At 66.7% G+C, this 55,889-nt stretch carries 59 protein-coding genes and 1 pseudogene (2 of these 60 cut by a window edge); 35 read left to right on the top strand and 25 right to left on the bottom strand.

Annotated elements, in window-relative coordinates:
- The 4 genes in view from AU188_RS05310 to AU188_RS05325 are tightly spaced (at most 50 nt apart) and all read right to left on the bottom strand, a layout consistent with a single transcriptional unit that may run on beyond the window.
- Positions 1-361, bottom strand: the 5' portion of a protein-coding gene (locus AU188_RS05310) for an SDR family NAD(P)-dependent oxidoreductase (RefSeq protein ID WP_059162693.1). Its footprint begins 341 nt before the window's first position; only the first 361 of its 702 coding nucleotides appear in the window; the start codon lies at positions 359-361; the stop codon falls past the left edge of the window.
- A 4-nt stretch (positions 362-365) separates the two neighbouring features.
- Complete coding sequence (locus AU188_RS05315) at positions 366-965, bottom strand: TetR/AcrR family transcriptional regulator (protein ID WP_156426586.1); 600 nt, start codon at positions 963-965, stop codon at positions 366-368.
- Between the two features lie 50 nt (positions 966-1,015).
- The gene (locus AU188_RS05320) at positions 1,016-2,131 is read right to left on the bottom strand and encodes a CapA family protein (RefSeq protein ID WP_156426587.1); all 1,116 of its coding nucleotides are present in this window, start codon (positions 2,129-2,131) and stop codon (positions 1,016-1,018) included.
- 18 nt (positions 2,132-2,149) lie between these two features.
- Complete coding sequence (locus tag AU188_RS05325; protein ID WP_059162694.1) at positions 2,150-2,764, bottom strand: class I SAM-dependent methyltransferase; 615 nt, start codon at positions 2,762-2,764, stop codon at positions 2,150-2,152.
- A gap of 46 nt (positions 2,765-2,810) precedes the next feature.
- On the opposite strand from AU188_RS05325, the gene AU188_RS05330 reads away from it, so the two are divergent.
- The 3 genes from AU188_RS05330 to AU188_RS05340 are packed head-to-tail and all read left to right on the top strand — an operon-like array spanning position 2,811 to position 5,697.
- Entirely contained in the window at positions 2,811-3,305 is a 495-nt protein-coding gene (locus tag AU188_RS05330; protein ID WP_082686499.1) for a MerR family transcriptional regulator, read from the top strand.
- Positions 3,302-4,186: an alpha/beta fold hydrolase gene (locus AU188_RS05335; protein WP_059162695.1), complete on the top strand. Its 885-nt coding sequence runs from the start codon at positions 3,302-3,304 to the stop codon at positions 4,184-4,186. Before AU188_RS05330 ends, AU188_RS05335 begins: the two co-directional genes overlap by 4 nt.
- A gap of 38 nt (positions 4,187-4,224) precedes the next feature.
- Positions 4,225-5,697, top strand: a complete 1,473-nt coding sequence (locus tag AU188_RS05340; protein WP_059162696.1) for an MFS transporter — start codon at positions 4,225-4,227, stop codon at positions 5,695-5,697.
- Positions 5,698-5,713: 16 nt separating this feature from the next.
- Here the strand turns inward: AU188_RS05340 and AU188_RS05345 are convergent, their stop codons facing one another.
- Positions 5,714-6,142, bottom strand: a complete 429-nt coding sequence (locus tag AU188_RS05345; protein ID WP_059162697.1) for a type II toxin-antitoxin system Rv0910 family toxin — start codon at positions 6,140-6,142, stop codon at positions 5,714-5,716.
- Between the two features lie 194 nt (positions 6,143-6,336).
- On the opposite strand from AU188_RS05345, the gene AU188_RS05350 reads away from it, so the two are divergent.
- From AU188_RS05350 to AU188_RS05370, 5 genes are all read left to right on the top strand, one after another.
- On the top strand, positions 6,337-7,461 hold the full coding sequence (locus AU188_RS05350; protein ID WP_059162698.1) for an ABC transporter ATP-binding protein: 1,125 nt from the start codon (positions 6,337-6,339) through the stop codon (positions 7,459-7,461).
- A 51-nt stretch (positions 7,462-7,512) separates the two neighbouring features.
- Positions 7,513-8,682: a polyamine ABC transporter substrate-binding protein gene (locus AU188_RS05355; RefSeq protein WP_059162699.1), complete on the top strand. Its 1,170-nt coding sequence runs from the start codon at positions 7,513-7,515 to the stop codon at positions 8,680-8,682.
- Between the two features lie 3 nt (positions 8,683-8,685).
- Positions 8,686-9,561, top strand: a complete 876-nt coding sequence (locus tag AU188_RS05360; RefSeq protein WP_059162700.1) for an ABC transporter permease — start codon at positions 8,686-8,688, stop codon at positions 9,559-9,561.
- Entirely contained in the window at positions 9,558-10,403 is an 846-nt protein-coding gene (locus AU188_RS05365; protein WP_059162701.1) for an ABC transporter permease, read from the top strand. Before AU188_RS05360 ends, AU188_RS05365 begins: the two co-directional genes overlap by 4 nt.
- Before the next feature lie 68 nt (positions 10,404-10,471).
- Entirely contained in the window at positions 10,472-11,344 is an 873-nt protein-coding gene (locus tag AU188_RS05370) for an alpha/beta fold hydrolase (protein ID WP_059162702.1), read from the top strand.
- Positions 11,345-11,352: 8 nt separating this feature from the next.
- On the opposite strand, the gene AU188_RS05375 is transcribed toward AU188_RS05370, so the two are convergent.
- From AU188_RS05375 to AU188_RS05400, 6 genes are read right to left on the bottom strand one after another with little or no spacing between them, the layout of a single operon-like run.
- On the bottom strand, positions 11,353-11,847 hold the full coding sequence (locus tag AU188_RS05375; protein ID WP_059162703.1) for a nuclear transport factor 2 family protein: 495 nt from the start codon (positions 11,845-11,847) through the stop codon (positions 11,353-11,355).
- A complete protein-coding gene (locus tag AU188_RS05380; RefSeq protein WP_059162704.1) occupies positions 11,844-12,689 on the bottom strand; it encodes an LLM class F420-dependent oxidoreductase in 846 nt (281 codons plus the stop codon). The genes AU188_RS05375 and AU188_RS05380 overlap by 4 nt, the downstream gene beginning before the upstream one ends.
- Before the next feature lie 2 nt (positions 12,690-12,691).
- Positions 12,692-13,486 carry an SDR family NAD(P)-dependent oxidoreductase gene (locus AU188_RS05385; protein ID WP_059162705.1) on the bottom strand — a complete coding sequence of 265 codons (795 nt, stop codon included), beginning with the start codon at positions 13,484-13,486 and terminating at the stop codon, positions 12,692-12,694.
- 8 nt (positions 13,487-13,494) lie between these two features.
- Positions 13,495-14,328: a mycofactocin-coupled SDR family oxidoreductase gene (locus AU188_RS05390; RefSeq protein ID WP_059162706.1), complete on the bottom strand. Its 834-nt coding sequence runs from the start codon at positions 14,326-14,328 to the stop codon at positions 13,495-13,497.
- Positions 14,325-15,131, bottom strand: a complete 807-nt coding sequence (locus tag AU188_RS05395; protein ID WP_059162707.1) for a mycofactocin-coupled SDR family oxidoreductase — start codon at positions 15,129-15,131, stop codon at positions 14,325-14,327. Before AU188_RS05395 ends, AU188_RS05390 begins: the two co-directional genes overlap by 4 nt.
- Positions 15,132-16,748 carry a flavin-containing monooxygenase gene (locus AU188_RS05400; protein WP_059162708.1) on the bottom strand — a complete coding sequence of 539 codons (1,617 nt, stop codon included), beginning with the start codon at positions 16,746-16,748 and terminating at the stop codon, positions 15,132-15,134.
- Positions 16,749-16,879: 131 nt separating this feature from the next.
- Here AU188_RS05400 and AU188_RS05405 point away from each other — a divergent pair, with 131 nt between their 5' ends.
- The 7 genes from AU188_RS05405 to lipP1 all read left to right on the top strand — a co-directional run bounded on the left by AU188_RS05405 (position 16,880) and on the right by lipP1 (position 23,962).
- Entirely contained in the window at positions 16,880-17,194 is a 315-nt protein-coding gene (locus AU188_RS05405; protein ID WP_059162709.1) for a 2Fe-2S iron-sulfur cluster-binding protein, read from the top strand.
- A 91-nt stretch (positions 17,195-17,285) separates the two neighbouring features.
- A complete protein-coding gene (locus AU188_RS05410; RefSeq protein WP_059162710.1) occupies positions 17,286-18,467 on the top strand; it encodes an acyl-CoA dehydrogenase family protein in 1,182 nt (393 codons plus the stop codon).
- A 13-nt stretch (positions 18,468-18,480) separates the two neighbouring features.
- Positions 18,481-19,389, top strand: a complete 909-nt coding sequence (gene bphC / locus AU188_RS05415) for a biphenyl-2,3-diol 1,2-dioxygenase (RefSeq protein WP_059162711.1) — start codon at positions 18,481-18,483, stop codon at positions 19,387-19,389.
- Positions 19,386-20,846, top strand: coding sequence for an FAD-dependent oxidoreductase (locus tag AU188_RS05420; RefSeq protein WP_059162790.1), 1,461 nt, complete (start codon positions 19,386-19,388; stop codon positions 20,844-20,846). Before bphC ends, AU188_RS05420 begins: the two co-directional genes overlap by 4 nt.
- Positions 20,847-20,889: 43 nt before the next feature.
- The gene (locus AU188_RS05425) at positions 20,890-22,047 is read left to right on the top strand and encodes a zinc-binding dehydrogenase (protein ID WP_059162712.1); all 1,158 of its coding nucleotides are present in this window, start codon (positions 20,890-20,892) and stop codon (positions 22,045-22,047) included.
- A 140-nt stretch (positions 22,048-22,187) separates the two neighbouring features.
- Complete coding sequence (locus AU188_RS05430) at positions 22,188-23,027, top strand: IclR family transcriptional regulator (protein WP_059162713.1); 840 nt, start codon at positions 22,188-22,190, stop codon at positions 23,025-23,027.
- The gene (gene lipP1, locus AU188_RS05435) at positions 23,024-23,962 is read left to right on the top strand and encodes a LipP1 family hormone-sensitive lipase (protein WP_059162714.1); all 939 of its coding nucleotides are present in this window, start codon (positions 23,024-23,026) and stop codon (positions 23,960-23,962) included. Before AU188_RS05430 ends, lipP1 begins: the two co-directional genes overlap by 4 nt.
- Positions 23,963-23,981: 19 nt before the next feature.
- On the opposite strand, the pseudogene AU188_RS05440 reads toward lipP1, so the two are convergent.
- Positions 23,982-24,179 (bottom strand): annotated as a pseudogene (locus AU188_RS05440) (NADH:flavin oxidoreductase); the annotation flags it as partial.
- A 99-nt stretch (positions 24,180-24,278) separates the two neighbouring features.
- On the opposite strand from AU188_RS05440, the gene AU188_RS05445 reads away from it, so the two are divergent.
- From AU188_RS05445 to AU188_RS05455, 3 genes are read left to right on the top strand one after another with little or no spacing between them, the layout of a single operon-like run.
- Positions 24,279-24,620, top strand: a complete 342-nt coding sequence (locus AU188_RS05445) for a hypothetical protein (protein WP_059162716.1) — start codon at positions 24,279-24,281, stop codon at positions 24,618-24,620.
- The gene (locus AU188_RS05450; protein WP_059162717.1) at positions 24,613-25,233 is read left to right on the top strand and encodes a Dabb family protein; all 621 of its coding nucleotides are present in this window, start codon (positions 24,613-24,615) and stop codon (positions 25,231-25,233) included. Before AU188_RS05445 ends, AU188_RS05450 begins: the two co-directional genes overlap by 8 nt.
- A complete protein-coding gene (locus AU188_RS05455; RefSeq protein ID WP_059162718.1) occupies positions 25,230-25,670 on the top strand; it encodes a nuclear transport factor 2 family protein in 441 nt (146 codons plus the stop codon). Before AU188_RS05450 ends, AU188_RS05455 begins: the two co-directional genes overlap by 4 nt.
- A 169-nt stretch (positions 25,671-25,839) precedes the next feature.
- On the opposite strand, the gene AU188_RS05460 is transcribed toward AU188_RS05455, so the two are convergent.
- Both AU188_RS05460 and AU188_RS05465 read right to left on the bottom strand, forming a co-directional pair.
- On the bottom strand, positions 25,840-26,727 hold the full coding sequence (locus tag AU188_RS05460) for an SDR family NAD(P)-dependent oxidoreductase (protein ID WP_059162719.1): 888 nt from the start codon (positions 26,725-26,727) through the stop codon (positions 25,840-25,842).
- A complete protein-coding gene (locus AU188_RS05465) occupies positions 26,724-28,643 on the bottom strand; it encodes a flavin-containing monooxygenase (protein WP_059162720.1) in 1,920 nt (639 codons plus the stop codon). The genes AU188_RS05460 and AU188_RS05465 overlap by 4 nt, the downstream gene beginning before the upstream one ends.
- Positions 28,644-28,743: 100 nt before the next feature.
- Between AU188_RS05465 and AU188_RS05470 the strand changes: the two genes are divergently transcribed.
- The 4 genes from AU188_RS05470 (at position 28,744) to AU188_RS05485 (ending at position 33,762) form a co-directional block, all read left to right on the top strand.
- The gene (locus AU188_RS05470) at positions 28,744-30,321 is read left to right on the top strand and encodes an acyl-CoA synthetase (protein WP_172799402.1); all 1,578 of its coding nucleotides are present in this window, start codon (positions 28,744-28,746) and stop codon (positions 30,319-30,321) included.
- 15 nt (positions 30,322-30,336) lie between these two features.
- On the top strand, positions 30,337-31,443 hold the full coding sequence (locus tag AU188_RS05475) for a zinc-binding dehydrogenase (protein ID WP_059162722.1): 1,107 nt from the start codon (positions 30,337-30,339) through the stop codon (positions 31,441-31,443).
- A 175-nt stretch (positions 31,444-31,618) separates the two neighbouring features.
- Entirely contained in the window at positions 31,619-32,764 is a 1,146-nt protein-coding gene (locus tag AU188_RS05480; protein ID WP_059162791.1) for an acyl-CoA dehydrogenase family protein, read from the top strand.
- A 41-nt stretch (positions 32,765-32,805) separates the two neighbouring features.
- On the top strand, positions 32,806-33,762 hold the full coding sequence (locus AU188_RS05485) for an acyl-CoA dehydrogenase family protein (RefSeq protein ID WP_059162792.1): 957 nt from the start codon (positions 32,806-32,808) through the stop codon (positions 33,760-33,762).
- Positions 33,763-33,852: 90 nt separating this feature from the next.
- Here the strand turns inward: AU188_RS05485 and AU188_RS05490 are convergent, their stop codons facing one another.
- Positions 33,853-35,292: an HNH endonuclease signature motif containing protein gene (locus tag AU188_RS05490; protein ID WP_082686500.1), complete on the bottom strand. Its 1,440-nt coding sequence runs from the start codon at positions 35,290-35,292 to the stop codon at positions 33,853-33,855.
- A gap of 165 nt (positions 35,293-35,457) precedes the next feature.
- Between AU188_RS05490 and AU188_RS05495 the strand changes: the two genes are divergently transcribed.
- The 5 genes from AU188_RS05495 to AU188_RS05515 all read left to right on the top strand — a co-directional run bounded on the left by AU188_RS05495 (position 35,458) and on the right by AU188_RS05515 (position 39,687).
- A complete protein-coding gene (locus tag AU188_RS05495) occupies positions 35,458-35,940 on the top strand; it encodes a nuclear transport factor 2 family protein (RefSeq protein ID WP_059162723.1) in 483 nt (160 codons plus the stop codon).
- Positions 35,941-35,944: 4 nt separating this feature from the next.
- The gene (locus tag AU188_RS05500) at positions 35,945-36,796 is read left to right on the top strand and encodes an SDR family oxidoreductase (protein ID WP_059162724.1); all 852 of its coding nucleotides are present in this window, start codon (positions 35,945-35,947) and stop codon (positions 36,794-36,796) included.
- Complete coding sequence (locus AU188_RS05505; protein ID WP_059162725.1) at positions 36,793-37,737, top strand: alpha/beta hydrolase; 945 nt, start codon at positions 36,793-36,795, stop codon at positions 37,735-37,737. Before AU188_RS05500 ends, AU188_RS05505 begins: the two co-directional genes overlap by 4 nt.
- A gap of 72 nt (positions 37,738-37,809) precedes the next feature.
- Entirely contained in the window at positions 37,810-38,886 is a 1,077-nt protein-coding gene (locus AU188_RS05510) for a hypothetical protein (protein ID WP_059162726.1), read from the top strand.
- Between the two features lie 18 nt (positions 38,887-38,904).
- Positions 38,905-39,687 carry an SDR family NAD(P)-dependent oxidoreductase gene (locus AU188_RS05515; protein WP_059162793.1) on the top strand — a complete coding sequence of 261 codons (783 nt, stop codon included), beginning with the start codon at positions 38,905-38,907 and terminating at the stop codon, positions 39,685-39,687.
- A 3-nt stretch (positions 39,688-39,690) separates the two neighbouring features.
- Here the strand turns inward: AU188_RS05515 and AU188_RS05520 are convergent, their stop codons facing one another.
- Genes AU188_RS05520 through AU188_RS05540 form a run of 5 tightly spaced genes read right to left on the bottom strand, consistent with a single transcriptional unit; the run spans position 39,691 to position 44,797 of the window.
- The gene (locus AU188_RS05520) at positions 39,691-40,503 is read right to left on the bottom strand and encodes an SDR family NAD(P)-dependent oxidoreductase (RefSeq protein ID WP_059162727.1); all 813 of its coding nucleotides are present in this window, start codon (positions 40,501-40,503) and stop codon (positions 39,691-39,693) included.
- A gap of 22 nt (positions 40,504-40,525) precedes the next feature.
- On the bottom strand, positions 40,526-41,533 hold the full coding sequence (locus AU188_RS05525; protein ID WP_059162728.1) for a zinc-dependent alcohol dehydrogenase: 1,008 nt from the start codon (positions 41,531-41,533) through the stop codon (positions 40,526-40,528).
- Positions 41,534-41,547: 14 nt separating this feature from the next.
- Positions 41,548-42,294 carry an SDR family NAD(P)-dependent oxidoreductase gene (locus tag AU188_RS05530; protein ID WP_059162729.1) on the bottom strand — a complete coding sequence of 249 codons (747 nt, stop codon included), beginning with the start codon at positions 42,292-42,294 and terminating at the stop codon, positions 41,548-41,550.
- A complete protein-coding gene (locus AU188_RS05535) occupies positions 42,291-43,544 on the bottom strand; it encodes an MBL fold metallo-hydrolase (protein WP_059162730.1) in 1,254 nt (417 codons plus the stop codon). The genes AU188_RS05530 and AU188_RS05535 overlap by 4 nt, the downstream gene beginning before the upstream one ends.
- Positions 43,541-44,797, bottom strand: a complete 1,257-nt coding sequence (locus tag AU188_RS05540; RefSeq protein ID WP_059162731.1) for a sulfotransferase family protein — start codon at positions 44,795-44,797, stop codon at positions 43,541-43,543. Before AU188_RS05540 ends, AU188_RS05535 begins: the two co-directional genes overlap by 4 nt.
- 57 nt (positions 44,798-44,854) lie before the next feature.
- On the opposite strand from AU188_RS05540, the gene AU188_RS24850 reads away from it, so the two are divergent.
- Entirely contained in the window at positions 44,855-45,871 is a 1,017-nt protein-coding gene (locus AU188_RS24850) for an IclR family transcriptional regulator (RefSeq protein ID WP_082686501.1), read from the top strand.
- On the opposite strand, the gene AU188_RS25680 is transcribed toward AU188_RS24850, so the two are convergent.
- A complete protein-coding gene (locus AU188_RS25680) occupies positions 45,769-46,047 on the bottom strand; it encodes a ferredoxin (protein WP_082686502.1) in 279 nt (92 codons plus the stop codon). The genes AU188_RS24850 and AU188_RS25680 overlap by 103 nt on opposite strands.
- 7 nt (positions 46,048-46,054) lie before the next feature.
- The gene (locus tag AU188_RS05550) at positions 46,055-47,185 is read right to left on the bottom strand and encodes a 3-ketosteroid-9-alpha-monooxygenase, oxygenase component (protein ID WP_059162732.1); all 1,131 of its coding nucleotides are present in this window, start codon (positions 47,183-47,185) and stop codon (positions 46,055-46,057) included.
- 99 nt (positions 47,186-47,284) lie between these two features.
- Here AU188_RS05550 and AU188_RS05555 point away from each other — a divergent pair, with 99 nt between their 5' ends.
- The gene (locus AU188_RS05555; protein WP_059162733.1) at positions 47,285-48,991 is read left to right on the top strand and encodes a 3-ketosteroid-delta-1-dehydrogenase; all 1,707 of its coding nucleotides are present in this window, start codon (positions 47,285-47,287) and stop codon (positions 48,989-48,991) included.
- On the opposite strand, the gene AU188_RS05560 is transcribed toward AU188_RS05555, so the two are convergent.
- Positions 48,992-49,657, bottom strand: a complete 666-nt coding sequence (locus AU188_RS05560; RefSeq protein WP_059162734.1) for a PadR family transcriptional regulator — start codon at positions 49,655-49,657, stop codon at positions 48,992-48,994.
- Positions 49,658-49,755: 98 nt separating this feature from the next.
- On the opposite strand from AU188_RS05560, the gene AU188_RS05565 reads away from it, so the two are divergent.
- The 4 genes from AU188_RS05565 (at position 49,756) to AU188_RS05580 (ending at position 52,462) form a co-directional block, all read left to right on the top strand.
- Positions 49,756-50,373, top strand: a complete 618-nt coding sequence (locus AU188_RS05565) for a PaaI family thioesterase (protein WP_059162735.1) — start codon at positions 49,756-49,758, stop codon at positions 50,371-50,373.
- Between the two features lie 76 nt (positions 50,374-50,449).
- Entirely contained in the window at positions 50,450-50,956 is a 507-nt protein-coding gene (locus AU188_RS05570; protein WP_059162736.1) for a DUF6328 family protein, read from the top strand.
- A 36-nt stretch (positions 50,957-50,992) separates the two neighbouring features.
- Complete coding sequence (locus AU188_RS05575) at positions 50,993-51,922, top strand: DoxX family protein (RefSeq protein ID WP_059162737.1); 930 nt, start codon at positions 50,993-50,995, stop codon at positions 51,920-51,922.
- A 63-nt stretch (positions 51,923-51,985) separates the two neighbouring features.
- Positions 51,986-52,462 (top strand): RDD family protein, encoded by a 477-nt coding sequence (locus AU188_RS05580; protein WP_059162738.1) that lies wholly within the window; start codon positions 51,986-51,988, stop codon positions 52,460-52,462.
- A gap of 42 nt (positions 52,463-52,504) precedes the next feature.
- Here AU188_RS05580 and AU188_RS05585 read toward each other — a convergent pair whose 3' ends face one another.
- Both AU188_RS05585 and AU188_RS05590 read right to left on the bottom strand, forming a co-directional pair.
- Entirely contained in the window at positions 52,505-53,953 is a 1,449-nt protein-coding gene (locus AU188_RS05585; RefSeq protein ID WP_059162739.1) for a GntP family permease, read from the bottom strand.
- A gap of 121 nt (positions 53,954-54,074) precedes the next feature.
- A complete protein-coding gene (locus AU188_RS05590; protein WP_059162740.1) occupies positions 54,075-54,587 on the bottom strand; it encodes a gluconokinase in 513 nt (170 codons plus the stop codon).
- 123 nt (positions 54,588-54,710) lie between these two features.
- On the opposite strand from AU188_RS05590, the gene AU188_RS05595 reads away from it, so the two are divergent.
- Together AU188_RS05595 and AU188_RS05600 are read left to right on the top strand one after the other, a co-directional pair.
- On the top strand, positions 54,711-55,427 hold the full coding sequence (locus AU188_RS05595; protein WP_059162741.1) for a FadR/GntR family transcriptional regulator: 717 nt from the start codon (positions 54,711-54,713) through the stop codon (positions 55,425-55,427).
- Between the two features lie 65 nt (positions 55,428-55,492).
- On the top strand, positions 55,493-55,889 hold the 5' portion of the coding sequence (locus AU188_RS05600; RefSeq protein WP_059162742.1) for an SCO6745 family protein. The gene runs 488 nt beyond the window's last position; the window shows 397 of its 885 coding nt (coding positions 1-397); its start codon is at positions 55,493-55,495; its stop codon lies off the right edge, out of view.

Genomic DNA, 55,889 nt, shown 5'->3' on the forward strand with positions numbered 1-55,889 from the left:
TGACGATCCTGCCCCAGCCCGCCTCGACCATGTCGGACAACACGGCCTGGATGCAGTGGAAGACGCCGTTGAGGTTGACGTCGATGACGCGCTGCCATTGCTCGAACGTGATGTCGCTGAACCGCGAGAACCCGTCGAGGCCAGCAGCATTGACCAGGATCGTCACCGGCCCGAGTCGGGCGCGGACGGCCGACACCGCGGCGTCGACCTGTTCGCGGTCGGTCACATCGGCGGTGAACGCCAACTCGTCCTCGTTCGGCGTCAGGTCGACGACGGCGACGTGGTACCCACCGGCGCGAAGCCTGTCCACGACCGCACGACCGATCCCCGAGCCGCCGCCCGTGACCACCGCTGTCTTCATCTGCTCATCCCTTTCGTTGATGCGTTGAGCGCCGTGGCGTTCGCAATCCCAGCGTTCGTCTGCCTGCGTCCATCAGATGTGCGGCCAGTGCAGCGTCGTCGAACTGCACCCACATCGGTCCCACCGCTCCGGCCAGGCCCGCGAAGACCATCGCCGCCTTGATCTCCCCCGCCGGGCCCGGTTCGACATCGGCGAGCAGTCGCAGCTGCCGGGTGATCAGATCGCGCCAGTCGCGACGCTGCTGCAGCGCGGTGGCGACGCTGGGGTCGGCGGCCAGGACCGCGACGAGCCCCCGGTTGCGCACGGCCACATCCGCGTAACCGCTCAGCATCCATTCCGCCCTGGCGTGCGGGGTGCCGCGTTCTTCCGCCGCTTCGACGACCGTGCGCAGCTCCCCCAGTATCGGCTCGAGCACCGCCCCGAGAAGCTCCTCACGGGTCCGAAAGTGGTGGTATATCGCCGCTTTCGTGAATCCGAGTTCGTCGGCGATCATCTGCAGTGACGTCCCGGCGAAGCTGTGTCGGGTAAACAGCGCGACCGCGGCGTCGATGAGGCGCTGCCGGGTGTCCGTGGCGTCGGTTCTGTCCATCGCGGCGCCAACCATCACAAAATCCTGCTTTACGATCGTCAAGTTTTTACTAGCCGACCGTAAAGCTACCAGACGACCGTCAACGCCCCGTCCGACTCCCAGCGCACCCTCGTGGCGAACCGGGCGCTCATCTGCTCAACCGACGCGCGCAGCCATTCGGCATCCGAATCCGCGGCGCGTTCGAGCCGCATCCGGCGCATCCTCATCGGCACCAGTGTCAGCTGGGTGAGTCGGCCGCTGTGGCGGTCAATCGACGCGAAGTACAGCAATCGCAGATCGTGCCGGAACGCCTCGTATGTGGCGATGCCCTCGTAGTCGTCGATCGTGTCGCCGCACCCGTACAGGATCAGCTTGCCGCGATACACCTCGATCGGTCGCGGATGGTGGGACGAATGACCGTGTACGACATCGACGCCCTCATCGACGAGCCGATGCGCGAAGCGGATTTGCGCCTCGTCGACCTCGTAGCCCCAATTCGAGCCCCAGTGCATCGATACGACGGTGATGTCGCCGGGCCGCTTCTCGGCCAGGGTGCGGCCCGCGACCGCCGCTGCGGCGCAGTCGGACAGGTCGGAAACAAGCGCAACACCGGGCCGGCTGTCCGTCGCGGCCCAGCCCGACGGGATGCCGCTCGAGGGGAAACCGATCGCGCTCACCACTGCGCGGGTACCACCGGACATCTCGACGACCGCCGGTCGCGAAGCCTCTTCGATGTCTGAACCCGCTCCGGCACAGCGTGTTTCACCGCCGACGACGCGCAACGTCTCAGCCAGACCGGCATGGCCGAAGTCAAGAGTGTGGTTGTTCGCGAGCACGCAGACGTCGGGCCTGACCGCGCTGAGGCAACCGATGTTGTGCGGGTGCATCCGGTAGTGCACCGCCTTGCGGGGTGCGAACTCGCTGCTGGTCGTGACGCTCGTTTCCAGGTTGATCACGCGGACATCGGGAGTCATCTCGTCGAGGATCGACAGCGCGTCTCCCCACGGCCAACTGACGTCGACCGGCGCGGGAACGGGTCCGTTGATGCGCTCGGCGAGCCGCACATAGGTTCGGGCATCGGAGACCACGGATTCGCGCAGCCTCGGGTCTCCCGGGTGCGGCAGGATCTGATCGATGCCGCGACCCGTCATCACGTCTCCGGTGAGGAAGACGACGGCATCGGACCCCGTCGCGCGCGCCACGGTTTCATTGTCCGCCGGTCACGGTCGGTTGGCCCGCACCACCCACACGTCGCGGCGGCCCACTTTCCGGGTCTCCGCCTCGATGTCGCCGAAGCCCGCGGAGCGGCACTGCGCCACAAAGGAATCGACTTGCTGCCGGGTCCATCCGTGACTGGCGATACCCGTCGCTCCCGGTGGTGATTGACGCTCGACGGCGAGCAGTCGGCCACCCGGGACCAACAGCCGGTGCGCCTCGCTCAGCCCGGCGTCCAGGTCCTTCCAGTGGTGCACCGTCGCCAGCGACCACACCACCGTGGCCGAACCGTCCGGCAGTGGCACCCGCTCGGCGACGCCCTGTCGCCAGTCGATCGCCGCGTCGCGCGTGCAGAGGCGGGCGAGCCGAAGCATCACCGGGGCGGGGTCGACGCCGGTCACCGTCGCGCCGCGGCGTGCTGCCTCACGGGCGGCCGTGCCGGGCCCGCATCCGATGTCGACCACCCTGTCCTGTCGGGACACCCCGACGGCGTCGGCGGCCAGGCGCGCATTGGCGCGGCCCACGATCAGAAAGGCAAGCCCGCACAACGCTCCCACGGGGCCGGAGAAGCCCGGGTGGTCGGCGTGGTGGTTGGCGGGCATTTCCACGGGAGATGTCATGGTTGCGAGCTTGCCGGTTCAAGTCGACTTGAAGTCAAATGTCGGTATGGAAACGATCCCGATCGGCGAGGCGGCGGCCCGGCTCCAGATGACGTCGTCGGCTCTGCGGTACTACGACGAGCGCGGCCTGGTGTGCCCGCAGGCGCGGCGCGCCGGCACCCGCATGTACGGGCCCGAGGAGCTTCGCCGGTTGGCGTTCCTCAAGATCTTTCACCGATTGGGGCTGCCGCTCGACACCGCCGCCGCGGTCCTCGACGCGCCCAGCCCGCAATGGCGCGACCTCGTTCGCGAGCAGATCGCCCACCTCGACGACGTCATCGCCCAGGCCCGCGGCGCGCAGGACTTCCTCACCCACGCCCTGCACTGTCCGACGGATCACCCGGTGCGCGAGTGCCCGACGATGACCGGCGCACTGGATCGACTGGTCGACGGTATGTCGGTCGAGGAACTCGCGTCCGAGCGCGGCGGCGACCCGGGCGATACCACTCGCGGTTTCTGGGTAGGCACTGTGGACGACCGCGAAGGGGCCAGTCACACATGACCGACATCAACTTTCTCGAGTTGCACGGTGACCGTGTGGCCTATCGAGACATCGGTGACGGCGAAGAGGCATTGTTGTTGATCCACGGAATGGCCGGCAGTTCCGAAACGTGGCGGGCCGTCATCCCCCAGTTGTCGCGGAAATACCGCGTGGTCGCACCCGACCTGCTGGGACACGGTCAGTCCGACAAGCCGCGCGGCGACTACTCCCTGGGCGCGTTCGCGGTGTGGCTGCGCGATCTACTCGACGAGCTGAAAATTTCCCGTGCCACCGTGGTCGGGCAATCGCTCGGCGGCGGCGTGGCCATGCAGTTTGTCTATCAACACCCCGACCGGTGTCAACGGCTGGTGCTCATCAGCAGCGGCGGTCTGGGTCCCGATGTGGGCTGGACGCTGCGGCTGCTGTCGGCGCCCGGTTCGGAGTTTTTGCTCCCACTCATCGCGCCGCGGGCGATCCTGGCCGCGGGCAACAGGCTGCGCAACTGGTTCTCCACCGCTGGTATCCAATCGCCCCGAGGCGCAGAGATGTGGAGCGCCTATTCCTCACTTGCAGACGCCCAGACCCGCCACGCGTTCCTTCGCACGCTGCGCTCCGTGGTCGACTATCGCGGGCAGGCGGTCAGCGCGCTGAACCGGCTGCACGTCGCATCGGAGATGCCCGTCATGGCTATCTGGGGTGACCAGGATCGCATCATCCCGGTCGACCACGCGTACATGGCGCAAGAAGCGCGGCCCGAATGCCGGCTCGAAGTGCTCGAAGGCGTCGGCCACTTCCCGCACGTGGAACGCCCGAGTGAGGTGGTGGATCTGCTCGACGACTTCATCGCCACCACACCGGACGGTGCAGACCCGGCACCGGCTCCCGCGGACCACCGGACATAATCGACAGAACCGAAGATGGGCTAACGATCGGAGCGGGCGTGGTCGACACCGACACGACACGCTCGACCGGTCTCCCACCACTCCAGTCGCCGCGCCTGCTGGTCGCCGGGCTGTCCATCGTCGTGCTCACCGTCGCCGTCCTGCAGACCGCCGTCGTTCCGGTGCTCGGCATCATCGCCGACCAGCTGGACGCGTCCATCGTCGGGGTGAGTTGGGCCGTCACCGCGAACCTGCTCGCCGCCGTCGCCGCGACACCGCTGCTCGGGCGGCTCGCCGACCTGCACAGTAAGCACCGGGTGCTGCTCGGCGTGCTCGTCGTCGTGCTCGCCGGATCGCTGCTCGCCGCCACCACGTCGTCGCTCGAGCTGCTCATCGTCGCGCGTGTGCTGCAGGCCGCGTCCTACGCCCTGTATCCGATCAGCATCGCCATCCTGCGCGAGGAACTGTCCTCCGAGCGGCTGATGTCGGCGATGGCGGTGCTGTCCGGCACGTTGGGGTTCGGCGGCGGGACGGGCCTCGTCGTGGTCGGGTTGCTGATGAGCGGTGACGCCGGCTACCACCGGGTGTTCTGGCTGACGACGGCGTTCACGGTGATGGTGATCGCGATCGTGCTTCTGGTGGTGCCGCGGCGTCCGCGCAGCGCCGCCGGAACCATCGATTGGCTCGGCGCCACCGGGTTGGCGGTGGGCTTGTCGGCTCTGCTGCTGGCGATCACCCAGGGCCAGACGTGGGCATGGACGTCACCTGCCACCCTCGGCTGCGCGCTCGGCGGTGCGGCTGTGCTGACCGGGTGGTGGTGCTGGGAGCGGCGAGCGAGACAACCGCTGGTGTCGACGACGATGCTCACGCGGCGGCCGATCATGCTCACCAACCTCGCCACGATCTTCGTCGGTATGGGGCTGTACTTCGCGTTCCTCGGATTGACCCTGTTCGTCCAAATACCCCGTGGCGGTGCGGGGTACGGTTTCGGCGCGTCGGTGTTGGAAGCCAGCGTCGTCTATCTGTTGCCCGGCGCGTTCACTGGATTTCTCGTCGCGTTGGTCAGCGGGCGCTACATCGACCGCTTCGGTGCCCGGCCGGTGCTCATGCTGGCGGCGGTGGCGGGCATCGCCGGGTTCCTGTTCGTCACGTTCGCCCACTCCCACACCTGGCAGGTCATCGTCGCGGGCATCCTCGCCAACGCATACATCAGCCTCGGCTACGGCGCGCTGCCGGCGCTGGTCGTCAGCGAGGTCGGCGCCGGCGAAACCGGTGTGGCGACCAGCATGAACGCGATCGCGCGCACGATCGGCAGCTCGATGGCCGCCGCGCTGGTGGCCATGCTGCTCAGCCGGTCGACGCCCGGCACCGGAGTACCGATGGAGAGCAGTTTCTTCGCGATCTTCCTCGGAGGCGCGGTGACGGCCCTGTTGGCCTTGGTGTTGATCGCGGTATCGCGGCCGACGCCACGGCGCATCGATTCCGTCGAGGCGCGCTACGAGTCGCGCGCGATGAACCACGAATGGGGCTGACGGTCCGGCCAGTGGTTCAGCGAAGCGCGGCGAGGTTGGTGACCGACTTACGCACATCGGACTCGATCACCTTGGCGACCAGGTTGCCGATGCGAGTGTTCAACAGTCCGCCGGAGAGATCGGCGACCACCTGGAACGTCGAACCCGGTTTCTCGTCGCGGACACAGAGCGTCAGGCAGATGCGGATACCCGGCCTGCCGCGGCCGATCATCTCGATGACCTTCGGCTCGTCATAGCGGGTGACGCGCCAATGGATGGTGTTGCGGAAGCCTTTGACCTTGATCAACGAGGACACACAGGTACCTACCTCGATGTCCGACGGCACCTCGCTGCGCCAACCGCCGAAGATCGTCAGCCATTCGTCGAACCGGCTCAGATCCGACGCCAACGCCCACGCCTTGTGCGGCTCGAGATCCGATGACACCGAAACATCCACTGCTGCCATGCCCAATGCCGTACCCGGCGAAGCGGGACTGGTAAACGGTATTTCCCCCGACCAGCGCCTTCTGCTGGAAAACTGACCGAGACACCGGAGGAGGATCCGCACTGACCGGCTCACACACCACCGCGGTTGACCGATCATCGGGACACGACGAGGCGACCCGCCCCAGAGGTGCCCCGGTCATCGAGCTCGACCACGTGACGAAACAGTTCGGCGGCGATGTCGCCGTGGCCGACGCGGACTTCTCCATTGCGTCGGGTGAGTTCTTTTCGATCCTCGGACCGTCGGGCTGCGGCAAGACCACCACGTTGCGCATGATCGCCGGGTTCGAAACCCCGAGCGCCGGCGCGATCCGCCTCGAGGGCGCCGACGTGTCGCGGGTGCCGCCGCACAAACGCAGTGTCAACACGGTGTTTCAGCACTATGCACTGTTCCCGCACATGTCGGTGTGGGACAACGTCGCTTACGGCCCGCGCAGCAGGAAGCTGGACAAGGCCCACGGGAAAGGCACAGTCCGCAAACGGGTCGGCGACCTCTTGGAGATCGTGCGGCTGACCGATTACGCCGACCGCAGGCCCGGCCAGCTCTCCGGTGGCCAACAGCAGCGTGTGGCGCTGGCCCGGGCGTTGGTGAACTACCCGAGCGCGCTGCTGCTCGACGAACCACTCGGCGCGCTGGACCTCAAGCTCCGCCACGCCATGCAGGACGAGCTCAAGCGGATCCAGCGCGAGGTCGGCATCACGTTCGTCTACGTCACCCACGACCAGGAGGAAGCGCTGACCATGAGTGACCGCATCGCGGTCATGAACGCCGGCAATGTCGACCAGATCGGCACCCCCACCGAGATATACGACCGACCCGCAACGGTTTTCGTCGCGAGTTTCATCGGGCAGGCGAACCTGTGGGCGGGCACGCAGACCGGGCCGGTGCACCGCGACTTCGTCGACATCGAGGCGCTCGGGACCCGGTTGAAGGCCCGGGCCGGCGAGACCGCGATCGAACCCGGCGGGCACGCGACGCTGATGGTGCGCCCCGAGCGCGTCCGTGTCACTCCCCTTTCCCAGGATGCGCCAACCGGCGACGCCGCAGCCGTGCGCGCGACCGTCACCGACCTCACCTTCCAGGGGCCCGTGGTCCGGCTGACGCTGGCCGCGCCGGACGATTCGATGATCGTCGCCCACGTCGGTCCTGAACAAAACCTGCCGCTGCTGCGGCCGGGCGACGACGTCCACGTCTGCTGGGCGCCGGAGGCCTCGCTCGTCCTGCCCGCGGCCGACATCCCCACCACTGAGGACCTCGAGGAGATGCTCGACGACTCCTGAGTCGATGGTTGTCGACGCACTCCCCTCCCTCCGACGAAAGGCACAGCCGCCATGTCCGCACGCATAGAAGCCGCAGATTCTCGCCGCGTGTCACGTCGACGCTTCATCGGCGGGGGCACCGCGGCGGCGGCCGCCGCACTCGCCCTCGGCCCGTCCTTCCTGGCGGCATGCGGTTCCGACACCAGCCCCTCGGGCACCACCACCGAAGACGGCGGACCGGCGAGCGGCACACTACGGATTTCGAACTGGCCGCTGTACATGGCCGATGGGTTCATCGCGGCCTTCCAGCAAGCCTCGGGCATCACCGTCGACTACAAGGAGGACTTCAACGACAACGAGGAATGGTTCGCCAAGGTCAAGGAACCGCTGTCACGCAAGCAGGACATCGGCGCCGACCTCGTGGTGCCGACGGCGTTCATGGCGACCCAGGTCCGCAAGCTGAACTGGCTCAACGATTTCAGCGAAGGCGGCATCCCGAACAAGAAGAATCTGCGTCGCGACATGCTCGACGCGCCGATGGACCCCGGTCGCAAGTTCAGCGCGCCGTACCTGACGGGCATGGTCGGTCTCGCGTACAACCGCGCCGCCGCCGGGCGGGAGATCTCCAGGGTCGACGACCTGTGGGATCCGGCGTTCAAAGGCCGCGTCAGCATGCTCTCCGATTTCCAGGACGGCCTTGGCATGATCATGCAGTCGCAGGGGGGCGACCCCGCATCTCCCAACACAGAGTCGGTACAGAAGGCGGTCGACCTCGTCCGCGAGCAGAACGACAGGGGGCAGATCCGTAGGTTCACCGGAAACGACTACGCCGACGACCTGGCCGCGGGCAATGTCGTGCTGGCGCAAGCGTATTCGGGTGATGTCGTGCAGCTGCAGGCCGATAACCCCGACCTGCAATTCGTGGTCCCGGAATCCGGCGGCACCGACTTCGTCGACACCATGGTGATCCCGTACACGACGCAGAACCAGAAGGCGGCCGAGGCGTGGATCGACTACGTCTACGACCGGGCCAACTACGCCAAGCTGATCGCCTTCACGCAGTTCGTGCCGGTGCTCTCGGACATGACCCGCGAGCTCGACAAGATCAACCCGAACCTGGCCAAGAATGAACTGATCAACCCGCCGCAAGCCACGCTCGACCGGATCAAGGCCTGGGCGCCGCTCGAGGACGAGCAGAAGCAGCAGTACGCCACGATGTACGCAGCTGTCACCGGCGGTTGAGGCATGGCAGGCGTCGCCGGCAGCGGTCGACAGCGCAGCAGGATTGCACCGTATCTGATGATCCTGCCCGCGATGGTCTACCTTGCGGTGTTCTTCGTCGTGCCGTTCGTCTCGTTGGCCCGGACATCGCTGTCGACGGCGAGCGGTTCGATATTCCTTCCGACACTGACGTTTTCGTGGGACTTCGCGAACTACACCGAGGCGTTCGGCGAGTATCAAGACCAGATTCTGCGATCATTCGGCTACGCCGTCACGGCGACGGTGCTGTGCGCGCTGCTGTCCTTCCCGCTTGCCTATGTGATCGCATTCAAGGCCGGCAGGTTCAAGAATCTGCTCCTCGGCCTGGTGATCCTGCCGTTCTTCGTGACGTTTCTGATCCGCACCATCGCGTGGAAAACCATTCTGGCCGATGACGGTTGGTTGGTCGGGGCACTGGGCGCGATCGGGCTGCTGCCCGGCGAGGGCCGGCTGTTGTCGACCAGTTGGGCCGTCATCGGTGGACTCACCTACAACTGGATCATCTTCATGATCCTGCCGTTGTACGTCAGCCTGGAGAAGATCGACCCGCGGTTGATCGAAGCCTCCAGGGATCTGTATTCATCGAACACCCGTAGCTTCACGAAAGTCATTCTGCCGCTGTCGATGCCGGGTCTACTGGCCGGCAGCCTGCTGGTCTTCATCCCGGCCGCGGGTGACTTCATCAACGCCGAGTATCTCGGCAGCACGCAGACGACGATGATCGGCAACGTGATTCAGCAGCAGTTCCTGGTGGTCAAGGACTATCCGGCCGCGGCGGCGCTGAGCATGATGCTGATGGGTCTCATCCTGGCGGGGGTCCTGCTGTACACGCGGGCGTTGGGCACGGAGGAACTCGTATGACGCTGCAGGCGATGAACGCCGCGACGAGTCCGGCGCCGGCCAAGCGGGTCAAGGGATCCGCGCGATGGGGCGATGTGCTGCTACGGATCGTCGCGGGCCTGGTGCTGCTGTATCTGTTCCTGCCGATCTTCGTGATCGTGCTGTTCTCCTTCAACGATCCGAAGGGCAAGTTCAACTACAGCTGGCAGGGTTTCACGCTGGACAACTGGGCCGAGCCGTTCAAGTATCCGGCGCTGACGGAGGCGCTGCAGTTGAGCGTCAACGTGGCGGCGGTTTCGACGGCGGTCGCGTTGGTGTTGGGCACGCTGGTGGCGATAGCGCTTGTGCGTCAGCGGTGGCGGGGACGGCGCGCGGTGGACACCTTCCTGGTGCTCCCACTGACCGCCCCCGAAGTCGTGATGGGTGCGGCGTTGCTGGTGCTGTTCCTCGACCTGGGGTGGGCCACCGGCTACCTGACGATCGTATTGGCGCATATCGCATTCGAGGTCAGCTTCATCGCGATGACCGTGCGCGCCCGGGTGCGGGGCTTCGACTGGACGCTCGAGGATGCGTCCATGGACTTGGGCGCCGGCCCTGCGCGCACCTTCTTCAAGGTGACGCTGCCGCTGATCGTCCCGGGTGTCGTCGCGGCGGGCATGCTCTCGTTCGCGTTGTCGCTCGACGACTTCATCATCACCTACTTCGTCAGCGGTTCGACGCTGACTTATCCGCTGTATGTGAATGCGGCGGTCAAGGCCGCGGTGCCGCCGCAAATCAATGTGCTCGCGACGGCGATTCTGGTGGTCAGCCTTGTCCTGCTGGCGGCCGGGACCCTGTACCGCCGCAGACGGATCGCGGCCTAGACCGCGCAAGCGGTCCGATCAGCGGAACAGCGCGACGGCGCAGCGGCCGCGCATGGCAGGCTGACATCGTGACCGACACCGCCGCCTTCACCGCCCGAGTCGAAAACGATCTGCGGGAAGCACCGACACCTGCGGGGGTGTTGCGCTACTACGACGTCGGCGAGGGACCCGTTCTGCTGTTTCTCCACGGCTCCGGTCCCGGCGTCACCGGGTGGCGCAACTTCCGCGGCGTGCTCCCCGCCTTCGCCGAGCGCTTCCGTTGCCTGATCCTCGAGTTCCCGGGGTTCGGCGTCAGCGACGACTTCGGTGGTCATCCGATGGTCACCGCTCAGGGTGCGGTGGTGCCGTTCCTCGACGCGCTTGGAGTCGATCGCGTCGACATCGTGGGCAATTCCATGGGCGGCGGCGTCGGAATCAACTTCGCGATCAACAATCCTGACCGTATCGGCAAGCTGGTGACCATCGGCGGTATCGGCACGAACATCTTCAGCCCCGGCCCCAGCGAAGGCATTCGACTCCTGCAGGAGTTCACCGAGGACCCGACGCGGCAGCGGCTCGTCGACTGGCTCAACTCCATGGTCTACGACCAGTCGCTGGTCACCGAGCAGCTGGTCGAGGAGCGGTGGCAGCTCGCGACCGACCCGGAGACCCTGGCGGCTGCGCGGCGCATGTACGGCAAGGCGGCTTTCGCGCAGATGATGGCTTTCATGCGCAGCAGCGACGCCCCGTTGCCGTGGGCTCAGATGCACAGAGTTGCCGCCCCCACGCTGCTGACGTGGGGACGCGACGATCGCGTCAGTCCCCTTGACATGGCGCTGATCCCGATGCGCACGCTTCCCAACGCGGAGTTGCACGTGTTCCCGAACTGTGGGCACTGGGCGATGATCGAGGCCAAAGAGGCATTCGAAAGCGTCGTGGTGTCGTTTCTGTCCAGGGGCTGACGCGGCTCTCAGTTGGCACCGGGTGGTGCCGCGTCGCCGGCCAGCCCCGCGTCGAGCAGTGCACGCGCGTACGGTTGCCCGTCGAGCACGCGGCTGGTGCGGGTGGTGATCTGCCACCGTCCGTCGACGCGCTCGAGCGTCAAGTGATTGGCGGTGGCTCGCCAGACCCGGTATCCGGCGGCGTCATCGCGCAACACCACCAGCGATTCGCACACCGCGACCGCGGAGTCACCGTCCACCGTCACCACCGCTGGGCCGAGGAAATGGCTGCAGCCGCGGGCCACGAGATCTTGGTGCGAGGACGCGCTCACCATGTCGTGCACGCCGGAGCGGCCGACCATCTCCCAGCCCTCGACGTCGTAGGTGCCGTCGGTGGCCCACAGTCGTGCCGCGTTGTCGGCGTTGCCGGCGTCCACCGAGGGGCCATAGGAGGCAATGAGTTTGGCGATCGCTTGCTCGTCTTCCAGACGTTGCAGCCGCGCCAGGATCTCGGGTTCGGTCACTGTTGCTCCATATCGCGAAGGCGGACAAGCTGATCACAGTAGTGCCGCGGGCTGTCGGCCCGGACCGCGCACGTGACCGCGGTGGCGCCCGAGTCGCGCAGCATCGCCAGGCGTGCCCGGGTGCCGTCGGGGTCGGCCTCGGGGTCCAGGACGGCCGAAAGGAGCACCTCGAAATGCGTAGGTGGATCGACATCGGCAAGCATGGCGCGGACTTCGTTCGGCGCCAAGCCGAACGGCATCCAGCCGTCGGCCAGATCGACAGCCCGGCGCAGGGAGGCCGCGGTGCGGCCGCCGACCCAGATCGGCACCCGCGTCTGCTGGGCGTGCGGAAGCACCGTCATTCCGTCGTAGTCGTAGAACTGGCCGTGATACCGCGGTGTCGCGGTGGACAGCGACGCGCGAAGCGCGCGAATCGCGTCGTCCGCACGCGCCGCTCGGCGCTCCCATGGCGCCCCGAGCAGCGCGAATTCTTCTGTGAGCGAACCTATTCCCACACCGAGAACAAGCCGGCCGCCGCTGACCGTGTCGAGGGTGCCGTACCGCTTGGCGATCGCCAGCGGGTGGTGGTAGCCGAGCACGAGCACCGAGGTGGCCAACCGGATCCGCCGGGTGTGGGCTGCGAGGAACCCGAGGGTGGCGAGTGGGTCCCAGTACACGGCGCCGCGGATGGCGGCGTCGGCGGACGGAACCGCCACGTGTTCGGAGCAGGTGAGGTAGTCGAATCCCAGTTCGTCTGCCGTCACGGCGATCTGAGTCAGTTCGTCGATACCGGCGTCGGCCTCCCACGGCGCCGCGGCGCCGGGGACCTGCACGACCACTGGTGTTGACAACCCCAGTAGCACCGTCAGCGTGCCCTCTCGATGAGCGCCGCGATCCTCCGGTGCGATTCCAGCACGACCCGGGCGCGATCGGGGGCGCTGCTGGCTTCAGCCCGGCGCGCATTGCCGCCTGCCACCCACACTGGACCGTCGGCGAGATGCGCAAGCCCCTCGGCTGCCACCTCGGCCGGCTCGTCGACCACGATGCCAGGCGCGTCGAAGTTCAAACCGGCCCGCTCCATCGCCGGCGTGCGGGTCACGCCCAGCACCAGTTCGAGCACATCGACGTTGTGGTCCCGTAGTTCCAGCCACAGACTTTCGGCGAACATCCGGGAGAACGCCTTCGCGCCGGCGTAAACGGTGTGCCGCCACGCGCCCATGTAGCCCGCCAAGGAGCCGACGATCAGGATACCGCCCCGGCCCCGCGCCACCATGGATCGCCCGTAGTGCTGCACCAGCGAGAGCATCCGCGTGACATTCAGGTCAGTGACCTTGCCGAACTCTTGGAGGTCGGCATCGAGGAACAGTTCGTTGCAGGTGTTGGCTCCAGCGTTGTAGATCAGCAGGCCGACCTCGAGATCGTCTGTGACGGCTGCGATCTGCGAAACCGCTTGCGGATCCAGAAGATCGACAGGCATCGTGCGGACCTCGGCTCCGAGCGCACGGCGGCGCTGGGCAGTCCCCTCGAGCGGGCCGGGCTTGCGCGCGATGAGCACCAAGTTGATTCCGGACTCGGCCAGTTGTCGCGCGAACTCGGCGCCCACTCCTTCCGAACCACCGGCGATGACGGCCCAGGGCCCGTACTTGCTCGTGTCGATCATGCGTCGTCCTATCGTTGCGTCGCACCCGCGTCGACCGTCAGCGTAGCGGCGGTGATGTAGCGGGCCTCATCGGACGCCAGGAAAAGGCTGGCGTTCGCGACGTCGATGGGATCGACCCACGGGATGTCGAGCATGTTCATCGTCCGGGCCGCGTGCGCGAATTCCTCTCGGGTGGGCGGCCGGTCGAGGTCTGGACAAAACGCACTGGAGACCGCGTCGTTCTGGATCATCGGTGTATCCACGTTGGTCGGATGCACCGAGTTGGCTCGGATGCCGTACGGAGCCAGGTCGTTGGCCAGACTGCGCATCAGCCCGACGACACCATGTTTGGCCGCAGTGTAGTGAGCGACACCGACCAATCCGCGCAGCCCCGCAATGGAACTCACCAAGACAACCGATCCGGACCCTCTGCGGATGAGGTGCGGAACGGCGAGCTTGCAGGTCCGCCACACACCGGTCAGGTTCACGTCGAGCATCGTCTGCCAAGCCGCTTCGGTGAGCTCGGCAGCCATCCCCCGCGACGTGATTCCCGCTGTCGCGCAGACGATATCGAGCCCACCCAGCTCGGCGACGCCGCGGTCGGTGGCCTCCTGCAACTCCTCGGTGTCACGCACATCCACGATGCCGGTGACGACGGTGCGACCGTTGGCGCGGACCAGGCGCGCCGTTTCGTCCAGGTCCGCCGGAGTCGCCGAGGGCACGACAACCGTGTCGATGGGACCGCAGACGTCGAGCGCGATCACGTCGGCGCCCTCGGTCGAGAACCGCACGGCCTGAGCCCGGCCGATACCCCGCGCAGCGCCGGTGATCAGCGCGACCTTGCCCGCCAATCGCCCCGTCATGCCGTCGTCTTCTGCGTCAGTCCGGCGTCGACGACGATCTGGGTGCCGGTGATGTAGCGCGCCTCGTAGGAGGCGAGGAACACCACCGCGTTGGCGACATCGACGGGTTCGACCCAGGGCACCGGCAGCAAATTGCGCGCGGCCAGCACTTCCGCGGCGTCGGCGGCGGTCGGGTTGGCAAGGTCGGGCCGCAGTCGCTTGAACGTCGCGTCGTTGAGCACCATCGGCGTGGCGACCGCGCCCGGATGGACGGTGTTCACCCGGATGCCCCGAGGACCCAGTTCGTTGGCGAGCGTCCGCGCCAACCCCACGATCGCATGCTTGCTTGCCGTGTAATGAGCGGTGTTGGCCGTACCACGTAAACCGTTGGTGGAGCTGATGATCACGATCGATCCGCCGGTCTCGCCGATGTGCGGCAGGGAAGCACGAACGGTGTGCCACACCCCGGTCACGTTGACATCGAGCGTGTGATGCCAGGTGTCCTCGGTCAACTCCCATGCCGGCGCTCCGGCGGTGTGAATGCCGGCGTTGGCGATGACGACATCCAGGCGGCCCAGGCGCGCCACCCCGTCGAGCACCACTGTCTCCAGGCCGGCAAGGTCGCGGACGTCGGCCATCCCGACCGCACATCGGCGTCCGCGCCGCTGCACTTCTGCCGCGGTGACTTCGAGGTCCTCGACGTTGGCTTGCGTGTCGATCGCGATGACGTCGGCTCCCTCATCGGCGAACCGTTCACAATGCACGCGCCCGGTGCCCTTGGCCGCACCGGTGACGATGACGACCTTCTCGGCAAGACCCGACATCTATTGCGCCCTCGGGAGGCTGAACCCCTTGTAGCCGGCGGTCGCCACCTCGGTGCAGATATCGAGGTACGCCGCGAAGCCACCGAGGAACAGCATGAAAACCCGCGGCTTGCCGGGCACATTGGCGCCCATGTACCAGGAGTTGGCCTTGGTGAACAACGTGGCCTCGGCGCGGCGGTTGAGTTCCGCCACCCAGTTGTCTACTGCCTCGGGGGTGGCCTCGAGCGCGTTGTATCCGTACTCGTCGAGGTGGGTGATCGCGTCGGCGATCCAGTTGATGTGAGCCTCGGCGTGCAGAACCATGTTGGCCAGCACAGCGGGTGCGCCCGGTCCCGACACCAGGAAGAGGTTCGGGAACCCGTCGACGCAGAGCCCCAAATAGGTGCGGGGCCCATCGCCCCAGTCGTCGCGCAGCGTCTTCCCATCGCGCCCGACGATGTCGATCTTGGCCAGAGCGCCGGTCATCGCGTCGAAACCCGTGGCGAGCACGATGGCGTCCAGGTCGTAATGGGTGTCGGAGGTGTTGATGCCGCTGGCGTCGATCGACACGATGGGCGTCTTACGGACGCTGACCAGCTTCACGTGCGGCTTGTTGAACGTCTGAAAATAGTTGGTATCGGTGCAGATTCGCTTGGTGCCGATCGGGTGATCGGTGGGGATCAGCAGGTCGGCGACATCGGGATCGGCGATGACCGCGCGAACCTTCTCCTCATAGAACTTGCGGGCCTCCTCGTTGGCCGCCATGTCGATCATCTGATCGCTGAAGGTCTTCGAGAACAGCACGCCACCCAGTTCCCAGCGCTTCTCGAACGCGACCCTGCGCTCGTCGGGCGTGGCCTCCATCGTCAGCTTCGGGTGGGCGATGTGTGGCGAGCCCCCGCCGCTGCGCCACGACAGCCGTCGGCGTTCGGCGTAGGAGGCCTTGATCTGCGCGCGGTCCTCGTCGGTCAGCGGCTTGTTTCCCGCCGGCACACTGTAGTTGGGCGTGCGCTGGAACACGTAGAGCTCTGCGGCCTGCTCGGCGATGATCGGAATCGACTGGATGCCAGACGATCCCGTGCCGATCACGGCGACGCGTTTTCCGGTGAAGTCGACGGATTCGTGAGGCCAGTGCGCGGTGTGGTACAGCTCGCCGGCGAAGTCGTCAAGGCCGGGAAAATCAGGTGTCAGCGCGGCCGACAGCGGACCGGTCGCCATGATGCAGAACCGGGCGGTGACCGCCTCGCCGCCGTCCGTCGTCACCGTCCACCGCAGGGTGTCCTCGTCGAGCACCGCGGAGACGACCCTCGTGTTGAGCGTTATGCCATCGCGCAGACTGAGCCTGTCGGCCACCCAGTTCATGTACCGCAGGATCTCGGCCTGGGTCGCGTACTTCTCCGACCAATCCCACTCCTGCTCGAGTTCGGTCGAAAACGAGTAGCAGTAGTCAACGCTCTCGACGTCGCAACGCGCGCCCGGGTAGCGGTTGTAGTACCAGGTTCCGCCGATCTCGGGAGCCGCTTCGAAGACCCGCACCGACAGGCCCTGCGAGCGCAGCTTGTGCAACGCATACAGCCCCGCGAACCCCGCACCGACCACGACCGCGTCGACAACGGCCTGTTCACCCGAGATGCTCACGCCGTCACGGTAGGTCCCCGTGACGCCGCTGACCGGCTGGCTTCCCGGTCACCGGACGCTCGCGATCGCCATGTTCCGGCCAATGGAAGCGCAGGTCGACTGGCGCGTGGTGGGTCGGCCAGGATCGCCTCATGTCACAAGCCGAAGCATGCGACACGCCAGTCGACACCGGTGTGGACGCGACCGTTGCCGTCGACCTGGACGGCGCTCGCCACCACGTGCGATGGCCGCGCCACAAGACGCTCGTCGACGTGCTGCTCGATGCGGGCATCGACGCGCCCCACTCGTGCCGTGAGGGGCACTGCGGATCGTGCGTCGCGACCGTGGTGTCCGGCAAGGTCGACATGGACACCTGCGACATCCTCGAACCCGGCGATCTCGCCGACGGCCTCATCCTGGGCTGCCAGGCCCGCCCGGTGAGCGACGAGGTTCAGATCGAGTATTGACGCCGATTCTCGTCCACTGACCGGGATTCGGCCCCCTACGAACGCCGTCTGCGGTAACCATGAATCACGCCCACACAGTTAGGACATCAGCATGAGCGAGCGCGTACTCGACCGGGTGATGGAACTGGCCGACCAGTTCAAGGAGCAGGCCGTCGAGGCCGAGAAGATCGGGCGGCTGACCGACGCCACCGTCAAGTCGATGAAGTCCGTCGGCTCCATCCGGCTGCTACAGCCGAAGAAGCACGGCGGCTACGAGGTTCACCCGCGCGAGTTCGCCGAGACGGTGATGGCCACCGCGGCCCTCGACCCCGCGGCGGGCTGGATCAACGGCGTGGTGGGCGTGCATCCGTATCAACTGGCCTATGCCGACCCTCGGGTGGGCGAGGAAGTCTGGGCCGACGACATCGACACCTGGATGGCATCTCCATATGCCCCACAGGGCGTCGCGAAGCCGGTCGACGGCGGTTATCTCTTCAACGGCCGATGGCAGTTCAGTTCCGGTACCGACGCATGCGACTGGATCATCCTGGGCGCCATGCTGGGAGACGCCGACGGGAAGCCGATGATGCCGCCGCAGATGCTGCACATGATCCTGCCGCGCTCGGACTACGAGATCGTCGAGGACTCCTGGGACGTGGTAGGCCTGCGCGGCACGGGGTCCAAGGACGTCATCGTCCGGGACGCCTTCGTTCCGGAGTACCGCACGATGGACGCGACGAAGGTGATGGACGGAACCGCCCAGCGCGAAGCCGGGATGACCGAGCCGCTCTACCTGATGCCATGGTCGACGATGTTCCCGTTGGGCATCTCGGCGGCGACGATCGGCATCGCGGAGGGCGCCCTGGCCGCGCACCTGGATTACCAGCGCGAGCGCGTCAACTCGAGCGGGGTGGCGATCAAGGACGATCCGTACGTCATGTACGCCATCGGCGAGGCGGCCGCCGACATCAACGCCGCGCGTCAGGAGCTGTTGGCCAACGTCGACCGCATCTACGACATGGTCGCCGCCGGTAAGGATGTCAGCTTCGAGGACCGTGCGGCGGGCCGACGCACGCAGGTGCGTGCAGTCTGGCGCGCGGTGTCGGCGGTCGACGAGATCTTCGCCCGCTCCGGCGGTAACGCCGCGCGCATGGACAAGCCGCTACAGCGCTATTGGCGCGACGTGCACGTCGGGCAGGCCCACGCGATCCATGCGCCGGGCACCGTGTATCACGCGTCGGCACTGAGTTCGCTGGGCGTGGATCCGCAGGGCCCGCTGCGGGCGTTGATCTAGGAAGGCGGCGCCGATGAGCGATCTGAAAAGCCTTGGCTACGTTAAGGTCCAGGCCACCGATATCGAGCGTTGGCGGCATTTCGCGTTCAAGGTGCTCGGCTTCGCCGAGGGCTCGGGCCCCGAGGCCGACGCGCTGTACCTGCGAATGGACGAGCGTGCGGCCCGCATCATCGTCGTGCCCGGCGACGTCGACAAGATCGTCACCGTCGGTTGGGAAGTGCGCGACCATGCCGCGCTGATGCGAGTCAAGGCCGCGCTCGACGGTGCGGGTGTGGCGGTCAAGGAACTGTCGCTCGAAGAGGCCGATGCCCGGCGTGCCGAAGAGGTCATCGGGTTCGACGATCCCGCAGGCACGTCGACGGAGGTCTTCCACGGCGCGGTGCTCGACCACAGCCCGGTGGTGACGCCGTTCGGAGCGCGGTTCGTCACCGGCGCCCAGGGTCTCGGTCATGTGGTGCTGCCTGCTCTCGACGTTCCTGGACTGTTCGAGTTCTACACGGAGGTACTCGGTTTCAAGTCGCGCGGCGCGTTCCGGGTGCCGACGCCGCCCGAGTTCGGCCCGTTGCGGGTGCGGTTCCTCGGCATCAACGAGCGTCATCACAGCTTGGCGATCTGCCCCGCGATGACGCTGCGCGATCCCGGCCTGATCCACCTCATGGTCGAGGTCGACAGCCTCGACGCCGTCGGCCAGGCGCTGGATCGGGTGAACAAGGACGGTTTCCAGTTGTCCTCGACGCTGGGCAGGCACACCAACGACAAGATGGTGTCGTTCTACGTGCGCGCACCTGGTGACTGGGACATCGAGTTCGGCACCGACGGCATGCGCGTCGACGAAAGCTACTACACCGCCGAGGAAATCACCGCCGACAGCTACTGGGGCCACGAATGGGTGTCCGACCTGCCGGCGGCCATGCGGCCATGACCAACGACGTCACTCCCCTGCCGGCATCGGAGATCGCCCGCTGGGACGACGAGGCCGACGTCGTCATCGCCGGATTCGGAATCGCCGGAGCGGCCGCGGCCGTCGAGGCCACCCGCCACGGCGCCGATGTCCTAGTCCTCGAACGGACCGGGTCATGGGGTGGTGCGGCGTCGATGGCGGGCGGCTTCATCTACCTCGGCGGTGGCACTCCTATTCAAAAGGCCTGCGGCTTCGATGATTCCGTCGAGAACATGGCGGCTTTCCTCAACGTCGCGATGGGGCCCGGTGCCGACGAGAAACGCATCGCCGACTACTGCGAGGGAAGCCTGGACCACTTCGACTGGCTGGTCGAGAACGGAGTGGTGTTCAAGCCGGAGTTCTTCGGCGAGCCCGGCTGGGAGCCGATGGGCGATCAGGGCCTGATGTTCAGCGGCGGCGAAAACTCCTTCCCGTTCAACACCATCGCCGCGCCGGCGCCGCGCGGGCACGTTCCGCAGATGTCGAACAAGAAGCAGGGTGAGTCCAGCGCCGGATACATGCTGATGAAGCCGCTCGTCGAAACCGCCACGGGCGCAGGGGCGCGGGCGTTGTACGACGTGCGGGTGCAGCGGTTGATCGTCGAATCCGACGGCCGCGTCGTCGGAGTCTTCGCGCGACGCTACGGCGAGGACGTGGCGGTCCGGGCCCGCCGCGGTGTGGTGCTGGCCATGGGCAGCTTCGCCTACAACGAGGCGATGGTCGCGCAGTACGCCCCGCGCATCGCCGGACGTCCCGCCGCGTCGATCGAGCAGCACGACGGTCAGGCGATCCGGATGGCGCAGGCGCTGGGCGCCGATCTCGCCCACATGGACGCCACCGAGGTCGCGATCTTCATCGACCCGCAGCAGTTGGTGCGCGGCATTCTGGTGAATGCCCGCGGACAACGCTATGTCGCCGAGGACACCTATCCGGGGCGCATCGGCCAACTGACCCTCTACCACCAGGACAACACCGCTTACCTGATCATCGACGGCGATGCCCAGGAGGAGGCGATGGCGTCGCTGTCGCCGCAACTGATGATGCGTCCCGCCACCTGGGTGTGCGACACCGTCGCCGACCTCGAAGCCGAGATCGGCCTGGCGCCCGGTTCGTTGCAGGCAACGGTGGCGGCATACAACGCGGGCGCATCCCGGGGCGAAGACCCGCTGCTGCACAAGAAAACGCAATGGCTGCGTCCGATCGGATCACCCATTGGTGCAATCGACCTGCGCGACAGCACCGGCGGGTTCACGCTCGGCGGACTGCAGACCTCACTGGCCGGTGAGGTGCTTCACGTCAGCGGCGAACCCATCGCCGGATTGTTCGCCGCGGGCCGGTGCTCCGCGGGGCTCGCCGCGTGGGGCTATGCGAGCGGTATCTCGCTCGGCGACGGCAGCTTCTACGGCCGACGCGCGGGACGCAGCGCCGCGAAGGCCTGAGATTCGCGGGTCCTCTGCCGGGCGCGTGGGAGAGGATGCAGGGATGAGAGCCGTCAGCTGTGAGCACGGAAACCTTTCGGTCGTCGACCTACCGACACCGCAACCGGCGCGCGGGCAACTGTTGCTCGAGGTGCGGCGATGCGGGATCTGCGGATCCGACCTGCACGCGAAGGACCACGCCGACGAACTGACCGGCGTGATGGACGAGATGGGCTACCCCGACTTCATGCGCCGGGACACGCCTGTCGTGTTGGGCCACGAGTTCTGCGGCGAAGTCCTCGAGCGGGGCCGAGGAGCCGCCAAGGAGTTCAAGGTCGGCACGCCGGTGGTTTCCTTCCCGTTGTTGCGCGCAGCCGGCGGAGTACACCTGACCGGGTTGTCACCGCTGGCGCCCGGCGGCTACGCAGAGCGGGTGCTCGCCGAGGCCGCGATGAGTTTCGTCGTCCCGAACGGGCTGGACGCGGACACCGCGGCGCTGACGGAGCCGATGGCAGTGGCGCTACATGCCGTGCGCCGCAGCGATATTCGCCGCCGCGACACCGCGATCGTGATCGGCTGTGGACCGGTCGGACTCGCGGTGATCTGCCACCTGAAGTCGCTTGGCGTGCAGACGATCGTCGCGAGCGACTTCTCCACCACCCGTCGCGAGATGGCGTCGCGCTGCGGTGCGCACGTCGTGGTGGATCCCGCCGTCGAATCGCCATACGCCGCCACCGAGCAGTCCGGCGCCATCACCCGGGCTCCAGAACTCTATGAACTGGGCGTCGGCTCGATGGAAAAGTTGCGCCGACTGCCCGGGTGGTCGCACCTTTACCGCATGGCCGACGCTTTCGGCGCTGCGGGCCCGAAGCGTCCGGTGGTCTTCGAATGCGTCGGCGTGCCCGGCATCATCGACGGCATCGTAGGCGCGGTACCCGTGCAGACCCGCGTGATCGTGGTCGGGGTGTGCATGGGTACGGACGCGATTCGGCCTGCCATGGCGATCGGCAAGGAGATCGACATGCGGTTCGTGTTCGGCTACACGCCGCTGGAGTTCCGCGACACGCTGCACATGCTCGCCGACGGCAAGCTGGACGCCTCGGCGCTCGTCACCGGCACGGTCGGACTGAAGGGTGTGGCTCGGGCCTTCGAGGTGCTCGGAACCGCCGAGGCCCACGCGAAGATCCTCATCGATCCATCGAGCACGGCCGGCGCACCCTAGGACTTGCGGAAACCCCAGCTCAGCGCTGTGATCACTCACGTGCTTGCGCCGGGTATGTGACAGGCTGCACATTTGTGCTACAAATAGTCATATTCCTATTAGGAATGTACCTATCCTTCCAGCACCAGCCCGGAGGTCTCATGACACCGCCTGTCGAAACCCCCAGCGCAGTGATCGACCGCGTATCGCTCGTCCTCGACGCTTTCGATGGTCCCGGCCGGTTGACGCTGGCCCAGATCGTCCGGCGCACCGGGCTGCCCCGCTCTTCGGCGCATCGCATGCTCGAGCGCTTGGTGCAGCTGCGATGGCTCCGCCGCAGCGGGCGCGACTACGAACTGGGCATGCGCCTGGTGGAACTGGGGTCGCTGGCTGTGCACCAGGATCGGATGCACCGCGCCGCGGTCCCACTCCTGCACGATCTACACCGCGCGACCGGCCTCGTCGTCCACTTGGCGGTCCTCGACGGATCCGACGTCGTGTACCTGGAGAAGATCGGCGACCGGATGAGCGCCGCGCTCCCCAGCCGTGTGGGTGGGCGCCAGCCGGCACACTGTTCGGCCGTCGGCAAGGCGATGCTGGCCTACAACAGCGACGCCTGGGACGGCGTCGACCTCTCGAACCGCCGCACCCGCTACTCCATCAGCACCGCGGCGCAACTGTCGACCGAACTGGCCAAGGTGCGGGCGCACGGGGTCGCGTTCGACCGGGAAGAGTCGCTGGCCGGATTCGGCTGTGTGGCAGCGTCGATCGGCGGACCGAACGATGCGGTCGCGGCGGTGTCGGTATGCGGACCGATGCGCAGGATGGCGTTCGACCAGCGTCTGGTGGCACCGGTGCGGATGACCGCGATGGGCATCTGGCGCAATGTCGAGGACGGGCCGAAGCGGGTGGCGCCGACGCTGCAGCAGGCGCGGCCGCTCCGTGGCGGACCGGCGTTGCGGCCGGTGGCCGACCGGGAACCGGTGCTGCAGTACGCATGAGTCTCGACCCCCAGATCGCCCCGCTGATCGAAGCGCTGGATTCCGGGTTCCCGCCCGTGCACACGATGACCGGCGTCGAGGCCCGCGCGGCAATCCGGTCGCGCTTCGTAGCGCCGGCTGAGCCTGAACCGGTTGCTGCAGTCGAGGACTTGGAGATTCCCGGCAGTGACGGCCCGATCGCTGTGCGGGTCTACCGGCCGTCTTCGGATGAGCCGTTACCGGTCGTGGTATATGCACACGGCGGCGGTTTCGTGTTCTGCGACCTCGACAGTCACGACGGCCTGTGCCGAAATCTTGCGAATCTCGTTCCTGCCGTGGTGGTCTCGGTCGACTACCGGCTGGCCCCCGAGCACCGCTGGCCCGCCGCAGCCGAAGATCTCTACGCCGCGACGCGATGGGTGGCGGACAACCCGACCGAGATCGGCGCTGATGCGAGCCGGATCGTCGTCGGCGGTGACAGCGCGGGCGGTAACCTGGCGGCAGTGACGGCGCTGATCGCGCGCGACCGCGGCGGGCCGGCGCTGGCGGGTCAGTTGTTGCTGTATCCGGTGATCGCCGCCGATTTCGACACCGAGTCATATCGCTTGTACGGCAAGGGCTTCTACAACCCGCAGCCTGCGCTGCAATGGTACTGGGACCAGTACGTCCCGTCGCACGCGGACCGCTCCCACCCCTACGCGTCGCCGCTGCATGCCGACCTCGCCGGGCTTCCGCCCGCGGTGGTGGTCATCGCCGGTCACGACCCGCTACGCGACGAAGGCGTCGCGTATGCCGATGCGCTGAGGGCCGCCGGCGTTCGGACGGTGCGGTGCGACTTCGACGGCGGCGTCCACGGTTTCATGACGATGCCGATGCTCGACATCGCGCATGAAGCTCGTCGCCGGGTTGGCCGGGAACTCGCTCAGGTGCTCACCGATTCGGCTGTCGCTCCGTAACGCTGATTCGGGTCGAGCACGCGCTGGCCCCTTCCCTCGAGACGCAGCAGTAGGCGACTGTGGTCATACCCACGCCGCCCTTCGCGAATGCGACGTGGAAGTCGATCAGGTCGTCGGTGACCAGACCGTCGGGCGAGCGGCCCTCCGACGTCGCCGCCTTGATCACCCGGTTGCGCAGTGTCACCGGTCCGAGCTGGGCAGGGGCGAACGGATCCATGGCACCACGATGCCGTCCGAATCCGGCATCCGAACGGGGCAATCCCGATGGATGGGAGCAGACAGCGTCATGCCCCGTCGCCCGCAATATCGTCGGCCCATGGGTGCCGTCTATGTAATCGATCGCGTCGTCACCCGGCCGGGCTGCGCGCGACAGTTCGTCGACACCTACATCGCCGAATACGCGCCAGGGGCAAGGGAACGCGGAATGACGCTGCGCGAGATCCTGGTCAGCCCGCCGATCTGGTTCGACGACCAGCCGAACATCGTCACGGCCACCTGGACGCTGCCCGGTCCGCGCGCGTGGTGGGAGATGACGTGGAAGGGCAGGCCGGACCCGTCGCTCGGGCAGTGGTGGGACAACGTTGCCGAGTTGATCGTGCAGCGCACCCGCGATGTCGCCGCGGCGGCCGACGACGTCGACGGGATGGGCGATGTTTAACGTCATCCGCCTGATCGACATCGCGGACGCCACCACCCGCGACCGTCTGATAGAGACACTGCGCGACGCGGCGAGCACCAGCGGTGCCGAGCGGGCGTTGGTACAGCCGACGTTGCCCGGCGCGCGCAACGGCGGCGACATTCTCATGCACCTACGGTTCCACGAACGAGATCAATGGACTTCCGTTGCAACCGCTTTCGATACGATCCTCGGCGCTGCTGCAGTCCAGCGGGTGAACGGCGCCATCTATACCGGCAGTCCGATCACCGCCAGGGAGTACCCCGGCACCGTGTACCGGACATTGCTGCTGCGAGTGCAACCGGACACCGACGACGCGACGGTCGCCCGGTTCGAAGACGACCTGCGCCTACTCCCCCGCTACGTCACGTCGATCTGCACCTGGCAGCTCAGCCGCGTCGAGTCGGCCGTCGGAGCGTCGCCGTGGACCCACGTGTTCGAGCAGGAGTTCCGCGATGTCGACGGGTTGATGGGCCCGTATCTGATGCATCCGATCCACTGGGCCTACGTCGACCGCTGGTTCGATCCGGAATGCCCCGAGGTCATCGTCCGCGACCGCGTCTGCCACAGCTTCTGCCGAGCGGACAACGCATGAATCCTGATGCGCTACAGCGCCTCCTCGACGAGCGCTACATCGAGCGGGCGCTCTACAACGCCGCACGCGCGATGGATGAGCACGACTGGACGGCCGTTGGCGAGGTGTTCGCCGAGGACGCCACGGGCGACCTCGGCACGGGCCCGCTCGTCGGCGGCGCCGCGATCGTTGCGCTCATCCGGAGCTACCTCGACGCCTGTGGTCCTACCCAGCATTTGCTGGGCAATATGATCGTCGACGTCGTCGGCGACACGGCGGTGTCGCGGGCCTACGTTCACGACCTGCATCTGTCCGCCGACCGTTCGGAGCGCTTCTACACGATGGGCGACTACCACGACCGCTGGGAGCGACGGGCGGGTCGCTGGCGAATCATCGAGCGGATCAAGGTCAATCGCGCACACGTCGGCTCTCTCGAGCGCGTTTTCGGCGAGATGTGAGACGTGGGCGGAAAAGTGGCCGCACTTCCGCCCAGGTTTCACAAATGACGGCGCCGGGATACACGCCGGCTGTCGTAGGGCCATGTGACTCGCACGATTGCATCCAGGGCTGTGCTGAGCGCGAACGCACGACCCTCTGTGCAAGATTGGCGGCGGTGCGGGGCGACTGCTACATGCCGGCCGGCAAGATGTTCGGGTTCGCCGTCGCCGGCGGCTCCAGCGGCGGTAGCACCGTGGCGCCGTCGAGGCTGTGTACCGCAAGGTGTTGTGACCACGGGTAGTGCAGGCTGAACGCCACAAGACCAGTGCGTTCCGCGGCTGGCCGATGGCACATCGCCAGCACCGTCTCGGCCAGGTACTCCACCGGTTCAGTCGCGAACCCGTCCGGAATCAGCTGGGATGCACCGGGTGTGCGTATCGCGGATGACGGGCCGACGCAGTTGACCGCGATGTTGGCATCGAGCACCTCGGCCGCCACCCCCTGTGTGAAGCGGTGCAGCGCGGCCTTGCACGACGCGTAGATGACGTCGCCGGACGTCTTGTTGTATTCGCGATACGGCCGCACCGGCGCCACGCCGGTCACCGAACCGATGTTGACGATCCAGCCCGCCCCCTGCTTGCGCATGTGCGGCACCGCGGCCTTGGTGAGCACGAACGGTGTCCGCAGGTAGTGTTCGACGGTGCGGTCGAAGGTGTCGAGGCTCATCTGCTCGATTACCGAGTAGTCGGCGAAGCCGGCGTTGTTGACCAGGATGTCGATGCGGCCGAGCCGCTCCACCACTTCGGTCACCAACCGCGCACGCTGCTCGGGGTTTTCGAGGTCGGCCGCGATCCCCACCGCCTTACCGCCACCGCGCTCGATGAGCTCGATGGTCTCGCCGATCGTGCCGGGCAGCGCGGTCGCCGTACCGCCACGCACCGATGTCGACGGTTCGAACGAGCGGGCGGTCACGACTACGGTGGCGCCCTCTGCCGCAAGTCGTTGCGCCACAGCACGTCCGATGCCACGGCTGCTGCCCGTGACAAGCGCCGTCTTCCCTTCCAGCAACCCCGTCATGACAGCTTGAAGTGTTCTTCGATGGGCGCGCGGTGCTGGTGCCACAGATCGACCAGTCTGTACGGCGTGGCAACGACGACGCGGCCTGAACCCGACCGGTAGTAGGTGTGTGCGTTCGGGGTGTGACACCACACCGTCCGTGACATCGCGTCGTCGATCTCGGTGACGTACTCGTCGTACGCCTCCCGCGTCACCTCGATCGTGGCGGCCTCGCGCAGTGCCAGGAGTTGCAGGCATTCGATGACGTAATGCGCCATCACTTCCATCGAGAAGTTGGCGCCGGCGCCATGGCCGGGGCTGTAATTGGGTGCCGAGTTGATGAACAGGTTGGGGAAGCCGGGCACCATGCCGCCGCGGTAGGCCCGGGGGCTGTCGCCCCACTCCTCGCGCAGGGTTCGGCCGTCGCGGCCGCGGATGTCGACGGTCGACAGGAAGTCGAGGTGGTACCCGGTGGCGTAGATGATGACGTCCAGGTCGATCTGCCTGCCGTCCTGCGTGAGAATACCTTTCGCATTGACCTCGGCGGGTTCGCTGGCCTCAACGTCGACGTGGTCGCGTGTCAGCGCCGCGTAATAGCCGCCCGGGTCGCGGATGATCCGCTTCCCGTAGGGCGCGAAGTCGGGCGTCACCTTATTCGCGAGTTCGCTTCCCTCACCGAATGTTTCGTTGATGTAGGTCAGGCACATCTGCAGCAGCACGTCGTTGGCCGGCGAGATCGACAGGTGATCCTTGGCCCACTCGGGATCCCGCAGGATGACGGGATAGTTGTTGTCGGCGGTGGCCCAGTAAGACTTCAGCCGGTGCCAGTTCGCGTAGTACGGCACATGGCGGCCCAGGAACCGGCGGAACTCGGGCACGTCGTCGGAGGGCCGCTTGCGCGGCGCAACCCAGTGCGGCTGGCGCTGGAAGACCGTCAGGTGCTCCACCTCGTCGACGCATGCATCGACGATCTGCACGGCGGTGCAGCCGGCGCCGATGATCGCCACCCGCTTGCCGCTGAGGTCGAGTGACGGATCCCACTGCGCCGAGTGGATGCTGATGCCCGCAAAGGACTCTCGGCTCTTCACGTCCGGCCAGCGCGGACGGTTGAGGTAGCCGGCGGCGGTGACGACGACGGTGGCGAAGCTGATGTCGCGGTTGCCGTCCTGATCGACCACGTGGATCTGCCATTCCTTGCGCTGCTCGTCCCACCACAGCGCTTCCACCTCGGTACCGAACCGGGTGTGCTCACGCAGGCCGAACTTGTCGGCGAGTGCCACCAGGTAGCTCTGGTATTCGGCACCCTGCGGGTAGTAGCTCGACCAGTCGGGGTTCACCTCACGTGACAGCGAGTAATACGCCGACGGCGTATCGACCCCGATCCCGGGGTATTTCGTGGTGAGCCAGGTGCCGCCGACTTCGTCGTTGCGGTCGAAGATCTGATACCGCACCCCGGCGTCGGCTGCGGCGAGCGCGGTGATGATGCCGGCGATCCCGGCGCCGATGATCGCCACTGTCGTGGTCGCCGGAATCGGCACCGTGCGTGGCAGAGTCGGCTGAGACAGTTGAAACCCGCCCTGCTCCAGCAGCAGCGGAACAAACTCGTCCTCGACGTCGGAGCCGAGCGCCACCGGCAGCAACCTCGCGAACAGGTCCGGATCGTCCGAGGCGACGGCATCGGCCGAACGCGGCGCATCAATCGCCTCGACCACGGCCGTGACGAGCGCCTCCATGGTGTCGGCGTCGGTGGTGCCCAGGCGCTCGGGCGGATCGGGCACGTGAGTGATCTGAGGGCCGTACCGGTCGACGACCGATGGATCGCCGGTCAACTGCGCGAGCACCGCGACCAGCACACCGGCATCCGCCTCGCGCAGATGCGCCCTCAGTTGGTCGCGGTCAACCGTCGACTCCGGCCTGGTTTGCGCATCAGCAGTCACGCCTTCGAGTATCGGAGCGCAACAGCCGGACGGGCACCGCCCTGCCTACTGAGCGGGACACGAGCCGATGACCCGCCAGCACCGGCCATACGCTGCGGCCATGCAGCTGGACACGGTGGTAGCCCAGGCACGCAGCCACACGCTCGGCGACATCCCGCGCCGGTCTGCCCGCAAGCAGCCCGACAAGGTGGCGATCATCGACGGTGACGTCACGCTGACCTTCGCCGAGTTCGACGCACTGGTGGACAGAGCGGCGGCAGCCCTGCGGGACAACGGCTTTGCGGCCGGCGACCGCGTGGCGCTGTTGGCGCACAACTGCTGGCAGTACGCGGTGCTGGTGTTCGCGACGGCCCGCGCGGCGGTGGTGCTCGTCCCGGTCAACTTCATGCTGACCGCCGAGGAGATCGCCTACATCCTGGCGCACAGCAAAGCCAGCGGGTTCATCGTCGAGGCCGACCTGATCCCGACGGCCGAAGAGGCGATGCGGCTGGGCGGCGCCGTGCACACGAAGGCCGCGCTGATGCCGACCGGACAACCCCCACCGCAAGGTTGGGACGACTTCGCGCACTGGCTGACCACCACCGCAGCCGCCCCGGCGCCTCACATCGAGGACGATCAGTTGCTGCGGTTGATGTACACCAGCGGTACCGAGTCACGGCCGAAGGGCGTGATGCACTCCAGCCGCACCCTGATGTGGCAGTACATCAGCACGATCGTGGCCGGCTCGATGTCGGGTGACGATGTCGAGATCCACTCGTTGCCGCTCTACCACTGCGCGCAGCTCGACAATTTCCTCGCCACCGACATCTACCTCGGCGCGACCAGCATCATCCTGCCCAAGCCCGATCCTGAGACGGTGCTGCGCACGATCGCGCGCCACGGAGTGACCAACTACTTCGCGCCGCCGACCGTGTGGATCAGCCTGCTGCGCAGCCCCGTCTTCGACCAGGTGGATCTGTCCAGCCTGCGTAAGGGGTACTACGGCGCCTCGGCCATGCCGATCGAGATCCTCAACGAGATCCGGGAGCGGTTGCCCAACCTGCGGTTGTGGAACTTCTACGGGCAGACAGAGATGGCGCCGCTGGCGTCCGCGCTGGGGCCCGACGAACAGGAGGCCCACGGCGGCGCGGCCGGGCGGCCGGTGGTCAACGTGGAGACAACCATCCTGGACGAGCACGACCAGCCCGTCGCGACGGGCATCGTCGGTGAGATCGCCCACCGCAGCCCACATCTGATGCTTGGCTATCTCGACGACCCCGCCAAGACGGACGAGGCATTCCGCGGCGGCTGGTTCCACTCCGGTGACCTGGGCTATTACGACGAGCACGGCTTGCTACACGTGGTGGACCGCAAGAAGGACATGATCAAGACGGGCGGGGAGAACGTCGCCAGCCGCGAGGTCGAAGAGGTCCTGTACCGGCACAGCGGAGTGCAGGAAGCCGCCGTGTTCGGTGTGCCGCACCCGACCTGGGTGGAATCCGTCGTGGCCGCAGTGGTGGCACGCGACGGTGTCACGCTGGCCGAAGACGATGTGATCGCGCACTGCCGCGAGCATATGGCCGCGTTCAAAACGCCGAAACAAGTCTTCTTCGTCGACTCGCTGCCCAAGAACCCGAGCGGCAAGCTGCTGAAACGACAACTGCGGGAACGCTTCAGCGCCGAATCGCTCACCCACTGAAGGGACGACCCTGCCGTGTTCGAAGGACGTATCGCGCGGTTCGACGCGCCCGGAAAGCCGTTCGAGATCGAGACCGTCGGCCTGCCCGAGGTCGGGCCCGGAGAGATCCTGATCAGGGTCACCCGCACCAACATCTGCGGATCCGATCTCCATGCCTGGCACGGCACGTTCGCGACGCGCGGACTCGGCGGTCAACTTCCCACCGTGCTGGGACACGAGATGGTGGGCGTGGTCGAGGCCCTCGGCGACGGCGTCATCGCGGACTCCAACGGTGCGCCACTGGGAGCCGGCACCCGAGTCGTGTTCCCCTATTTCTTCTCGTGTCACCGCTGCCGAAACTGCCTGATGGGCCGGCGTAACGCGTGCCTGAACCTCACGATGGCGATGCTGGGCCGCGCCGACGAACCACCATACTTCGTGGGCGGCTACGGCGACTATTTCCTGCTACCCGGCGGCGCGGTGGTCTACACCGTTCCCGGCACCGTGTCCGACGACCTCGCATCCAGCGCCAATTGTGCTCTCTCCCAGGTGATGTACGGCCTCGAGCGGGTCGACCAGCAACTCGGCGAGGTCGTCGTGGTGCAGGGCGCCGGCGCGCTCGGCCTGTACGCCGTCGCCGTGGCGAAGGCGCGCGGGGCAAGCCGGGTCATCGCGATCGACGGGGTGGCCGAGCGCCTGGAACTAGCGACGGCGCTCGGCGCCGACGCGGTGATCGACATGAACGAGGCCGCCACCGTCAAGGACCGGGTGAAGACCGTCCGAAGGCTGACGGACGGCCACGGCGCCGACGTGGTCGTCGAGGTGGTCGGCCAGCCGTCGGCCATCGACGAGGGGCTCAAGATGCTCGGCCAGTTCGGCCGCTACCTGGAGATCGGCAACATAAACGTCGGCAAGACGTTCGAATTCGATCCGTCCCGGTTCGTGTTCGCCAACAAGACGATGATCGGTGTCTCACTCTACGACCCGCCGGTGCTGTCGCGAGCGCTCACCTTCCTGGAGCACCACCAGGACAGGCTGCCGTTGGAACACCTTGCGGCAGCGCACTACCCGCTCGAGGACATCAACGCGGCATTCGCCGCTGCCGAGGGCAAGCGCGACATCCGCGCCAGTATCGTCCCCTGAACGAGAAAGAGAAGCTCCTGCTGCGAGAATCACCGGTGGGCTCGCTGGATTCGACGCTGACCATGGCCGCGGCCACGCAACCATTGGCTCACTGCGACCCAAGCACGGACAGAGGATCAGGCGGTGGCGGAGCCACCAGTGAAGCAGGGATAAAGGGGGGCCGGTGACGTCACAGGTGTCGCTGCCTCGGCTGGTGCCGCCGGCGACCGTCGATCCGACGACCACGGAGTCCTTACGCGCCGAGGTCCGCGCCTTCCTGGCCGAACAGCGCGCTTCGGGGACGTTCACGCCCGCGGTCGATGCCTGGCTGACCGGGTGGGACGAGAAGTTCACGGCTGCGCTCGCCGCCAAGGGCTGGCTGGGTATGACGGTGCCGGTCGAGTACGGCGGCCACGGGCGGTCGTTCATCGAACGCTTCGTGGTGACCGAGGAACTGCTCGCGGCCGGCGCGCCGGTGGCCGCGCATTGGATCGCCGACCGGCAGATCGTGCCGTCGCTGTTGAAGTACGGCACCGAACACCAGAAGTCGGAGTTTCTGCCGAAGATCGTGCGCGGCGAATGTTACTTCGGCATCGGGATGAGCGAACCCGATTCCGGCTCTGACCTGGCGAGCGTGCGGACGAAAGCCCTTCGCGTCGAAGGCGGTTGGGAACTGACCGGCACAAAGGTCTGGACGTCCGGCGCCCACCACGCACACGCGTTCATCGCGCTGGCGCGGACCGCACCGGTGGATCCCGGCAATCGGCATGCCGGGCTGAGCCAGTTCATCGTCGATCTGCGCGGCCCCGGTGTGGAGATCCGGCCCATCGTCTCGATGAACGGCGCGCATCACTTCAACGAGGTGGTCCTCGACGCCGCGTTCGTGCCCGACGCGATGGTATTCGGTGCAATCGGCGGCGGCTGGCAACAGGTGACCTCGGAGTTGGCCTTCGAGCGCAGCGGGCCCGAGCGGTTTCTGTCGACGTTCGTTCTGCTCGCATCGTGCGCTGAGCACATGGCGTCTCAGCGGATCTCGCCTGACGCCGACCTCGGGCGACTGGTGGCGCGCATCACCGGCCTGCACCAGATGTCGACCGCGGTGGCGGGTGCGCTGGAGCGACACGCCCCGGCCGATGTGCCCGCGGCCGTCGTCAAGGTCCTCGGCACCACCACCGAGGGCGATATCGCGGAATTCGCCGGCCAACTCGACGACGGCGACATCGATCCGACGTTCACGGAACTGGTTTCGGCTGCGGCGGATCAGCGTCCGGGTTTCACGTTGCGCGGCGGAACCAACGAGGTGCTGCGCGGGGTGATCGCGCGAGGATTGGGCCTACGTTGACCGAGATCCCGTTTACCGGCGTCGACCCGGCTTTGGTCGAGATGATGGATGCTGTCTTCGCCGAACATCGCGGCGATCCGGCGCTGTGGCAGCAACTCGACAAGCTCGGCCTGGTGCGGCTCACGGGTCGCGAGGATGTCGGCGGAAGTGGCGCCGGCTGGTACGAAGCCGCTGAACTGCTGAGCGCCGCAGTTCGTCGCGGCGTGCGAATTCCGTTGGCCGAACACGACTTGCTGGCCTGCTGGCTGTTGGATGCGATCGGGCTGCCCAGCAGCGGGGCGGTGCGCACGGTGTGCCTGCTGGACTCGCGCGGGACCGCGCGCGGTGTTCCGTGGGCAACGGGCGCCGAGCGGGTCGTGGTGGTGTGGAAGGACGGTGGCGAGCACCGCGCCTCAGATGTCGACGCCGAAAGCCTCATCGTCACACCGGGTCTCAATACGATCGGTGAGCCGCGGGACACGGTGTCCACCGACGTCTCGGCCCTCGACGGGATATCGGTTCCCACGGCACTCGTCACTCAATTGCGACTGAAGTCCGCACTCGTGCGCTCAATTCAGGTGTGCGCGGCGCTCGATCGGATCGTCCAGCTGGCAATCGAGCATGCGACGTCACGTGTTCAGTTTGGTCGCCCGTTGTCCCGCTTCCAAGCCGTGCAGCATCTGATCGCCGACCTTGCCGCCGAGGCCGCACTTGCCCGCGCGGCGACCGAGGCCGCACTGACGACGGCCGTGAACACGGACTGGTCCGGCGAGAGCCTCGAATTCCGCGTCGCGGCGGCCCGGTCGTGCGCCGGACATGCCGCGGAAGTGGTGGTGCGCAACGCGCACCAGGTGCACGGCGCCATCGGCACCACACAGGAGCACCGACTGCACGAATTCACCCGGGCGGCGCTGGCGTGGCGCTCGGAGTTCGGCTCCGTCCGGTACTGGGACCAGCGGGTGACCGACGCAGCTCTGGCGGCGGGCGCAGCCGGACTGTGGAGCTTGGTCACCGGTTAGCGCTACGGCGGATCAACGTCGGCCGGGACGCGCGCTCGTCACAGCCAGTACATGAGCCCCAAGCAGGTGTCTAGACCGGTCGCTGCGTTGTCACGCGGCGTCGGGTTTCGGTCCCGCTCGACTTTCGTTGTCCCCGTTCGGGGCCGGTCCGTCGACGACTTCCTCGGTTTCGCCGTCGGGCAGTCGGTGGAGACGCTCGGGGCGATGGTATTCGTTGACGCGGGCTTGCCCTGTGTCGAGCTGTGGGGGCGGGATCCACTCGACATCGTTGTCTTCGTTGATCCGTGTTTGCCAGCCGCCTGGGCCGACCATGCGGTTATCGGGCCCACACGCCAAACCGAGTTCATCGACGTTTGTTTGTCCGTCGTCGGCCCAGTCGCGATCCGCGTGATGTGCTTGGCAACCGTAGGCGGGCACGGTGCAGCCCGGCTTCGTGCAGCCGCCGTCGCGGGCGATGAGCACGATCCGCTGAGCCGGCGAGGCCACACGGCGGGCACGAAACAAGTCCAGGGCCGATCCGGTGGCCTTGTCGAACACCGCCAAGTAGTGGTTCGCGTGGGCGGCCATGCGGATGACGTCGGCGATTGGGATGACGGTGCCTCCACCGGTGACGCCAACTCCTGCCCGGCTCTCCAATTCCTGCAGTGTGGTGCGGACGATGATCGAGGCTGGTAACCCGTTGTGCTGACCCAACTCACCGCTTTCCAGCACGCTGCGGCCGACCGCCACCAGCGCGTCGTGCTGGCGCTGCGCCAGGCTGCGGTGGTCGTTGTCGATCTGGGCCTGCGACGGCGTACCCGAAACGCAGGGGTGCTCGTCCTCGGGGTTGCACATGCCCGGCGCCGCCCACTTCGCGAAGATCGCCTCGTATATCGCCCAGGCTTCCGGAGTCAGATTGCCTCTGAACGGGATCATCTTGTCGGACCCCTGGGGTCCTTTCCACACGCCACGACGCCGCGCGCGTTCGCGCTCGTCGGGTTCGGGACCGTCCTGGTCGAGCAGGAACAGGATGCGCTCGGCATTGTCCTTCAGTTCCTTTGGCCCCACGCCGATCGCGGTGCGCACCAGATCGACTTCGATTTGCGCGCGGGTGCGGGCGTCGACGCCGGCCGGGATGCGCTCCATAGCCTCGCGCACGACCTTGACATGCTCGCGATTGATCGACCCGTGAGCCTGGGCCAGCGCGGTGCAGGGCAACTCGGGTTCGAGCGGTTCACCGGTCAGCGTGCGACGCGGACCCAACGTGGCGGCCTCGTCGAGTCGGCGGCCGGCCTCACTGGTCGAGATGCGCCACCGCGTCGCCAGCACGTCGCGCCAGGACTTGGCGCCCATTTCCCTGGCGGTGGTCTCGGCTTGCAAGCGCGCCAACATGCGATGGCTCTGAGCCGGCAGCTGACACGCGAGGGTTTCAAGGTCGTCAAGCGCGCCGATCAGGTCGGACTCGGTGAGCGCCTCGATGGGCAACGCCGCCAGTTCGTCGTAGGCGGCCCGAAGCGAGGCAACCGTGGCCTGCACCGCTTCCGCACTCATGACTCGAACATATGTGCGAACTTTAAGAAGTTCGCGACGTATTTCTGAAAAGTTCCATGAGAGGCTGCTCGGGAGCTTGCCGACAGCGCTGCGAGTGGGCGGCGACGTTCCGCTGACCGGACACCACAGGTGTCGGCCCGACGACATCGGGGTTGACTTCCCGCCATGAGCAACGACATCACGCTGTCCGAACTGCAGGAGTTCATCGCGGCCTACTGGTACGCCTACGACGAGGCGAACTACGACGAGATGGCCGCGGCGAAGGCCGAGGACATACGGTTCATCACCCGCAGCGATTCCGGCGCGAGCCCCTTCGAGGACCTGATGTCACCGGAGCTGCACGGCCGCGACGCCGTGATGGACTGGCTCACCGAACACCGCAAGCAGAGCCCCTACCCGCTGCGCCACCACGCCACCAACCTGCACCGCACGGGCGTTAAAGGGGACGCCGCTCTCGTCCGTTTTTATATCTTCGTCAACCAGATCGCCAACTTCGTACCGTTCGCCGTGTCCAGCGGGATCGCCAATGTCGCAGTGCGCCGCGGTGCCGACGGACTCGAGTTCACTGAAATGGAGATGGTTCTCGACACCACCGACTCTGTGCCACTGGCCGAACTCGCCGCCGAAGCCACAGCCTCCGGCGGCTAGTTCAGTGACCGCTCGCGAGACGTTCTCCGGCGGCGTCGCGGTCATCACCGGCGCCGGCAACGGAATCGGCGCCGGTCTGGCGCGCCATGCCGCCGCGCTGGGGATGACGGTGGTGCTGGTCGACGTCGATGGGCAGGCCGCCGCCACCCTCCGCGATGAACTCCCGGGCTCCGTCGACATGGTGTGCGACGTGCGCGACGCCGACGCTCTGGAAAGACTTGCGGCCCAGGTGTACTCCGAAATCGGGCCGGTGCGGCTGTTGGTCAACAACGCCGGGGTTGAGCAGTTCGGCTACCTGTGGGACACGTCCGTCGCCAACTGGGATCGGCTGGTGGCGATCAACATCAGCGGTGTGTTCTACGGCGTACGGGCGTTCCTGCCGCACATGCTCGCCGCCGACACACCGTCGTGGGTGTGGAACCTGTCATCGATCGGTGGTGTCGCGGCCGTGCCGTTGCAGGCGCCGTACATCATGAGCAAGCACGCGGTGCTCGCACTCACCGAATGCCTACGCCTGGAAGTCGAATCGGCCGGCCACGCCAACCGGATCCATGTCCAGGCGGTGCTGCCCGGGGCGGTGAAGTCGAACATCTTCGAAGCGGCCGGCGGGGTCGACGGCGGTGATGTTGGGGCGGCGGAGGCGCAGCGATCGGCGATGCTGGACATCAAGGCTGGCGCGATGGACCCGATCGAGGCGGCGCGGGTGGTGTTCGAACAGGCGGCCGCAGGCGACTTCTATCTGCTGACCCAGCCCGAGTACGTCGGCAATGCGATGGCCGAGCGCGCCGACATCCTGGCCAACCGCCGTCCGCCCGTGCTGCGCACCAAGCGTCGCTTCGATCCCGCACACCAATGACGACATCGGAAGTGGGTGCGCCACTGCTGGATCCGGACGCCGCCACGCGTATCGCGGAGCTCGGTGTCGTGCCACCGATGCGTGAACGCGGACTCGCCGCGGTCCGCGACGCGCTGGAATCAGCGGCGCTGCCGGAGATGCCGTCGATGGCGGACGTGGAGGACCGCGTCATCGACGGGCCAGCCGGGGACATTCCGCTGCGGATCTATCGGCCGTCCCTGGATCTGGCGGCGCCGGCAATGGTCTACTTCCACGGGGGCGGCATGGTGCTCGGCTCGAACCAATCATTCGAACCGTTGGCGCGCAACCTCGCCGACAAGTCCGGCGCCACCGTGATTTCCGTCGGGTACCACCTCGCGCCGGAGTGCCCTCCCCCGGCCCAGTTCGACGACGCCTATCTCGGGACGTCATGGGTTGCGGCCCACGCCGCCGACCTCGGTGTCGACACAAGCCGATTGGCGGTGGCCGGCGACAGCGCGGGCGGCGGCCTGGCCGCGGCCGTCGCCTTGGCCGCGCGAGACCGCGGCGGCCCTGACCTGTTCGCCCAGGTGCTGATGTACCCGGGCCTCGACAAGGATCTGACGGTGCCGTCGGTCAAGGCCTTGCCGGACGCCCCGCTGCTCAGCCTCGTCGACATCGAGTACATGCACGAATTGGCCGACGGTCCGGAGCATCCGTATGCCGTACCCGCACGTGCGGCCAACCTGTCCGGGCTGCCGCAGGCCATCGTGGTGACCGCGGCGGCCGACCCCATTCGCGACTGGGGCGAGCGCTACGCCCAGCGACTGCAGGACGCTGGGGTGCAGACCACCGTGACCCGTTATCCCGGTATGTATCACGGCTTCCTGATGCGGTCTGACGCCACCGCACGGGGCCGCTTGGCGGTGGCCGAGATCGGCGCGCTGATGCGTGCGAAGTTCGCGAACCCGCTGCCGTTCTGACGCCAGTAACCGGTGTCCCGATCACTGGACACGTGGCGACCCGAAGGCCCGTCGCCGCACCACAATCGAGCCATGCTTACCGAACAGCAGCGCATGGAGCTTTCCGACGTTCTGCGGCCGGCCTCACCGCCGCGTGAGATCGACAATGTCTACACCGACGATCAGCGCGAACGCCTCCTGGACGTGGTTCGCACCGAGGGGCCGTGGCGGCTGATCATCGCTCAGCACTTCGCGTCGGCCGAGGAACTGATGGCCACGATGAGCGGCATGTTCCCCGAGGGCTTCGAACCGTCACTCGACCTGTTCCTCACGCCGACGTTCCGTGGCTATCTGGCCAATTACGGCACCGTGCTGTACCCCGAACTGCACGACTGCTTCTACAACCAGCGGTTCGTGGCCTACGCGAAGAGTTACTGGAACGCCGAGTACGCCAAGCCGGAGATGATGTTGTTCAACATCAACGGGCCATGCGCCAACCGCGATCCCGGCCACCTCGACTCCCCCAGCTTCAGGGGTGTGCGTCACGAGAACGCACCGACCTGGCTGACCAGCGTCATGGGCAAGTCCGGTCTGTTTCGCGACTACCTGATCAAGATGGCTCAGGTCATCACGTGGTTCTCCCACGACGAAAGCAGCGGTTTCACCTACTGGCCTGACGGTCCACTCAAGCCGCCGCAACGTCTAGTGCCGCCGGTGTACAACCGCGGTGTGCTGGTGCAGAACGAGATGATGGTGCACCGCGGCGAAGCCAACGGACCGCTCGACCAGCAGACCCCCGCCGGCCTCGCGTTCGACACGGTGTTTTCCGGCGACCCGGCCGACAAGAACGCTTGGCTGCTGAAGAACGGCAACGATGTGATCGCCCGCCACCACACCGACGAGCTGCGGTTCCTCGTGCACTGGTCGGCCGAGGTGTTCGCGGACTACGACGAGCTGAAGAAGAACATGGACGGCAGCGACGACCTGACCATCGACAAGGCCATCGACATGCTCGTCGACGACGCAGGCAAGAAGGGCATCAAACTCGACGTGCCCAACGAGCCGCTGCACGATCCGGAGTTCATCGGGGCGCTCAATGCGGTCTACGACCTCGGCGGGCCGGCCGAGTACCCCGCGGAAGCCCCGATCAGCGCTTTCCAAGTTGCCTGAGTAGGAATGACTTTCAGCATGGACCGCTTCAACGGCAGGCAGATCATTGTCACCGGCGCCGGGTCGGGTATCGGCGCGGCCACCGTCGCCCGGTTACTCGACGAGGGCGGAACGGTCGTCGCCTGTGACGTGTCACCGGACGGCCTGGCCGCGACCGCCACCGCCGCGGACGACGCCGGCACCCGCAAGCGGTTGACGACGACGGTGCTCGACGTCTCGGACGAGGGGACGGTGGCCGAGGCCGTCGACGCGGCGGTCGCCGAGATGGGTGGGCTCGACGTGTTGGTCAACGCCGCGGCCATCCAGCGGTGCGCGCACACCCACGAGCACACTCTCGACGACTGGAACACGACGCTCGCAGTCAACCTGACCGGGACCTTCCTGATGACGCGGCGCGCCTTGCCTGCGCTGCTCGACTCGGGCCGCGGCGTCGTGGTGAACTTCACCTCGACAGCGGCGTCGTTCGCCCACCCCTACATGGCCGCGTACGCGGCGAGCAAGGGCGGGGTACTCGCCTTCACCCACTCGCTGGCACTCGAGTACTCCAAGCAGGGTCTACGCGCAGTCAACATCCAACCGGGCGGTGTGGCAACGGCTTTGGCGAACGCGACGCTGGACAAGATGCCCGACGGCTACGACCTGGGACTGTGGGCCAAGCAGACACCGCTGCTGCACGGCCGCGAGAACGAGATCTTGGGCGACCCGAGTTCCGTGGCGTCGGTGATCGCCATGGTCGCGTCCGACGACGGCGCCTTCATCACCGGCACCGAGATCCGCGTCGACGGCGGCGCGCACGCCTGACGCTCAGCGCACCACCACGTCGCTCGGCACCCGTGGCGCGCCCAGCATCTCCCGGTGCGACGGCGGTTTCCGGCCATCCTCGTCGGTGATGCCGAAACGCTGCGCGACTTCAGCAGCGATCACCGTGTGTCCGGTCAACTCGTCCAACCCCGGATCGCGGTACAGCGCGTCGATCACTCGACCGGTGAACTCGGGCGTTTCTGCGTGTTCTGCCATGGCGGCCAACGCCTCCGGCTGTCCGTCGAACGCCGCCCGCATCTTCTCCGTCAGCAGGATGCCCATCCAGATCGACACGGTGCGGACCGGCGTACCGCGGAAGTCGACCGCCATATCGGCCACCATCTTGTCGATGCCGGCCTTCTGCGCACCGTACGCTGGGCCGTGCATGTAGCAGACCGAACCCGGCGAGGACGTGAACGCGATCAGGCCGCGCGCACGGCCCACCATCAGCGGAGCGGCGTAGTACGACGCGACATACGCCGAACGCAGCCCGACATCGAGGATGTCGACGAGCTCGAGGTCCTTCTCCCAGAACGGCTTTGGGTCGGTCAGCCCATCGTGAACTGCCGCGGCGTTGTTGACGAGCAGGTCCAGGCCACCGCACTCGTCGGCCACCCGGGCGAACAGTGCGGCGGTCGCGGCGTCGTCGCGATGGTCGACCTGTACCGCGACCGAACCGTCGCCGGCATCGGTCACGGTCCGTCCCGTCGCGTACACCCGCCAGCCACACGCAAGCAATGCCCGGGCGATGCCACGGCCGGCGCCGCGACTGGCGCCCGTCACGACGGCAACCGGCGCGTCGAGGTTTTCGGTCACCAGAAGAGATTACGGTGCGTCTCTAGAAGGTGACCACGACCTTGTCGGTCACCCCGGGCGTCGAGGCAGCTTGTAGCGCCGCTTCGATGTCCTCGAACGAGAATGTGTGGCTGACGATCGTCTTGTACTTCTCCCAGTTCGCCACGATGTCGCTTGTCACGTCGAAGATCTCGGTCGGATAGCCCATGGAACCGACGATGGTCAGCTCGTTGCTCATGACGTTCATGAGATCGACGCCGACGGGTTCCTTGTGCACGGCGACCACGCCCAGTTTCGCGCCGGTCTTGGCCGCCGCCAGCGCGGTGCCGATGACCGCGGGAACGCCGGCCGCATCGAGGTAGATGTCGGTGCCCGCCTTGTCCGGCCAGATCGATTCACCGGTGCCGTGCAACGCGAGCAGCCGCTGAGAGACGTCCTCGTCGGCGGAGTTGATCACTGCGTCGGCGCCGACGGCGAGCGCCTTGTCCAGCCGTGCCGACAGGATATCGACGACGACCACGTGGCTGACCCCCTGCGACTTCAATCCGATTGTGGCGCCGAGTCCGATGGGCCCCGCCCCGAACACGACGACCTTGTCGGCGGGCACCGGCGACACCTGATTGAGGGCATGGCGGGCCACCGCCATCGGCTCGTTGAGGGCGGCCACTTCGAAGGGAATGTGATCGGGAACGACCTCGAGGCTCTTACCGCGCACGGCGTTCTCGACGAGCAGGTATTCCGCGAGCGCGCCCGCCGGACCACCGTTGCCGATGACGCCGCCGGGCGCAGCCATCGGATTGACCACGACGTGGTCGCCGACGGAGATCCCTGCGACGCGGCCTCCGACGTCGACGACCACGCCGGCAGGTTCGTGACCGAGCGGCATGCTGCCCTGACGCGGCGGCAACCCGCCCGCGGTGATGTAGAACAGGTCGGAACCGCAGATGCCGCAGGCGCGCATCTCGACAAGCACGTCGTCGGGCCCGGCAACCGGAGTGGGCACCTCGACGACACGTGTTTCGCCGGGTCCTGTGACGATTGAAGCCTTCATGGTGCAGCCGCCTCCTATACCACGCTGTAGCCGCCGTCGATCACTATCGCCGAACCGGTGCAGTACGAAGCGCTTTCGCTGCACAGGAACAGGATCGGGCCGGCGATCTCGGCCGGCTCTGCGAACCTGCCGAACGGAATATGGTCGAGTTGTTGTTGTTTGACTTCGGGGACGTAATCCATTGCTGCCGTCATCCGGGTGGCGACGACGCCGGGCACGACCGCGTTGACGCGGATGCCGTCGCCCGCCCATCGCACCGCCAGGTTGCGCGTCAGGGAGAGCACGCCAGCCTTCGCCGAACCGTATCCGGGCACGACGGGCACCGCCCGGATGGCGGCCATCGATGCGAGCATCACGACACTCGCCCCGCCGACGGCCCCGGACTTCTTCAGTGCATCGTGCAACGCGGTGGTCAGCCGGAACGGAGCCAGCAGGTTCAGTTCGACCGACGCCGCGTACCCGTCAACGGTCGCTTCGTCCAGACCGCCGGGGAAGTTGCCGCCCGCGTTGTTGATCAGGATGTCCAACTCGGCGATCGATGCGGCGAATGCTCCGATGCCCTCGGTATCGGTCAGCGAAAGCTGCCGATATGACATGCCGGAGAGGTCGACGTCGTAGTCCCGGGGCCCCTGCCTCGTACCTGTGACCGTCACCTTCGCGCCACTGTCTCGCAGCAACGTCGCGGTGGCATGACCGATTCCGCTTGTGCCGCCGGTGACCAGTGCGACGCTTCCGGTGAAGTCGAAACGCAGCCCGTTCATGCGGACAGCTCGGCGATCTGCTTGCGCAGCCAGGCGGCCTCCCAGAAGTTGGTACTCGCTTTCAGCAGCCGTTCGTGGGCGATGACCAACACCTGTTTTGCCTCCGCGTTGTCTGGCTGGGCCTGGGTGACGATCTCGGCGAGACGGATAGCCCGTAGCGGGTCATCGGCCGTGAGCAACGCCTGGGCCCGCCGCACCATCGCCTCCGCGCCTGCCAGCTCGACAAGGTCCGACGAGATCGTCTCCGGCCCACAGGGATACAACTCGGTGGTGGAGCGGTGATGGAACCAACCGGCGTAGTTCTCCCACACGGCGCGCACATTCCAGCGCACCATTCCGTAGCCCTCGCCCACGTCCAAGTCCGGCGGCAAGGTGATCTCCCGCATCAGCGTGTGGACATCCTTGCCGGCGTTCATTCCCGCGACGGTCTGGTCGTGGATGTAGGCCACCGCGTCCCGCAGTCTGGTCAGTTCAGCGCGGATCCGCTCGCGGCCGTTGATGGGTCCGAAGTGGCCGGTGAGGAGTACCTCGGCGTCGAAGTCGCGAACCTTCTCGATCGACTCGATGACGGTCGACGCGTCGCGATAGCGGTCACCGCGCATCGTCACGAGATTCGGAATATGGCCGAACAGCGCGCCGAAGACGTTACCGCACAGGCACACTCCCTCCTCGGGTAACCAGATCACGAGGCTGTCGGTCGTCTCCCCGCCCGGCGTGGCGTACAGCTCGAGGTCGCGCTCGCCGAGGGAGAGTTGGAGCTCGTCATCGACGACGATCGTGGGAGCGGGAACGCTCTGCGGGGCCGGTGCGGCTCCGGTGCGTGCCGTGGCGTTGGCGACCGCGGACGCGACGGTGTCGGCGAACGCGAAAGCGGAGTTCGCCACCCGGAAGGGCGCCAACAGCTCGTTGTCACGGCGCCACGTCTCCCAGTTCGCCTGGGCGACAACATCGGCGCCACCCTCGGCGAAGACATCCGTACCGCCGACATGGTCGTAGTGCCCCTGGGTGAGGATGACGTACCGAATCGGCGAATCGTCGACCGCGTCGTAGTTCGCACGGTGGACCGGACCCTCGAATCCCATCCCGGTGTTGACGACGATGCGGCCGTCGGTTGTCGTCAGCAGGTAGGAGTTGGACAGGCCGGGCGACATCCACACGCCCGCAGAGACCTGCTCCGCGGCAGGGGCGTTGGCCCCCGCGATCGCATCGGCGCCGGGACGGGTGCGGTAGATCGGTTCGTAGCCGGTCACGCCTCCTCCTTCACATCGAACCGCTCGAAGTAGAAGTCGAAGCGGGAACGGATTTCGTCAGGCGAGCGGTCGAAGTCTCGTCTCAGGTCATAGCGCATGCGGCCATGCTTGCCGCGCGGATTGTCGTCGAGATAGTTCTGCAGCGATGCCTTGGTCTCGGCGGGCAGGCCCTCGCCGTTGAGGTCGTACAGGCGCTCCAGGATGCTCATTTCGTTGCCGTTGAGTTCGTGGAACCGGATGTCGACGCTGCGGTCGGGCCCGATGACTTCGCGGTCGCGCACGCACGCACGGAGTAGCCGCTCGATACGGTCGACCCAGTAGTCGACCAGGCCGCCCGGATCGATAGCCGTGCGGCGCAGGCGGTCGCCGTAGGCCAGCATCGTCACCGCCGACTGGATGACGGCCACCGGATCGCGGTGGGTGAACGCGACCGTCGCATCGGGGAAGGTGCGGATCAGCGGCCCGAGCTGTTCGGCGTGCTGCGGCGATTTGAGAACCCACCGGCGCGGGCCACGCAGGAACGTCAGCGCCTTGAGCACCGTACGCAGAAACGAATAATGCTCGTCCTGGTCCAGCCCGTAGTAGTAGTAGTCGCGCCAGCGCGGCACCCGAGCGTGCCATTCCAGCACATAGCTCGCGAAATCGAGATCCAGGAGTTCGATCTCCTCCTCGATGGCTTCGGGAAAGCGGTCGTGCATCGCTTCCATCAGCGGTGTCATGGCTTTCGACGTCTCGTACTCGGCCGCGCAACGGGCGTACCGGGGATCGATCCCGTTGACGTCGGGCCCCTCGCCGCGCAGGGGAAAGGGCTCCTGGCTTTCCCAGTACGGCAACGCGCGACGCCGCGAGTCAGCGGCGATCAGGTTGACCAGGTGGGTGGTGCCCGACCGCGGTAGCCCGACGACGATGATCGGCCGCTCTAGTTGGATTTCGCGGATCTCTGGGTAGCGGCTCAGCAGGTCGACCAGTAGCAGGCGGGCGCTCAACAACCGCACGATCCGGTTTCGCAGGATCAGCCGGTTGAGGTTGGTGTTGCCTGCGTCGGAATCGATGGCCGCTGCGTACATGTCGAGCCGCGACCGGAATCCAGCCGGCCCGAAATCACTCAAGCCGGTGCGCTCGACCGCTTCACCGATGAGGGCGCCGGGATCGAGGTCGACGCGTAAGCCGGCGACATGGTCGAGAACCTGCCGCTGGGTGGCGTTGAGACGAGGTGAGACGAGGTCATCGATGACCACATCGGTACCCGGCATGTGTGTCTCCCGACCTGAATTCGTAGGTGACGAATATTCGTTGTATCGTCCGAGAATATGACGCCAAAGCTAGGCGGGTCCGGATCGCACGGTCAAGACCCTTCGCCGCCGACCAGCCGGGTGATCGGCGTGGTGGAGTTGCTGGCCGAGCGCGGCGGCTCCGGCTTGTCGCTCGCCGATATCTGCCGTGACCTGCGGATCAGCCGGTCGACCTGTCACGCGATCTTGCTCACGCTATGTGCCAGGAGATGGGCGTTACGTGACCCGCTGAGCGGGACGTACTCGGTGGGACCCGCCGTCGCGGCGCTGTCCCGGCTGCCCGCATCACTGCCGCAGACGCTGCGCGAACCGCTGCACCGCCTGTGTGTGTCGATCGACATGCCGGTCTGCATATCCGAGGTCGACGCCGAATCGATCGTCGTCGTCGATTCGGTCGCTTCCGGCGGTGCGCGCCCCTTCGTGGCATCCGGGCTACGACTGCCTTTCGTCGCTCCGTTCGGGCGAGAGTTCGTGGCGTGGGCGCCCGACGACGAACGCACAGCGTGGGTGGACCGCGCGGGTCCCGTCAACGATATGTTCCGCGCCCGAATTTCGAAGGTACTCAAAGAGATCCGTCGACGAGGCTACGGCATCGAGCGACTCAGCGATCCCCTGCTGCGGGTGTACACCGCGATGCAGGCGCTGGACACGGGAAGCGCGTCACCCGACCCTGTTTCGACGCGGCTGGCGGGTGCGGTCGCCGATCTGACGGTCGTCGACTTCCTCTCCGACGAACTCGACGACGCGGCTCAATGCCCGCTGGCGACGATCTCGGCCCCCATTTTCGACGCGAGCGGCACCATCGTCATGTCCGTGTCAGCCCAGCCGTACCAACCCCTATGCCCTGAAGCGGTCCGCGACATCGGCGCGCAGGTCCTTGCCTTCGCGGAGGCTGTCCGACCGCTGGTTTCGCAGCACGTCGCCGGCGCACCTCAGTCGACGACCTCATCGACGATCGGGACTGAGCCGCGCCGCGCCGCATCCTCGATCGATTCGCGTAGCGCCGCGCAGACGAGGACCAGGCCACGGCCGTGATACTTGAGCGCCTCGGCCGCGCGCAACTCTTGGCAGCTGGCCATCGCCTCGGCGTCCCATTGCACGCTGGTCTGCGCCCAGCTGCTCTTGCGGACCAGAACGCGGGCACCGCAGTTGCCGCAGTCGACAGGAACCAGCGGTGAGTCCTGCAGACGGTTGTCGGTGCGAATACCCATGGTGCTCTTACCCGTTGGCCGCCCGTGCGATATTCGACTCAACTTCCTGCTGCCAAGCTTCGCGAGGCCGCGTGACGTCGATCTCGTATTCGAAGCGGTCGACCATGTCCGGCGCCACGTCGGCGACGTCGACGTAGAACTGCTCGTACCACCGGCGCAGCTGATACACCGGCCCGTCCTCCTCGCACAGCAGCGGATTGTCGATGCGGGCCTTGTTCTTCCAGATCTGCACGTCCTGCTCGAAGCCGACCTTGACCCAGTCGCCGAGCGCGATCGCAGCCTGCATCGCCGCATCCTCGGGAAGGTTTGCCGACTTCTTGACGATGATGCCGTACTGCAGCACAAAGGAATTGGCATCGATGGGATAGTGGCAGTTGATCAGAATCGTGTTCTGATCGTCGTTTTCGAAGTGGTACGTCAGGTCGTCGATCATGAACGAAGGGCCGTAGTAGGAGGCCACCGAGGTCGTGCCGAGCAATCGCGGCTGACCCTCCGGATCCGGAATGTCGCCACGGGAGCCGCTGTTCATGTACTGCGTCGCGAGATGCCCTTCGAAGATGTTCTTGAAGTGCGTCGGCATCGAGCCGTGGATATAGAAAAAATGGGCCATGTCGACGACGTTGTCGATGATCTCTCGACAGTTCGTGTTGACCACGGTCGTGTACCAGTGCCACTCGGTCCACTCGTTGCTCGTGGCAGCCTCGATCCGCGGAACGGTCACGTCATCGGGCGGCGGGTTGCCCTCGGGATCGTTCCACACGAACAACATCCCGTCCTGCTCGAGCGTCGTCCACGTCGCGGTGCGTGCCAGGCGCGGTGTGCGCTTGCTGTAGGGAACCCGCTTGCACCGGCCGTCACCGCCCCACCGCCAGTCATGGAAGGGACACGCGATCTCGTCGCCCTTCACCGTGCCCTGGCTGAGGTCGCCGCCCATGTGCCGGCAGTAGGCGTCGAGGACGTTGATCTTCCCGTCGCCGCTGCGAAACACCACCAACTTCTGGCCAAACGCGCTCACCGAATGCGGTTGACCGTCACCGAAATCACGGATCAGCCCAAGACAATGCCAGCCCCGGGCGAACCGGGTCGGCGCCGAGCCGGCTTCGATCTGTCGGACCTCGACATCGGACTCTAACGTCATTGGACCTTTGTACTCCCGCACGCAGCGGCGCAACACAGATCGTTCCGCTCATCAGGACATCTGATGCCATCGGGCGCCGAGACGGCCTAGCGTCAGGCCGTGACCACTGCGCCGCACCCCACCATCCCCTCGAGCGTGACCGTCGAGGACTGCACCGTGGACCTTCTGGTCGTGGGATCCGGCACCGGGATGGCGGCCGCGCTGGCGGCCCGCGAACAGGGCCTGAGCGTCTTGATCGTCGAGAAATCCGATTACGTCGGCGGTTCGACGGCGCGTTCCGGCGGAGCGCTGTGGTTTCCCGCCAGCCGGGTGCTCGCAGAGAGCGGTGGCGGCGACACCGCGCAGCGGGCACAGACCTATCTGGACGCCGTCGTCGACGGCACCGCACCCACGCAACGATCCGCCGCATTTCTCGCACACGTCGACGCGACCATCGACCTGCTGCGCCGCACCACACCGATGCGGCTGTTCTGGGCAAAGGACTACTCGGACTATCACCCTGAGGCGCCGGGCGGTTCGGCGGCGGGCCGGACATGCGAGTGCCGTCCGCTGGACACCGCCGTGCTCGGCGAGTACCGCTCCCGACTGCGTCCCGGTGTCATGGAAGTGAAGATCCCGATGCCGACGACGGGTGCCGACTACCGCTGGCTCAACCTGATGGCGCGGGTCCCCCGAAAAGGTTTGCCGCTGGTGGTGAAACGGCTCGGCCAAGGCGTCGGCGGTCTGCTGTTGGGCCGCCGGTACGCGGCGGGTGGTCAGGCGCTGGCCGCCGGACTGTTCGCCGGTGTGCGCCAGGCCGGCATCCCGGTCTGGACCGCAACGTCGTTGCAGCGCCTCACCACCGATGACGACGGCCGCGTGACCGGAGCGGTCCTCGACCACCGAGGCCGTTCGATCACCGCCGTCGCCCGCCGCGGCGTCGTGCTCGCGGCCGGTGGCTTCGACCACAGCATGGACATGCGCTGGAAGTTCCAATCGGAATCGCTCGGCGAACATGCAAGCCTCGGCGCGGAGACCAACACCGGGGACGCGATCCGCGTCGCCCAGGAGGTCGGCGCCGCAATCGATCTCATGGACCAGTCGTGGTGGTTTCCGGCTGTCGCCGCGCTGCCCGGCGGTGCTCCCAAGGTGATGCTGGCCGAACGCTCACTGCCTGGATCGCTGATCGTCGATCAGACGGGCAACCGGTTCGTCAACGAAGCGACGGACTACATGTCGTTCGGCCAGCAGGTGCTGGAACGTGAACGCGCGGGCAACCCGGTCGAATCCATGTGGATCGTGTTCGACCAGAAGTACCGGAACAGTTACGTCTTCGCCGCAGATCTGTACCCACGGATGGCCATTCCGGCGGCGTGGTATGACGCCGGCATCGCGCACCGCGCCGACGACGTCGCCGACCTCGGCCGCAAGATCGGCGTACCGGAATCGCAGTTCGCTGCGACCGTGCAGCGGTTCAACGAGATGGCCCGTGCCGGACAGGATTCAGACTTCGGACGCGGCCGCAGCGCCTATGACCGCTACTACGGAGACCTGACCATCACGCCGAACCCGAATCTGCGTGCGCTCGAGCGCGGCCCGTTCTACGCGGTGAAGATGGTGCTCAGCGATCTGGGAACCTGTGGCGGCCTACGCGCCGACGATCGGGCACGGGTGCTACGCGAGGACGGCTCCGCCATCGGCGGGCTGTATGCGATCGGAAACACCGCCGCCAACGCATTCGGAGCCACCTACCCCGGCGCCGGCGCGACGATCGCGCAGGGACTGGTGTACGGCTACATCGCGGCTCACGACGCGGCCACCGGATAGTCAGTCGTCGGCTTCGGCCTTCTTCTCGATCTCGTACCAGTACTCGGGTGCCGGCCACGGAACCTTCGTCCGGCCACCTTCTCCGGCCTTGGGGAACGAAGCCTGAGCCTCGTCAAGCTCTTTGATCATCTTCAACGCCAGCTCGCGCTCGTTGGCGTAGTACCGCTCGGCCCACTGCAGCGCCACCCGGGCGTACGCCCAGGACGGATCCGCGCCCGCCCACCGGGCGTCCTTGGCGGCGTTGCGATGCATCTCGTCGGCATACGCCACGTGTTCCTGCAGTACCTCTTTGAGCCGTTCGGGTGTCGTCAGATGTGCCAACGTCACCCGCAGCAGCGGCCCATGCTTGAGATTGGGTGGATCGACCGGGGCTTCGTTCGCCCACCGCGTGACCGCATCGAGGCCCGCCTCGGTGATCTTGTACAACCGGCGATTGCGCGCGCCCGTGTCGTCCGAGCGCGACGTGACCAGGCCGAGTTTCTCCAACTTCTTGAGCTCGGTGTAGATCTGGCTGTACGCCGGGCTTCCGTAGTAGAAGCGCATGCTCCATTCGATCCACTTGCGGATGTCGTAGCCCGAGAGTTCGTACTCGTACGACAGCATGCCCAGCAGCGCAAAACTGGTCGCCGCCAAGTTCGGCTTGGCGCCAGATGCGTCGTCGGCCATCCGCCCAGACTAACAATGGCAGGTCAGATAGGTCGTCGTCTCACCACTGGCCGGGACATGGTGTTGCGGCCCGCCACCGATCCCCCGAGGCTGAGGCGGTGACGACTTCTGAACTAGAGCAGCTGCGGTCGGTTTACGAACCGCTTACGGAGTCGGTCCGTCGACTCATCGACGTCAGCATCCGCACGCACGCGGACGAGGCGACGGTCAAGGCCGCGATCGACAACATCGACTGCGCCGCAGAGCAACTCGAGAGCGCCACGCTGCGAGTCGGCTCGTTCGGCCTTGAGCACACCGAAGACGGAGCGCTCATGGCGTGGGGCAACGTCGTGATGGGGGTGCGCAACCCCGTCGCTCCCCCGCTGATCGTGCACCACCAGGCCGATGGATCAGTGTGGGCGGATTTCGTGCTCGGCGCGGCTTTCGAAGGTGCGGCCGGACATGTGCACGGCGGGGTGTGCGCGATGCTGCTGGATCATGTTCTCGGCGCCACCGCGCATAAACCCGGAATGCCTGCGGTCACCGGCACTTTGACGCTGCGCTATCGTCGCGGCACCCGACTGGGACGACCGCTGCGCGCCGCGGCCCACGTCGACCGCGTCGACGGTGTCAAGACTTTCGCGGTCGGGAATATCGCCGACGACGAAGGCGTCACCGTCGAGGCCGAGGGCATCTTCATTCACCCTGGCAGAGGCACTCGCGACGACGTGGGATGAGCAGGCAAAGCTCACCGCGAAACCGGAAAACCACTATTCGGAGGGCCGGTCGCCGGACAGGCTGCCAAAATCAGCTGTGGACATCGAGCACCCCGAGGCGCACAAGCGTGGGGACGACGGCCGCTACGAGACGGAAACTCAACGGTTGGACCGCAATTGGTCGAGCCTTCTGCAGGAGCTGCGGGTCGCGCAGACCGGAGTCCAGCTGCTCACCGGCTTTCTGCTGATCTTGCCGTTCACCGACCACTTCTACGAGCTGGACCTCGTCATGCGGACGGTGTATCTGGTCACCGTGGGCTGCTCGATCGGGGCGACGATACTGCTGATCGCCCCCGTCAGCATGCACCGACTGCTGTTCCGCCGTCGCCGCATGAAAGCGCTGGTGTCCTCGGCGCACATCTACGCACTCATCGGCATGCAGCTGCTGGGCATGGCCCTCGCCGGCGTGGCGACGATCATCTTCGACACCGTCGTCGGGCGGACTCCGGCCTGGATCGCCGGTGGGGTCTCGCTGGTCGCACTCGCCGTGTTCTGGTACGCCCTGCCGCTTCGCCGACGTGGCTCCGACGCCGCACGATATTGACGTTTGCGCCCTGATCCGCCTGGGAACTCCTGCGCCATGTTGATTCGACGTATCGCGCGCCCGATGCTGTCAGCAGCCTTCATCGCCAGGGGTGTCGAGGCCTTACGCAGCCCGAAACCGGCGGCCGACGCCGCACGTCCCACCCTGGAGGGGTTGAGCAAGCTGCCCGATCCGGTCGGCACCAACGTGCCCGCCAACGCCGAGACCGTCGCCCGGGCCACTGCGGCCGTCCAGATCGGCGGCGGGCTGCTTCTTGCCACCGGCAAACTGCCACGGGTGGCCTCGGCGGCGCTCGCGCTCAGCGTCGTGCCTGGCAGCCTTGGCGGGCATACGTTCTGGAGCGAGACCGACCCGCAGCGCAAAGCCGACGAACGCCGCGCATTCATCACCGATGTGAGCTTGATCGGCGGGTTGATCATCGCCGCGGTCGACACCGAAGGCAAACCCTCGCTGGGCTGGCGGGGTCGACGGGCGGCACACAAGGTGTCCGAAGCGGTCACTGCGGCGCTGCCCGTCGGCGCGGCCGCCGGTGGCGCGCTCTCTGACAGTGCGCTCGCGGACAAAGTCGGCCACGGCCTGCACGTCGGCGCGGAACGGGGTCGTGAGCTCGCCGTCGTCGCCCGCGAACGCGGCGCCGAGCTCGCCGAGGTTGCGCGCGAGCGCGGCCCGGAGATCGCCGAGTTGGCCCGCAAGCGCGGTGCCGAACTGGCCGACGTCGCACGCGAACGGGGACCGGAGATCGCCGAAGTCGCGCGCAAACGAGGAGCGGTACTCGCCGACGTCGCGCGCGAGCGGGGTTCGGAGTTCGCCGACGTGGCTCGCGACCGCGCACCCGAACTGGCCGAGACCGCGCGCGGTCGGGCCGCGGAGCTCGCCGAGACCGCGGGCAAGCAAGCCAAGACGGCGCGGAAGCAGGCCGAGCAGGCGCGCAAAGAAGCCAAACGCCAACAGCGCAAGCTTCGCTGAGGCTCCCGACGGCGCGCGCCAAAGGGACCCTGACCGGTGCCGCTCACCGGTACATTGACCCGAATGACGAGCGGAAACTTCGGACCCGACCCCGGTCAGTACGGCGGCTATTCGACAAGCGGGCAGCCCGGTGGCCTGCTCCTGCGCTGGCTCGCCCGGCTCATCGACGGAATCATCGTGGCAATCGTGAGCTGGCTGCTCGCGTTCGCGACCGACAGCGCCTCCAACATCATGGTGACCGGCCTGTTCACCGGGGTCCTGATGTTCCTCTACTTCTTCGCCTTCGAGACCACTCAAGGCTGGACACCCGGCAAGAAGGTGCTGGGGCTCAGGGTTCTCGGCCCCGGCGGGGCGCCCAAGCCCACGGCCGCGCAGTCGGCCATCCGCAATTCCTGGACGGTGCTTCCGGTCATACCGTTCGTCGGCGGGCTACTCGGGGTCATCGCGATCATCGTCATCGCAGTCACGATCAGCGGAAGCCCGACCAAGCAGGGCAAGCACGACGAGCTCGCAGGCGGCACCCAGGTCGTCAAGGGCTGACGCTCCACGCGCGAGTTACGGTAAGCCCGAACGGGTTTGGCGTCAGATGACAATCCACACGACAAGGCTGAACGCGAACGCGGTCAGCCCGAGCGTCGTCTCCATCACCGTCCAAGTCTTGAGTGTGGTCTTCACGTCCATTCCGAAGAATCGACTCACCAGCCAGAAACCCGAGTCGTTGACGTGTGAGAGTACGGTCGCCCCGGCGGCCATCGCAATGACCAGCAGCGCGAGCTGAAGATTGCTCAGGGCTCCCTCGGCAGCCGCGGCGCTGAGCAGACCGGCCGTGGTCGTCAGCGCAACGGTGGCCGAGCCTTGGGCCACCCGCAGCAGCGTCGCGATGATGAAGGCCTGAACGATGAGGGACATCCCGAGTCCCGACAGCGAGTCGCTCAGCGCATTCCCGATACCGGTCAGCCTCAACACGCCGCCGAACATGCCGCCTGCGCCAGTAATCAGGATGACCGAGCAGATCGGTCCCAGCGCCTTGTCGAAGATGGTGCTGACCTCGTCCATCGAGCGTCCGCGGCGCAGGCCCAACACCACACTGGCCACGATCACCGTGATGAGCAGCGCCACGCTGGTGTTGCCGAGCAACATCAGGTAGCGCGCCCAGGCCGCATCCTCGGCCAGCAGGCCGGCGGACATCAGGGTGTCGAGCACGGTATTGAAGGAGATCAACACGAACGGAAGAAGTAGTACGCCAAGGACGGTCGCAAAGGACGGCGCCGTACGTGCCGCGGTGGCCACTCCCCCGGCACTCGCGCCGTCGCGGTCGGTGACCGCGTCGCCGTCGACGTCAGCGTCCGACCCACCGTTCATATCGCCGAACAATGCTGTCGGAACATCGATGTGGACCCGGCGTCCGATCACCCGCGACACGAGCAAAACGCCGATGTACCACGACAGCAGGGCGATAGGGAAACCGACGAGCAGGCTCACTCCGATGCTCGCGCCGAGCGCTTCGGCGGCCGCGACCGGTCCAGGATGCGGCGGCACAAGTGTGTGCATGGCCGCGAACGCCCCCGCGGCCGGCAGTCCGTACAGCAGCAGCGAACCTCCGAAACGCCGCGCGACGGTCATGATTATCGGCAGGAATACGACCAGGCCGGCGTCGAAGAAGATCGGAAAGCCGAAGAGCAACGCCGCGACACCGAGCGCGAAGGGTGCCCGCTTCTGGCCGAACCGGCCGATGAGTGTGTCGGCGAGTATTTGTGCGCCGCCGGTGAGCTCGAGAAGGCGGCCCAGCATGACGCCGAAGCCGACCAGCAGCGCTACCGAACCGAGGGTGTTGGAGAAGCCGAAGCTCAGCGCGTCGGGGACATCGCCCACGGGGATGCCGGCAACCAGCGCCGTCAGCACGCTGACCAGGACGAGCGCGACGAACGCATGCATCTTGACCTTCATGATCAAGAACAGCAGGACCGCAACCGCTCCCGCGGCGATCAGCAGGAGCGTGCCGGCTCCGTAAGCGGGACTGATTGCTTCCATGAGGCCTCCGAATTCTTCATTGCCCGGTGCGTTCCGGACGTCTCACGCCTTTACGTTGGGGTAGCGACTATGGGACTCCGTGGCGCCGGGCGCGGGCCCGACCCCCGGGTTGCAGTGTTCATCAGTTCTCCTCGGTTGAGCGCACATCGGTTGAGACCACGTAACTTTCGACGATGGCATCGATGCTCTGGTCGACATCGATAGCGACGCCGCGCTCATCGGGTTCCAGTGGTTCGAGTGTGTCGAATTGCGAGGCCAGCAGCGAGGCGGGCATGAAGTGACCGGGTCGGCTGGCCTGTCGCCTGGCGATGACCTCCGGTGTCCCGGTCAGATGCAGCATTTCGATGCCGGAGCAGTGCCGCCGCAACTGGTCGCGGTATTTGCGCTTGAGCGCCGAGCAGCTCATCACCCCGCCGGCGGTGCACCGCTCGGCCAACCATTGACCGATCGCTTCCAGCCACGGATAGCGGTCGTCGTCGTTCAGCGGTTCACCGGCGGTCATCTTCGCGACGTTCGCCGGCGGATGGAAGTCGTCCGCGTCGGCGAACGGAACCCGCAAGCGCTGCGCCAGCGCGGCGCCGACGGTCGACTTTCCGGAGCCCGAGACGCCCATGACGACGATTGGTGAGGCCATTCCTCCACCTACTCAGTTTGTGTTTGGCGTCACACAGCATGCCTTAAAAGGCATACTATTGCAATAGGGTTACACAAAGATATGTCTTTAACCTGGTAGGCAAACCTATGAAAAGATGTATGCGTGGCGTCTGAACCAATCGTCGGCGCGTTGCACGGCGGTCTGCTCACTGCGCTGGGGACGGCGATCGTTTCCGGAGAGTATCCAGCCGGGGCGGTGCTCACCCTCGACGGAGTGAGCGCGCGGCACGGGCTGTCACGCAGCGTCGCGCGCGAGGCGATCCGCGTGCTCGAGTCGATGGGCATGGTGGAATCGCGGCGCAGGGTCGGGATCACCATTCAGCCCGCCCAGAAGTGGAACGTCTTCGACCCCCGATTGATTCGCTGGCGGTTGGATGCCGGCGATCGTGCCGCTCAACTGGTTTCGCTCTCCGAGCTGCGCCGCGGCTTCGAACCCGCCGCGGCGGCGTTGGCCGCGCGGCGGGCCGATCCAGATCAGTGCCGCATCATGGCGGCCGCCGTTTCGGACATGGTGATGCACGGGCGGGCCGGTGACCTCGACGCCTACCTGGAGGCCGACAAGCTGTTTCATCGGACCTTGCTCGAGGCCAGCGGGAACGAGATGTTCCGTGCGCTGGACGCCGTGGTCGCCGAGGTACTCACCGGGCGGACGCATCACGGCATGATGCCCGCGACACCGAACCCGGCCGCCATCGACCTGCATGACGAGGTCGCAAGAGCGATCAGAATGCGCGACGAAGCAGCCGCCGAGAAGGCGATGCGCGCCATCATCGACGAGGCGAGTTCAGCTGTATCCGAAGAGTTTTCAGAGCCAGGCTAGACCGCATGCCGCATGTCGGCGCCGTCTTCAGGAACCGGCGGCGGGGATCGTGGTTAACTACCGAGGTGGACAGGCAACCAACCCTGGCGCGCCGATTCTTCGAGCGACTCGAACCCGTGCACGCCGTCACCTACTTCGCTCCCGAGGCTCGCGCCGCGCTCGACGGCCTGGGCTACAAGGGATTCTGGATGGGCTACTTTGCGGCCCAGTCGGCACCGTTCGGGGTGGTACCCGCTGACGTGGTGACGGCCGCGTTCTACAACTTCGCCCCTCACCGCGTCGCCAAAGCCTTGCCCGCGGCATGGGACGTCGCAGCGCCGGCCGAGGCGCTGCGCGCTCGACTGGACTCCGCGGTGGCGGCGCTGAAGCGGTACGGCGTGGGCGACGGCGACGACGTGGCTATCGCGGCGGATCTTGCGGCCAAGGCGGCGCGTAACGCCTCGCTGGAGGGCCGCGTCCTGT

It is taken from the genome of Mycobacterium sp. IS-3022 (genome assembly GCF_001500065.1).
In the GTDB taxonomy this organism is placed as follows: domain Bacteria; phylum Actinomycetota; class Actinomycetes; order Mycobacteriales; family Mycobacteriaceae; genus Mycobacterium.

Excerpts from the sequence above, each read along its gene's own strand:
- AU188_RS05315 (WP_156426586.1), bottom strand. The coding sequence starts at position 965 with ATGGTTGGCGCCGCGATGGACAGAACCGACGCCACGGACACCCGGCAG.
- AU188_RS05325 (WP_059162694.1), bottom strand. The coding sequence starts at position 2,764 with ATGACATCTCCCGTGGAAATGCCCGCCAACCACCACGCCGACCACCCG.
- AU188_RS05330 (WP_082686499.1), top strand. The coding sequence starts at position 2,811 with ATGGAAACGATCCCGATCGGCGAGGCGGCGGCCCGGCTCCAGATGACG.
- AU188_RS05335 (WP_059162695.1), top strand. The coding sequence starts at position 3,302 with ATGACCGACATCAACTTTCTCGAGTTGCACGGTGACCGTGTGGCCTAT.
- AU188_RS05345 (WP_059162697.1), bottom strand. The coding sequence starts at position 6,142 with ATGGCAGCAGTGGATGTTTCGGTGTCATCGGATCTCGAGCCGCACAAG.
- AU188_RS05355 (WP_059162699.1), top strand. The coding sequence starts at position 7,513 with ATGTCCGCACGCATAGAAGCCGCAGATTCTCGCCGCGTGTCACGTCGA.
- AU188_RS05360 (WP_059162700.1), top strand. The coding sequence starts at position 8,686 with ATGGCAGGCGTCGCCGGCAGCGGTCGACAGCGCAGCAGGATTGCACCG.
- AU188_RS05365 (WP_059162701.1), top strand. The coding sequence starts at position 9,558 with ATGACGCTGCAGGCGATGAACGCCGCGACGAGTCCGGCGCCGGCCAAG.
- AU188_RS05385 (WP_059162705.1), bottom strand. The coding sequence starts at position 13,486 with ATGATCGACACGAGCAAGTACGGGCCCTGGGCCGTCATCGCCGGTGGT.
- AU188_RS05390 (WP_059162706.1), bottom strand. The coding sequence starts at position 14,328 with ATGACGGGGCGATTGGCGGGCAAGGTCGCGCTGATCACCGGCGCTGCG.
- AU188_RS05395 (WP_059162707.1), bottom strand. The coding sequence starts at position 15,131 with ATGTCGGGTCTTGCCGAGAAGGTCGTCATCGTCACCGGTGCGGCCAAG.
- AU188_RS05405 (WP_059162709.1), top strand. The coding sequence starts at position 16,880 with ATGTCACAAGCCGAAGCATGCGACACGCCAGTCGACACCGGTGTGGAC.
- AU188_RS05410 (WP_059162710.1), top strand. The coding sequence starts at position 17,286 with ATGAGCGAGCGCGTACTCGACCGGGTGATGGAACTGGCCGACCAGTTC.
- bphC (WP_059162711.1), top strand. The coding sequence starts at position 18,481 with ATGAGCGATCTGAAAAGCCTTGGCTACGTTAAGGTCCAGGCCACCGAT.
- AU188_RS05420 (WP_059162790.1), top strand. The coding sequence starts at position 19,386 with ATGACCAACGACGTCACTCCCCTGCCGGCATCGGAGATCGCCCGCTGG.
- AU188_RS05425 (WP_059162712.1), top strand. The coding sequence starts at position 20,890 with ATGAGAGCCGTCAGCTGTGAGCACGGAAACCTTTCGGTCGTCGACCTA.
- AU188_RS05430 (WP_059162713.1), top strand. The coding sequence starts at position 22,188 with ATGACACCGCCTGTCGAAACCCCCAGCGCAGTGATCGACCGCGTATCG.
- lipP1 (WP_059162714.1), top strand. The coding sequence starts at position 23,024 with ATGAGTCTCGACCCCCAGATCGCCCCGCTGATCGAAGCGCTGGATTCC.
- AU188_RS05445 (WP_059162716.1), top strand. The coding sequence starts at position 24,279 with ATGGGTGCCGTCTATGTAATCGATCGCGTCGTCACCCGGCCGGGCTGC.
- AU188_RS05450 (WP_059162717.1), top strand. The coding sequence starts at position 24,613 with ATGTTTAACGTCATCCGCCTGATCGACATCGCGGACGCCACCACCCGC.
- AU188_RS05455 (WP_059162718.1), top strand. The coding sequence starts at position 25,230 with ATGAATCCTGATGCGCTACAGCGCCTCCTCGACGAGCGCTACATCGAG.
- AU188_RS05460 (WP_059162719.1), bottom strand. The coding sequence starts at position 26,727 with ATGACGGGGTTGCTGGAAGGGAAGACGGCGCTTGTCACGGGCAGCAGC.
- AU188_RS05470 (WP_172799402.1), top strand. The coding sequence starts at position 28,744 with ATGCAGCTGGACACGGTGGTAGCCCAGGCACGCAGCCACACGCTCGGC.
- AU188_RS05485 (WP_059162792.1), top strand. The coding sequence starts at position 32,806 with ATGATGGATGCTGTCTTCGCCGAACATCGCGGCGATCCGGCGCTGTGG.
- AU188_RS05490 (WP_082686500.1), bottom strand. The coding sequence starts at position 35,292 with ATGAGTGCGGAAGCGGTGCAGGCCACGGTTGCCTCGCTTCGGGCCGCC.
- AU188_RS05495 (WP_059162723.1), top strand. The coding sequence starts at position 35,458 with ATGAGCAACGACATCACGCTGTCCGAACTGCAGGAGTTCATCGCGGCC.
- AU188_RS05505 (WP_059162725.1), top strand. The coding sequence starts at position 36,793 with ATGACGACATCGGAAGTGGGTGCGCCACTGCTGGATCCGGACGCCGCC.
- AU188_RS05510 (WP_059162726.1), top strand. The coding sequence starts at position 37,810 with ATGCTTACCGAACAGCAGCGCATGGAGCTTTCCGACGTTCTGCGGCCG.
- AU188_RS05515 (WP_059162793.1), top strand. The coding sequence starts at position 38,905 with ATGGACCGCTTCAACGGCAGGCAGATCATTGTCACCGGCGCCGGGTCG.
- AU188_RS05525 (WP_059162728.1), bottom strand. The coding sequence starts at position 41,533 with ATGAAGGCTTCAATCGTCACAGGACCCGGCGAAACACGTGTCGTCGAG.
- AU188_RS05530 (WP_059162729.1), bottom strand. The coding sequence starts at position 42,294 with ATGAACGGGCTGCGTTTCGACTTCACCGGAAGCGTCGCACTGGTCACC.
- AU188_RS05540 (WP_059162731.1), bottom strand. The coding sequence starts at position 44,797 with ATGCCGGGTACCGATGTGGTCATCGATGACCTCGTCTCACCTCGTCTC.
- AU188_RS24850 (WP_082686501.1), top strand. The coding sequence starts at position 44,855 with ATGACGCCAAAGCTAGGCGGGTCCGGATCGCACGGTCAAGACCCTTCG.
- AU188_RS25680 (WP_082686502.1), bottom strand. The coding sequence starts at position 46,047 with ATGGGTATTCGCACCGACAACCGTCTGCAGGACTCACCGCTGGTTCCT.
- AU188_RS05550 (WP_059162732.1), bottom strand. The coding sequence starts at position 47,185 with ATGACGTTAGAGTCCGATGTCGAGGTCCGACAGATCGAAGCCGGCTCG.
- AU188_RS05560 (WP_059162734.1), bottom strand. The coding sequence starts at position 49,657 with ATGGCCGACGACGCATCTGGCGCCAAGCCGAACTTGGCGGCGACCAGT.
- AU188_RS05575 (WP_059162737.1), top strand. The coding sequence starts at position 50,993 with ATGTTGATTCGACGTATCGCGCGCCCGATGCTGTCAGCAGCCTTCATC.
- AU188_RS05580 (WP_059162738.1), top strand. The coding sequence starts at position 51,986 with ATGACGAGCGGAAACTTCGGACCCGACCCCGGTCAGTACGGCGGCTAT.
- AU188_RS05585 (WP_059162739.1), bottom strand. The coding sequence starts at position 53,953 with ATGGAAGCAATCAGTCCCGCTTACGGAGCCGGCACGCTCCTGCTGATC.
- AU188_RS05590 (WP_059162740.1), bottom strand. The coding sequence starts at position 54,587 with ATGGCCTCACCAATCGTCGTCATGGGCGTCTCGGGCTCCGGAAAGTCG.